Origin of the sequence: Variovorax sp. GrIS 2.14, assembly GCF_046115955.1 — a bacterium.
In the GTDB taxonomy this organism is placed as follows: Bacteria; Pseudomonadota; Gammaproteobacteria; order Burkholderiales; family Burkholderiaceae_C; genus Variovorax.
Window position 1 is genome coordinate 55,845 of record NZ_JBJXIA010000002.1, and the last position, 55,241, is coordinate 111,085.

Below are 55,241 nucleotides of genomic sequence, written 5' to 3' on the forward strand. Positions count from 1 at the left end.
GCTCGCCTGAAGTACAAGCTGCACAGCGGCTCGGTCAAGTTCACCTTCGAGTTGGATCGCCACGAGCTCGTCATCAAGCGCGCCTTTCAGGCGTACACCGATGCAGTGGCCAACGCGGTTATCGAAATGCCCGGCAAGCCCGTCGCTGGTGCGCAGCCGACCAAGCCGCTCGGCTACACCGTCCTGAACGGGAAGGCCTGATGGACCGCGGCCCCGTATCGAGTCGCCAGCGCGCTCGGCGCCTTGGCACTCTGCGGAGCCGCGCCGATCACCTGGACCGGCGCATCAGCGCCGAGCCCAACCGACAAGCCGACTTCGACCGCGCCGAACTGAAGGCGCTGCGGTGGGCGATCGGCGAACTTGAAACTCCGGTCCCCAAGGACGAATGATGGAAAACCGTCACCGAGTCATGAACGACATGTCCAAGCACAACCTCGGCGAGCACAGCAGCATCCGTGCCGAATCGCAGGCAAGGCGCGCTAGCCATCGCGGGCACGCTCCCAAGGTGCTGGCTGAAGCGGGCCTGAAGCACACCCTCTTGAACGACGGCGCGCACATATGCATCGGGCATGCAGTGGCCGACTTCTGGCCCGGTACCGGACTCTGGCGCATGCGCAAGCCCAACCAGAGCGGGCGCCGCATCGAAGGCTGCGGCGTGCAGAACCTCATTGCGTACTTGAAACAGGTCTACGGGAGCGACTTGTGAGCGAGTACACCGACGACTGCCGCGCGGCCAACATCATCGCGTCGAGGCTGCGCGGGACCGTGTACGCCCTGCCCAAGCGGCTGTCGAAGCTGGGAAAGCCGCTCGGCCGACCCCGGCGCGGCAAGGCGGACCTGACCGCCCACCAGCAACGGGTGCTCAATTACATGCGCGAGTTCTTGTTCGCCAACGACCAGTTGCCACCGTACTCGGAGCTTGCCCGTCACTTCGGCTGGAAAAGCCTTTCGACGTCGCAAGCATTCATCACGCGGCTGGCCCACAAGGGCGCGATCGAGCGCAACCAGATCGGCGGCTGGCGCTTCCCAAGGGACCATATCCATGAAGAGGTAGCGCAGGCCACCGACTGGACGACGCCAACGAGCTACCTGCTTCGCTTCGGCGATGCGCTGCAATCCCTCTGCCGCGGGCGGCGCCCCACCGAAGCCATGATGTGTGCATGGCTGGACACCGACGACGAGCAGCTGCAAACCTTCTGCTGCGATCACGGGCCATCGTGGGCGCAAGGCATCGCGGTTATCGACGCGGCGCGCGTGCTGGCAGACCAGCCGACCGAAGGCCCACCACATGAGTACCGCAATGACTGAAACCCTCTGGCTGTCCCGTGACGAGTTGCGCGAACTGACGGGCGTGCGGCAGCACACCGCCCAGCAGCGGGCTCTGGACCGACTGCGGATCAGGCATGCGCGCCGCAAGATCGACGGCAGCCTGATAGTCAGCCGCGAAGCCGCCCGGATGGCGCTGCTCGGCGTGCCCATCGTGGTTACCGGCGCGGCGCCCGCAGCAAACGAACCCGACGACGGGCTCAACTGGAAGAAAGCATGAAGCAACGCGACCGCCTCTCACAGATGGGCCTGCTACCGCGCATGGAAGCGCGCCCGCTGAAGAACGGGGGCGCCAGTTATCGGTACCACCCCGTCGAAGGCAAGCCGATCGCACTCGGTCATGACAAGGAAGCTGCACTACGCAAGGTGCTGGACCTGACGGGCGTGCGCACCGGCGAGGGGGACTTCCCGCGGCTCTGGCGCCTCTATCAAGACACCGCGCGCTGGAAGAAACTGGCCGACAGCACGAAGACTCAATACCGCGACAACTGGAACGAGTTGGAGAAGGTGTTCGCCAAGGGCTATGTCGCGCTGACGCGCCCGAAAGCCATCGCCTACTACCTGCGCATCCACCGCGCTGACGCGCCCGTAGTGGCAAACCGCGAGGTCGCCTTGCTGTCCAACCTATTCAAGCTGGCTGTAGAGCTCGGCGAAGTCGACCGCAACCCGTGCAAGGAGGTCGAGCGCAATCCCGAAGTGCCGCGCGACCGGCTGGTGGAGCACGAGGAATTTATTCCGTTCGTGGCGTGGGCGCTACAGCAAGGCCCCAGCGCGACCGTGCTGGTGTCGATGGCTCAGTTCTCGGCGCTCGCCGGCAACCGTCGCGCAGAGTTTCGGGATCTGCACTGGCCCCAGGCCAACGACGAAGTGGTGCGTCTCACTCGCGCAAAGCAGCGCGGCAATAAAACCAAACGCGAGGTAATTGGCGTGAGCGTTGCGCTGAAGGTCGTCTTGGACCGCATGCGCGCAATGAAGGACTACTCGCCAATGGGCGCGGTATTTCGCTCGCCAAAGACAAACAATGCTTATTCCGAGAGCGGATTTAAGACGATGTGGGCGCGTCTAATGCGCAAAGCTAGAGAACAGGGAATTGTGAAAGAGCACTTCACATTCCATGATCTGCGCGGCCACTACACCACGTATTACAAGGAGCAATTCGGCGAACTGCCGGAGTTGCATGCTGACCCAAAGACGACAGCGGGGATCTACGAACGCTCTAAATCGGTCAGCCGCCGAGCCCTCTGAAATTCCCAAATTGGGAATTTTTTGAGGCCTTGCTATGGTTTTGGTAGCAAGAAAGTGAGGCTAGGTGGGGTGGCTGATGGGACTCGAACCCACGACGACCAGAATCACAATCTGGGACTCTACCAGCTGAGCTACAGCCACCGAAGAGCGCGCAATTGTAGCGTCAAAAGGCTATCGAATCGCTGGCAGCGCCGAATCGGCGGGCTTCTTCGCCACGATTTCCGCTTTGAACCTTTGCTTCAGCATGTCGTAGTACGCCGTGCTTTCGGCACTGGCAACCGCCTGGGCGATCTGTCCGGCCTCTTGTTGGGCGACCTCCGGCGTCGGGGCAGCGCGAGGAATGCTTTTGAGGACGTTCACCACCGCATAGCCTTCAGCGCCCAGATCGACACCCATCAACGCCGGCAGTTTGGTCGTGTCGGCGCGAAGTGCGGCCTCGACGACCGGGATCGGTTGCGACTGCACATCCAGCCGCGACACGGTAACCGGTGCGCCGAAGGTTGCAGCTTTGGCATCCGCTTGCCATGCCGCCAGCTTGGCAGCGCCCTCGGACTTGGCCAGGGCCGATGAACGCTCAGCCAGCAGTTGTGTACGCACCTTGTCTTTGACCTCGGCGAAAGGCAATGTGCGCGCCGTGGCGTACTGTGTCACACGGCCCGCAGCGAGCTGGTTGGCGCCGACCTCGATCGCGTCCGTGTTGTGCTTGCGTTCGAGCGAATCGGGCGTGAATAACGCGGCCAGGAAATTTCGGCTCGCCAGCGCGCCGGTCGCGCCCGGGGCGGGCGTGCGCGGCACATCCGCAGCTTTCAGGATCAAGAGCTTGAGCTTGTCCGCGGCAGGTTTCAAGCTGTCCGGCTGCTGGTAAACGAGATCCTTGAACGCATCAGCGGCCTTGGCAAACTCCACGGTGGCCTGCTGGGCACGCAAGTCGTTCTCGACGCTAGCACGGGCTTGTTCAAAGGGTTGAACCGACGATGGCTTGATGTCGGTCAGTTTGATGATGTGATAACCGAACTGCGTCTCGACCACATCGCTGATGTCGTTCTTCTTGAGCGCGAACATGGCATCTTCGAAGGGCTTGACCATGGCGCCGCGCATCACGAAATCGAGGTCGCCGCCCTTCTCTGCCGAACCGGGATCCTGCGAGTTTTTGCGCGCAACTTCGGCGAAGCTGTTGGGCGCCTTCTTGACTTCGGCCAGCAGCTGCTCGGCCTTGGCCTTGGCCTTCTCGCGATCCGCGGCGGGCGCGGTGGCGGGTGCAGTGATGAGGATGTGGCTCGCACGTCGCTCTTCCTTGGTACCTAGCCGATCCTTGTTTTGCTCATAGTAGCTCTTGACGTCGGCCTCATTGAGCGCGATGTTCTTTTTTGCGGCGTCCATGTCGAGCACGATGTACTCGATGCTCGCCTGCTCGGGCCGCTGGAACTGAGTAGCGTGCTGGTCGTAATAGGCCTGCAAGTCGGCGTCGGTCACCGTCAATTTAGCTGCAAAGTCGGTCGGATTGAAGCGCGCCACCTGGACTTCACGCTTGTCATAGAACGCATTCAACGCCGCATCGGCCTGACCCCGAGTCGCGAAGGCCGTACCCGATACGCCCAACAGCACTTGCTGGGTTGAGAGGTCCGAACGCACAGCTGCTTCGTACTGCTCCGGCGTGCGGCCAGTGGCACGCATGAACTGCGCGCGATCGAACTTGCCATCTGCACCGCGAAACGATGCCAGACCCGTGTCCTCGGCGAACAGGCGCGACAGGCGCTCTTCCGACACGGTCATGTTGCTCTTCGCCGCCGCGGCAGCGAGCACACGGTCTCGCACCATGCGCTCGAGCGTTGCGTAGCGAGCAGCGCCAGTGTCGAGCAGCGCAGCATCGACGCTCGGGTTTTGCTGGCGAATGCGATCGATCTCGTTGCGGTGTTCCTGGTCCCATTGAGGTTGCGTTATCGCCTGGCCATCGACCGTAGCGACCTTCTCGCCCTGACCGTCGCCCTGGTAGCGCTCCACTCCGAACAACACGAACGAAGGAATGATCAACAAGAACAAGAACACCATCACGAACTTGTTGTACTTGCGGAAGAAATCGAACATTGAAAACTCTCTTTCACGACCACGTGTGCCGGTCGGCTCTGAAATAAAAAAGGCGAACAACCTGTTCGCCTTTGCATCGGATGGTGGTGGTGGGTGCTGAGGGGCTCGAACCCCCGACCTACGCCTTGTAAGGGCGCCGCTCTACCAGCTGAGCTAAGCACCCCACCGGAAACGATGTCTCAGTTCAACGCGTCTTTCAACGCCTTGCCCGGACGGAACTTCGGAATCTTGGCGGCCTTGATTTTAATCGCCTCGCCGGTGCGCGGATTGCGGCCTATGCGGGCTGCTCGTTTGCCAACGGCAAAAGTGCCGAAACCAACGAGCGAAACGGAGCCGCCCTTCTTGAGCGTGGTTCGAATGGCGCCGATGGTTGATTCCAGCGCGCGGGTAGCGGCTGCTTTGGAAATGTCGGCGTTCTTCGCGATGTGCTCAATCAGTTCGGTCTTATTCACAAGGGCCCCTTGTAGGTATTGAAAATTGATCGGGTGTCGTCAGCGGCGCAGCCATCCTCTCGGCGACACGAATGCCGTTTAGTTCTGGCAAGAGGATGGGCTTTCTGACAAGTCGACAGCGCACTGCCGAAAAAGATTACAACCACTGCTCTACGGGGTGTCAATACGACACGACGTTGCTCAGCTCTGTGAGGATCGCGATTTTAGGGGCGTTTTCGCGAACTGCTTTCAAGTCCTTTTGAACTGTTGTCTCAAAGCGCCGCGGCGATCGCTTTTCCCACATCAGCGGTGCCGGCGTCGCCGCCGATGTCCGCTGTGCGCGGTGCGCCGCTCTGCGGCGCCAGCACCTTTTCGATGACTGTGAGAATCGCGTCATGCGCGTTCTTGTGGCCGAGGAATTCGAGCATCATTGCACCGCACCAGATCTGGCCGATAGGATTGGCGATGCCTTTGCCGGCGATGTCCGGCGCCGAGCCGTGCACCGGCTCGAACAACGATGGCGTGGTGCGTTCGGGGTTGAGGTTGGCGCTCGGTGCAATACCGATGGTGCCGGTGCAAGCCGGACCCAGATCCGACAGGATGTCGCCGAACAGATTGCTCGCAACCACCACGTCGAAAAAGTCGGGGCGCTGCACGAAGTGCGCAGTCAGGATGTCGATGTGAAACTTATCCAGCGTTACTCCCGGGTAGTTCTTGGCCATCTCGACCACACGCTCGTCCCAGTAAGGCATGGTGATCGAGATACCGTTCGACTTGGTCGCGCTGGTGAGGTGCTTTTTGGGCCTCGACTGCGCCAGTTCGAAAGCGAACTTCAGCACGCGGTCCACGCCGACGCGTGACATCACGGTTTCCTGCACCACGATCTCGCGCTGCGTGCCTTCGTACATGCGCCCGCCGATGCTCGAGTACTCGCCCTCGGTGTTCTCGCGCACGATGTACATGTCGATCTCTCCGGGCAGCCGCGGCGAGCCGTCGCGGCGCACCACCGGCGCGATGATGCCGGGCATCAGCCGCGCGGGCCGCAGGTTGATGTACTGATCGAACTCTCGGCGGAACAGCAACAGCGAGCCCCACAGGGACACATGGTCCGCAATTTTTTGCGGCCAGCCAACGGCGCCGAAGAAGATCGCGTCATGCCCGCCGATCTGCTTCTTCCAGTCGTCCGGCAGCATCTTCCCGTGCTTCTTGAAATAGTCCCAGCTCGAAAAATCGAAGTGGTCGAACTTAAGATCGATGCCGAACTTGCGCGCAGCGGCATCGATCACACGCAGGCCTTCGGGCATGGTCTCCTTGCCGATGCCGTCGCCGGCGATGACTGCGATTCTGTGGCTGGTCATGATCTCTGTCCTTGTGGATTGGTTATGTTTTGTTCAGGGGCGAAAAGAAGTCGAATGCTTCGGCAAGCACTGCATCGGGCGCTTCTTCAGGGACGTAATGGCCGCACGGTATCGAATGGCCCGACACGTGGTGCGCGACCTCGCGCCACAGCGCCAGCACACCGAAGCATTTGCCGACCGCGCCATGTTCGCCCCACAGCACACGCAATGGCGACGCGAGCTTGCGGCCGGCAGCAACGTCCTCGCGATCGTGCACGAGGTCGATCGTGGCCGATGCCCGGTAGTCGGCGCAGATCGATTCGGCCGTGCCATCGATGCCGATGCAACGCTCATATTCCGCCATGACCTCCTGCGCGAAAGGTGCGAGCCCCGCGTGCCGCCCGCCCATCACGCTGCGCACATAACGGACCGGATCAGATGCGATGAGCGCCTCCGGCAAGGGCGGCGGCTGGATCAAGAAGAACCAGTGCCAATAGGCACGCGCGAACGCTTCCGAAGTGTTCGCGTACATCGACAGCGTCGGGGCGATGTCGAGCAGCAGCATGCGATCGACTGCCTCACCATGATCGGCGGCGAGCCGGTGCGCCACGCGCGCGCCGCGGTCGTGCGCCAGCACGCCGAAGCGTGAAAATCCGTGATGCGCCATCACGGCCATGGCATCAAGTGCCATTTCGCGTTTGCTGTAAGCGACATGGTTTGCATCGTCGGCCGGTCGCCCCGAATCGCCATAACCGCGCAGGTCCATCGCGACGACGGTGAAGCGCTCTGCCAGCGCAGGTGCCACACGGTGCCAGATGACATGCGTTTGTGGATGACCGTGAAGCAGGAGCAAGGGCGCACCGCTGCCGCCGATGCGGCCGTGCAGCACGACGCCGTCTCTCTGTACGTCGAAGGGTGTGAACTGAGTCATCGCGCTGAACATCATCGGATTGTGCGTCGCACGGTCACCTGCATGGAATCGTCAGCGCCGGTTCAGCGTTCCGCGCGCACTACCAGGCTGACACCGATGGCGGTCAGCGCGATACCTGCCAAGGTGACCGCGGTGATCGGCTCATCGAACAGCAGCCATGCCATGACGGCTGTGCAAGGCGGCACCAGATAAAGCAGGCTTGTTACGGCTGTCGCAGTGCCGCGCTGAATGAGGATGTAGAGCAACGAGCTGCCGCCCAATGTCAGTGCCAACACCGACCACGCCAAGGCGCCGATCGAATGCGAGTTCCACTGAATCGCCTCGGATTCGAGCATTGCGAAAGGCAAGGTCACGATCAGCGCCGCGCCGAGTTGCACCACGCTGGCGCTGCGCACATCGCATGGCGCCAAAAACCTCTTTTGGTACAGCGTGCCTGCGGTGATGCAGAGCAATGCGAGCAAGGCGAGGCTCATCGTGACGCCCGTCACCTCGCCGCCCTGCCCGACTTTGCGAGCCACGACAAGGACCAGTCCGGCGAAGCCGAGCAACAAACCCACCCATTGGCGGCGGCTGACGGCGCCGCCTCGCATCGACATCCAGATAGCCGTCAGCACAGGCTGGACCCCGACGAGCAATGCCACCAACCCCGAGCCCATGCCGAGCTTGACTGCAGCCCATACGCCCCCGAGATAACCCGCCTGAATGAGCGTGCCTGTCACCGCGAGATGCCCCCATTGGGAGCGCGATGCAGGCCAGGTCACGTGCGCCAGCCGGACCCATGCATAGAAGCAGACAAGCGACAGCGCGTAGCGCATAGCGAGAAACTTGAACGGCGGCGCGAAGGGCATGCCGTAGCGCGCAACGATGAAGCCGGTACTCCATATCAAGACGAACACGACCGGCATCGCTCGCAACCAGCCCGCGCCGCGGGCCGTCATGTTCTCGCGAAAGTCATTTGGCCCGCGCCCTGATCTCCGGAATGGCTTTCTGCAGGTAGTACACCATCGACCAGACCGTAAGCACGGCAGAAATCCAGATCAGCCAGTGACCCCACAACCCGGTGTCGATCAGGCCGAAGAGCCTTCCGTTGAACAGCAGGAACGGTATTGCGACCATCTGCACAACCGTCTTCACCTTGCCGAGCATGTGCACGGCGACGCTTTTTCCCGCCCCTATCTGCGCCATCCACTCGCGCAACGCAGAGATGGCGATCTCACGGCCGATGATGATGAGCGCGACGAACACATCCGCCCTTTGCAGATGTACCAGCACGAGCAGCGAAGCACAGACCAGAAACTTATCGGCCACGGGATCGAGGAATGCACCGAAAGCCGATGTCTGGTTGAGCTTGCGTGCCAGGTAACCGTCGAGCCAATCGGTCAAGGCGAAGATGATGAACATCACCGTCGCGATCAAGTTGCGCATCGGCTCGGCGATGGGCAAATAGAACACGCCGACGATCAACGGGATCGCGACGATGCGCGTCCAGGTCATGATGGTCGGCAGAGTCCAGAACATCGGTCGATTGTGACGTGGTTCGATGACGGGGTTACGGCGCTTCTTGCAGACCTGTGTCAGTGAAGCGCCCGATAGATCTCTTCGGCCAGGTCCGTCGCAATGCCGTCGACCGACGCGATGTCTTCAACGCTCGCTGCTGCCACACCCCGAATGCCGCCAAAACGTTGCAGCAAACGCGCACGCCTCTTGGGACCGATGCCCGGAATGTCTTCGAGCTGACTGCCGCCCACACGCACCTTGGCGCGCTTGGCACGCATGCCTGTGATGGCGAAGCGATGCGCTTCATCGCGGATTTGCGCGACCAGCATGAGCGCGGCGGAATCGCGGCCCAGGTAGACCTTCTCGCGCCCATCGGCAAACACCAGTTCTTCCAGCCCGACCTTGCGCCCCTCACCCTTTTCGACACCGACGATCAGCGACAGTGGAAGCCCCAGCGCGCCGAAGACTTCGCGCGCCATCGACACCTGGCCTTTGCCGCCATCGACCAGAACCAGGTCGGGCATGCGCGCGGCACGGGTTTTGGCGGGCGCATCGGTGCCAGCGCCGCTCGCATCGCCCGCGGTCGGCGCATCCGTCTCTGCCGCCATGACTTCAGCCAGCTTGCTGTAACGACGGTGCAGAACTTGCCTCATGGCGGCGTAGTCGTCGCCCGGCGTGATGCCCTCGATGTTGTAGCGGCGGTATTCGCGGTTCTGCATTGTGTGATGCTCGAACACCACGCACGATGCCTGCGTGGCCTCGCCGGCCGTGTGCGAGATGTCGAAGCACTCGACGCGGAAGTTGTCGAGATCGTCAGGAGCGAGTTCGAGCGCATCGGTCAGTGCCCGCGTCCGCGCTTGCTGGGAGCCTTCTTCGGCCAGCAAGCGCGCCAGCTGCAGGCCGGCATTGGTCTGCGCCATTTCCAGCCAGCGCCGACGCTGCTCGCGCGGCTGGAACACGGCCGTGATCCGCGTGCCCGACTGCTGCGACACCGCCTCGATCAGCTCGCGGCTGACGAGTTCGCTCAACACCAGCGTGGCCGGCACCGGCACGTCGATGTAATGCTGTGCGATGAATGCCTCGAGCACCTGGACCTCGACCGAATCGACGGCGGCAGCCGGTGCGCCCGTATCGGCCACATCGGCTTGCTCGGCTTCGAAGTCATCGCTGTTGATGGCGGCCGCGTCTTCCACATGCACGGGGAAGTAGGGCCGGTCGCCGAGGTGCCGACCACCGCGCACCATCGCCAGGTTGACGCAGGCCTTGCCGCCCTGCACCTTCACCGCCAGGATGTCGACGTCCTTGTCCGAGGCGATCTCGATCGACTGCTGGTGCAACACGCGCGACAGCGCCGACATCTGGTTGCGCAGCTCGGCCGCCTGCTCGAACTCGAGCCGCTCCGCGTGGCTCGTCATGCGGCCTTCGAGCGCAGTCAGCACGAGGTGCGTGTCACCCATCAAAAAGGCTTCGGCGTTGGTCACGTCGTGCGCGTAGTCCTCGGGCGTGATGTTGCCGACGCACGGCCCGGTGCAACGCTTGATCTGATACAGCAGACACGGCCGCGTCCGGTTCGCATACACGGTGTCCTCGCAGGTGCGCAGCTTGAAAACCTTCTGCAGCAGCTGGATCGTTTCTTTCACCGCCCACGCGCTCGGATAGGGCCCGAAGTAGCGATGCTTGCGATCGGTTGCGCCACGGTAATAGGCGAGGCGCGGAAACGTGTGCGAAGCGATCTTCAGGTACGGATAGCTCTTGTCGTCGCGAAAGAGAATGTTGTAGCGCGGCTTGAGCGACTTGATCAGGTTGTTTTCGAGCAGCAACGCCTCGGCTTCCGAGCGCACCACGGTCGTCTCCATGCGCACGATCTTCGAGATCATGTGGCCGATGCGCGTGCCGCCGTGGCTCTTCTGGAAGTAGTTGGCGACCCGCTTCTTCAGGTTGCGCGCCTTGCCCACGTAGAGCACGGCGCCCGCCGCATCGAAATAGCGGTACACACCCGGCAATTGCGGCAGGGCCGCCACTTCACTCAACAGTTGATCGGAATGCACGTCTGACATGGCGGCTATTGTGGCGCGGCGGCACGGGCTACATCAGCCATGCCGCGCGTCGGCCCTGACGCTAAAGTGCCCGCATGCAATGGGACATCTTCTGCAAGGTCATCGACAATCACGGCGATCTGGGCGTGTGCTGGCGCCTGTGCTGCCAGCTTGCAATGCGCGGGCAACGTGTCCGCCTGTGGCTTGATGAGCGGTCAGCGCTGCAGTGGATGGCGCCGAAGGGACGCGCGGGCGTAACGGTCATCGACTGGAGTGATCCAGACGCAGTGAAGGCCGCCGCCTGGGGCACCCCTGCCGACGTACTGATCGAGGCCTTCGGCTGCGACCCGGCGCCCGAACTGATCGAGCATTTTGCAAACGCGCAAGACGCCACTGCATTGCCGCAAGAACGCCGGCCGTGGATCAATCTGGAATACCTCTCGGCCGAACCCTACGTCGAGCGTTTGCACAGTCTGCCCTCTCCTGTCTTTCGCGGTCCAGGCGCCGGCCTGACCAAGCGCTTCTTCTATCCCGGCTTTACGGCAGGCACCGGCGGGTTGCTGCGTGAACCCGACCTCATGGCCGAACGCACACGATTCGATCGCGCAGCTTGGCTGGCGCAGCGACAGATCGACTGGCATGGCGAACGATTGATTTCTCTCTTCTGCTATGAGCCCCCCGCCCTCGCTGCTCTGCTGAACCAGTTGGCGACCGCGATGGAGCCGACGCGGCTGCTGGTGACGGCCGGCCGTGCGACCTTGGCAGTGCAAGCGTGCCTGTCGAGCAGTGCCAAACCTGATGCTGCTTCAACAAGCGAAGGCGCCTTGTCCATCTCCTACCTGCCGCATCTCACGCAGCCAGATTTCGACAGGCTGCTGTGGTCTTGCGACCTCAACTTCGTACGAGGCGAAGATTCCCTAGTGCGCGCCCTTTGGGCCGGTGCACCCATGGTCTGGCAGATTTATCCGCAGGACGACGACGCGCACCACGTCAAGCTCGGCGCATGGCTCGACTGGCTCGATGCTCCACCGTCGCTGCGAGCGTTTCATAGGACATGGAACGGCTTTGGCGGTGTCGATTCTGGCGAAGCGGCACTGCCCGCACTCGAAGCCGAAGCGCTCGCTGGATGGCAGGCCACGATCAACGCGGCGCGTGACCGCCTTCTTGCACAAGACGACCTCGTCACCCAACTGATGCAGATGTGCGCCGGGAAAAGCTAAACTAACTGGCTTTGCGGTCAGACCGCCGAACCCGCCGCGGGAACCATGCATCACCAGGTCGCACTGGACAAAGACCGCCACACTGGCTTTCCGATGCACCGAGCGGCCCAACATCCAGAGACCCTGTTATGAAAATCGCTCAAGAAATCCGCGCCGGCAACGTGATCATGCACGGCAAGGACCCCATGGTCGTCCTCAAGACCGAATACAGCCGCGGCGGCCGCAATTCCGCCACTGTCCGAATGAAGCTCAAGAGCTTGGTGGCCAACTTCAACACCGAGCAGGTTTTCAAGGCCGACGACAAGATCGACCAGATCGTGCTCGAGAAGAAAGAGTGCACCTACTCGTACTTTGCCGACCCGCTGTACGTGTGCATGGACACCGAGTTCAACCAGTACGAAGTCGAAGCCGAGAACATGGGCGACGCGCTCAACTACCTCGAAGACGGCATGACACTCGAAGTCGTGTTCTACGACGAGAAGGCCATTTCGGTCGAACTGCCGACCAGCGTCGAGCGCGAAATCACCTGGACCGAGCCAGCCGTCAAGGGCGACACGTCGGGCAAGGTGCTCAAGCCGGCCAAGATCTCGACCGGCTTCGAAGTACCGGTGCCGCTCTTCGTGGCGCAAGGCGACAAGATCGAAATCGACACGCGCACCGGCGAATACCGCAAGCGCGTCTGAGCGCTCCTTTAGCGTTTCGCCCGCTGTCGAAAAAGCTCCCTCGGGAGCTTTTTTTATGTCTTACCCGACCTTCTCTCTTGCCCAGTCTCTGACCGTTCCCCAAGCTGCCGAGTGAACTGGCCCGTATCCTGCTGTGGCCTCTCCTGCAGACGCAGCAAGCACAATCAGCAAGACTCCCGGAGCCAACGCATGAACAACACACACAACCTCCACGACAAACGCCTGGCCGACGCCTGGGCGACGCTGCAAACCCACTCCGACAAGGGCTTGCCGCTCGATCCGGACCCGTCCCGCCTTGCGTTCGCCGACCCGGAATTCCTGTTGCGCCGCGAGACCCGCGGCCTTCGCATGCAGCTGGAGCTGATGAAGCCCGACATCGAGATGCGGGCGCACGGCATCGAGAACACCGTGGTTGTATTCGGCAGCGCGCGCTTTCGGAGCGAAGAAGAATCCGGCGCGCTGATCGCCCAGGCGGAAGCGGCGGGTGACGCCGTCGCCGTGGCTCGGCTGCGCCGTCTGGCACGCGGCTCGCACTACTACGAGCAGGCGCGAGCCTTCGGCAAGATGGTCGCGCAGTACAGCAACGACAAGGAGCCGGAAGACAAGCTCTTTATCTGCACCGGCGGCGGCCCCGGCATCATGCAGGCCGCCAATCGAGGCTCTTACGAAGGCGGCGGCCTCAACATCGGCCTCGCCATCGCCCTGCCGATGGAAGAGGAACCCAACCCGTACGTCACGCCAGCGCTGAGCTTCAAGTTCCATTACTTCGCGATTCGCAAGATGCACTTCATGATGCGGGCGAAGGCACTGGTCGCGTTCCCCGGCGGCTTCGGCACGCTCGACGAGCTGTTCGAGGTCATTACGCTGGTCCAGACCAAGAAGTCGAAGCCGGTGCCGATCGTGCTGTTCGGCTCCGACTACTGGAAGCAGCTGCTCAACTTTGATTTTCTGGTGGACGAAGGCGTGATCTCGCCCAACGACGTCAAGCTCTTCGAATACGTCGACGCGCCCGCCGATGCTTGGAAAGCCATCAAGGCGTTCTACAAGCTCTGAGCCGTCTGTGCCTCCGGTGCCGGTGCTTCGGGCGGCGGCACCTTGAGGCCCCACACAGAGCGCGTGCCCGCAGCCACCACGCCGCCGACGATCCAGAACACGCCCGCCACGCCGATCAAAGCGCCAGCCGCACCAAATAGCATCGGCATCGCCACGCTCGATGCGTTCAGCGTCATCAGGCGCAAGCCGAGTGCCTCGCCGTGACGTGAATGCGGCGTTGTCTGGTGCAGCATGCTCATCACCATCGGCTGCACTGCGCCCAGTGCCAGGCCGAGCGCGACCGAGCAGCAACCCATGCCGAAGGCCGTGGTCATGAATGGATAGACAGCGAACACGAGCGCTGTGACGACGTTCGATACGGTGATCACGCTGCGCTCGCTGGCACGTGATGCAATGGCCGGCAGCACCACGCGCACGACGGCTGCGGCCACCGCGAACGCACCGAGGATCGACCCGATGACCGAGGCACTCAGGCCGCGTTGGTGACCGAGCAGCGGCAGCACGAATGTGTGGACGTCCCACGACGCGGACTGCAGCCAGTTGACGAACAACAGCCGACGGAACATCGGCTCCGACAACAGATCCCAGGCGCGCGGCTTCGTTGCGCCCAGGACCGACGGCGGCATCGGCAGGTCGCGTGCACTGCGCGCCAGCCACCAGCAGGCGAGCGGCAGCAGCGCCAGCAGTCCGAATGCCACACGGTAGCCGACGATGTCGCCGGGCGCGCCGCCCGCATGGTCGATCAGCAGACCGACGGCGAACGGACCGACAAAATTGGCGGCAGCCGGCGCGATGGCCAGCCAGCTGAAAACCTGCTTCAACTGAGCCGGACTTTGCGCAGCGCGGCCGACGTGCCGTTGCAATGCGATCACTGCGATGCCGGTTGCGCCACCGGTGAGAAGTGCGGCGACGCACAACGCCGGAAAGACCGGAAACGCCGCACACAACGCAGCGCCCAGTGCCGCAGAGACAACAGCGATCAAGAGCGGCTTGCGCAAGCCATGCCGGTCTGCGAAACGCCCGGCCGGCAGCGCCAGAAAAACCTGCGTCAGCGCGAACAGCGCCAGCATGACGCCGACGGCCGCCGGGCTATAGCCCTGCTGCAGCGCGAGCAGCGGTGCGGCGAGACGCGTGCCGGTCATCACGGCATGCAGGCAGACCTGCGCCAGGATCAGGCGCAGCAGTTCAGCTGTCACGGCGTCTCATCATCTCCCTCGAGGGCCGGTGGCAGCAGCACCTGCGCCTGGGCTTCAGGCAACGCCTCTACCTGACGCAGCGCGCGGTGCATGACATTGCTGCGCGTCTGCGCCTGGTCGAGCGTATTGAGGACGGTCTGCGCCTGGTTCTTGACGCGCGCGAGCACATCGCCGAACTTGCCGAACTCGGCCTTGACTGCGCCGAGCACCTGCCACACCTCGCTGGAACGCTTTTCGAGCGCCAGCGTGCGAAAGCCCATCTGCAGCGAATTGAGGATGGCGAGCAAAGTCGTCGGACCCGCCAGCGTGATGCGATGCTTGCGCTGCAGCCCCTGCATGAGGTCAGGGCGGCGCAGCACCTCGGCATACAGCCCTTCGGTCGGCAAAAAGAGGATCGCGAAGTCGGTGGTGTACGGCGGCGCGATGTACTTTTCTTCGATGGCCTTCGCCTCCAGCCAGATGCGTGCCTCCAAGGCACGGCCAGCCAGTTCTGCGGCGATCGGGTCGGCGCGCTGCTGAGCGTCGAGCAGGCGCTCATAGTCTTCGTTGGGAAACTTGGCATCGATCGGCAACCACAGCGCGTCGCCTTCTGCGGTGCGGCCCGGCAGCCGGATGGCGAAGTCCACCGTATGACGCGCACCGGGACGCGTCACGACCTGCGCGGCGTACTGGTCGACAGTGAACACCTGTTCCAGCAGCGCACCCAGTTGCGCCTCGCCGAAGATGCCGCGCGTCTTGACGTTGGTGAGCAAGTGCTTGAGATCGCCCACTCCCTGAGCCAGGGTCTGCATTTCGCCCAGACCCTTGTGCACCTGTTCGAGTCGGTCGGCCACCTGCTTGAAGCTTTCGCCGAGGCGCGCTTCAAGCGTGCTCTGCAGCTTCTCGTCGACGGTCTTGCGCATCTCTTCGAGCTTGGCGGTATTGCTCTGCTGAAGCTGCGCGAGCTGCGTTTCCATGGTGGTGCGCACCTCGGCCAGGCGACGGGCGTTCGATTCCGAGAGGCCTTGCAACTGCGTGTTGAGCGTGTCGGCCAGGGTCTTTTGCAGCATTGCCAATTGCTGGCCGAACGCGTCGATCTGCGCGTTCTGCGTGCGGGTCGATTCGGCACCCTGCTGAAGCAACGCATGCTGGAACGTCGAGAAGACCTGTGCCGTTTCCTGACGCGTGCCACGCGCGTTCTCGCCGATCTCTCGGCGTAACTCGCGCTCGATCCGCTCGTTGGCGGCGCTGAGCGTCGCGATCAGTTCGGTGTGATCCGGCTTGGGCGCACGACGTGCCAGCAACCAGACGAGGAGCACCAACTGCACAGCCGCCAGCACCATCGACACGAGAAGGATCAATGGGAAATCGAATGGCATGTCGACGGTTTAAGTTCCTGCCGGGGCCAGGGATGTGACCGGCGTCACCGGCCCCTTGCCCTCGAAGAATGCGATCAGGTTGTCCGCTGCCAATTCCGCCATGGCACGCCGCGTCGGCACCGTCGCACTGGCGATGTGCGGGGTCAGTACGACATTCGGCACGGTGAGCAGATCGGGATGCACTTTGGGCTCGCCTTCGAACACGTCGAGGCCCGCCGCGGCGATGCGTTTTTCGCGCAATGCAGCCGCCAGCGCCGCATCGTCGACGATGCCGCCGCGCGCGATGTTGACCAGCGTCGCGGTCGGCTTCATCAGCGCAAGTTCAGCGGCACCGATGGTGTGATGCGACGCTGGTGTGTAAGGCACCACCAGCACCACGTGATCGGCGGTCTTCAGCAATTCTTCCTTGCCCACATAGCTGGCCTTGCACTCCGCTTCGAGTGCAGCGTCGAGCCGCGAACGGTTGTGATAGATCACCTTCATGCCGAAGCCGTGCGCACCGCGTTTGGCAATACCCTGTCCGATGCGACCCATGCCGATGATGCCGAGCGTGGCGCCATGGATGTCGGAGCCCGAAAACATGTCGTACGCCCACTTCGTCCACTTGCCGGCGCGCAAGTAGTGCTCGCTCTCGGCGATGCGGCGCGCCGTGGCCATCAGCAGCGCGAAGCCGAAGTCGGCGGTGGTTTCGGTCAGCACGTCGGGTGCATTGGTGCCCGTGACGCCGCGAGAGACCATGGCCTCGATATCGAAGTTGTTGTAGCCGACGGCCATGTTGGCGCAGATCTTCAGCTCGGGGCAAGCGTCGAGCAACTCGCCATCGATGCGCTCGCTGCCGGTGGTGAACACGCCGGCTTTGCCCTTGAGTTTGTCGATAAGCCGGGCTTTCGACCACACGTCGTCGGCCTGATTGGATTCGACTTCGAAGTGCTGCGACAGGCGCTCGATGGTCTCGGGAAATATGGCTCGGGCGATCAGGATTTTTGGTTTGCTCATGGTGGTCCTTTCAGTGGACGTTCAGCGAAAAAACAGGAACGTGCAGACGACAAAAAGCGGCAGCAAGATGGTGCACGACCAGCCGATGTAGCCGAAGAAGCCCGGCATGCGCACGCCCCGGCTCTCGGCGATAGCCTTGACCATCAGGTTGGGTGCGTTCCCGATGTAGCTGACCGCGCCCATGAACACCGCGCCGGCCGAGATGGCGGCCAGGGTCGATGCGCGTGCGGTCATCAGCACATCCGCATCACCGCCGGCGGTGTTGAAAAAGACAAGGTAGGTGGGTGCGTTGTCAAGAAACGCGCTCAGCAGTCCGGTGGCCCAGAAATACATCGGCGGGTTCGGTTCACCACCGGGCAGCGTGACGGCTGCGACCACCGCGGCGAACGGCCCAGCCGCCCCTGCCTTGAGCATCGTGATGACCGGCGCGATGGTCACGAAGATGCCGGCAAAGAGCTTGGCCACTTCGCGCATCGGCTCCCACTCGAACTGGTTGGCGGCGTGAACCGGGGCGGCGGTGAGCTTGAGCGAAATCAGCGTCAGCACCACCAGGCCGACATCGCGCACCAGTCCCGGCAGCCCGACCGACGTGCCATAGACATCGAACACCATGTTTGACTTCCACAGGCCGCTCATCAGCACCAGCCCGATCACGCCGACCAGCAAGATGAAGTTGACGCCACCGTCGATGCCGATGCGCCGGGTGTCGGGCGTCGGGTCTTGCGGCAGCACGCCTTCTTTGCGGTACCAATGGCGGTCCAGTAGATAGAAGACGGCGAGCAACGCGGCGACCAGCAGCAGTGTCTCGGGCAGGATATTGCGCGCAGTCCAGAAGAAATCCACGCCCTTCAAAAAGCCGAGGAACAGCGGCGGATCGCCCAGCGGCGTCAGCGAGCCACCGATGTTCGACACGATGAAGATGAAGAACACCACCGTATGCACCTTGTGCGCGCGGTTATCGTTTGCACGAATCAGCGGACGTATCAACAACATCGAGGCGCCGGTGGTGCCCATGACACTCGCCAGCAGCCCGCCGATGGCGAGGATGGCCGTGTTGGTCCGCGGGTCGCCGTGCAGATTGCCGCTGATATGAATGCCGCCCGATACCGTGAACAGCGCGACCAGCAACAGGATGAACGGAACGTACTCAGCGAGCAATGCATGCACAAGCTCATGCGCAGCCGACGAGGAGCCGAACACGGCCATCAACGGCAACAGAAACGAAAGCGCCCAACCCAACGCCACCTTGCCGTAATGCCCGTGCCAGAAGTGCGGCGCAATGAGTGGCAGCAATGCGATCGACAGCAGCAACCCGGCAAAGGGCAGCGCCCACATCACGGACAGCGTGGCGCCGTCCATCAGCGCTGTCCCGTCGTACGGGCCGTCACGCGGGCTGCTCGATCTCAAACACCTGGCGCAGGTAGGCCAGATATTTCTCGTCTTCGCACATGTTCTTGGATGGTGTGTCCGACAGCTTGGCAACCGGCTGGTCATTGCAGCGGATCATCTTGATCACGATCTGCAGCGGCTCGTAGCCGAGGTCGTTTGTCAGGTTGGTGCCGATGCCGAAGGCGAGCAGGCACCGCCCGCGAAACTGCTGGTAGAGCTCGATGGTGCGCGGCACCGTGAGTCCGTCACTGAAGATGAGCGTCTTGGTACGCGGGTCGACACGGTTGGCCGTGTAGTGCGCCAGCATGCGCTCGCCCCACTGGAACGGGTCGCCGCTGTCGTGTCGCGAACCGTCGAACAGCTTGCAGAACAGCAGGTCGAAGTCGCGCAGGAAGGCGCTCATGCCATACACATCGGACAGTGCAATGCCGAGGTCGCCGCGGTATTCGCGGCCCCACATTTCGAAGCCAAAGACCTGGCTGTCGCGCAGCCGCGGGCCGAGCGCCTGACACGCCTGCAGGTACTCGTGCGCCATGGTCCCGAGCGGGATCAGGCCGAGCTTCATGGCAAACAGCACGTTGCTGGTGCCGGCGAACTGCGGCGGCTCGCCGGTGATTCTGGCGGGCACCAGTACCGGACCAAGCTTGGAGCTCAGCGTGCGCAACACCTCTTCATGCCATTCCTTGGAGAAGCGTCGGCGCGTGCCGTAGTCGGCGATCTTCAGATCGACCAGACCCTCGCCCTGCAGTTGCTCGATCTTGGTTTCAAGCCGGCGCCGCCCTTCCGCGACATCGGCCTTCGGCTGGGTATTGCGAAAGTAGACCTCGTTCACGATGGCCAGTACAGGAATCTCGAACAAGATCGTGTGCAGCCACGGTCCTTTGATGCTGATCTCGAGTTCGCCCGAAGGTTGCGGGACGATGTCGATGTACTTCTGGTTGAGCTTGAACAGTCCGAGGAAGTCGACGAAGTCGCTTTTGATGTAGCGCATCGAACGCAAGTAGTCGAGCTCGGCGTCGAGAAACTGCAGGGAGCACAGCGAGCGCACTTCATCGCGAATCTCGTCGGCAAAGCGAGCCAGATCGACGCCGGGGTTGCGGCACTTGAAGCGGTATTCAACCTGCGCCCCAGGAAAGTGGTGCAGAACGACTTGCATCATCGTGAACTTGTAGAGGTCGGTGTCCAGCAGGCTTTGAATGATCATGGTGCAGCGCGTGTGTCTCTCTTCAAGGTGCAAGGCTTTGCGACTGGGCGTCGACGATGACGTCGCTAGGGGTGGCTCGATTATCACGGGGCGCGTCGGCATGTGCCTACGGTCGGTTGCCGGGGCGTCCTACCGGCTCGCAACCATGACGCTACGTACATTTTCTCCACGGCAACAAGGCACGCCGGACCATCCAAACCGAAGGAGAAAGTCATGAACAAAGACACCGTTGAAGGCAACTGGAAACAGCTCAAGGGCAAGCTCAAGGAGCAGTGGGGCAAGCTGACCGACGACGATTTCGACGTCATCGCCGGCAAGCGCGACCAGCTGCTCGGACGCATCCAGGAGCGTCACGGCATCAGCCGCGACGAGGCCGAAAAGCAGGTCAAGGATTGGGAGGGCCGCGATGGCCGTACGCCTGACGCACTCTGGTTCGAAAAAGTCTGAACCGCTGAATCTTCAATTTATCAACTCAACGAGGGAAATTCTCATGAAAAAACATCTGCTCATGCTGGCACTCGCATCGTCTTGCTTCGTGATGACGCACGCCAGTGCCATGACAAAGGACGAGTACAAAGTCGCCAAGCAAAAAATCGAATCCGACTACAAGGTCGCCAAGGCGCAATGCGACACGATGAAGGACAACGCCAAGGACGTGTGCATGAAGGAAGCAAAGGGCACGGAGAACGTGGCCAAGGCTGATCTCGAGCAGCAATACAAACCGAGCGACAGCCATGCTCGCAAGGTCGCTGAAGAAAAGGCCACGATGACCTATGACGTCGCCAAGGAAAAGTGCGACGACCAGAAGGGCGACGCCAAGAGTGCGTGCGTGAACCAGGCCAAGGCCGACCACGACAAGTCCAAGGCCGACATGAAGGCCATGAAGAAAGGCTGATCCAGCGGTCGTCTTTTGGGACGGCTTTTTGGCGATCAGCAAAAAAAACGGCGCCTCGTGCGCCGTTTTTTTATTCCGCTCGAAGTTCGTCGGCAACGCGCCGCAACGCCTCGGGCAAGGGCATCGGCTTCTGCGTCGAGCGGTCAACATACACATGCACCAGGTGCCCTTGTGCTGCAGCCGTATCGGCACCCCGAGCGAACAGCGCGATCTCGTATCGAACACTGGAACTGCCGGCCTGTGCGACACGCAGGCCAGCTTCGACCGTCTGCGGGAACGCCAGCGGCGCGAAGTAGTTGCACTGCGTCTCGACAACGAAGCCGATGATCTGGCCCGCGTGAATGTCCAGTACGCCGCGCTCGATGAGCTCCGCATTGACCACGGTGTCGAACCAGCCGTAGTACACGACGTTGTTCACGTGGCCGTACATGTCGTTGTCGGCCCAACGCGTGGGGATGGTCCTGAAAGTGCGGTAGGCGCTGCGACTCTGAGGTTGGGGACGGGCAATGACAGGAGGCAGTGGACGTTCGCTCATGGCGCCGAATTCTGCCAGCCACTGCATCAGCAGGCGTTTTAGAAAGCCCGTTCTAAATTGCTGCACAGCAGCAAAAAACGCTTGAAAGCTTGAGTCAGCTGCCTATACTTCAGTCCATGCTGCACCGCAACATAGACGGCCCGGCAACGTACCAAGCACCCCTTTTCAACACTACTGGAGATCATCATGGCCCTCAACGCTGACCAACTCATCGCTTCGCAAAAAGCTTCGCTCGAAACCCTGTTCGGCCTGACCACCAAGGCATTCGAAGGCGTCGAGAAGCTGGTCGAACTGAACGTGACCGCCTCCAAGGCAGCACTGACCGAAGCTGCTGGCACCGCCAAAGCCGTGATGGGCGTCAAGGACGCGCAAGAACTTTTGGCTCTGCAAGCCAGCCTGTTCCAGCCTCTCGCCGAAAAGACCGCTGCCTACAGCCGTCACCTGTACGACATCGCTCAGGGCACCAGCGCCGAATTCACCAAGGCATTCGAAGCCAAGGCCGCCGAAACGCAAGCCACCATCGTCGGCATGGTCGACAGCGCTTCGAAGAACGCACCTGCAGGTTCTGAAACCGCCGTCGCCATGATGAAAAGCGCTGTGGCTGCCGCCAACAACGCATTCGAATCGGTGCAGAAGGCTGTCAAGCAAGCTTCCGACGTTGCCGAAGCCAACTTCACGGCCGTGTCGACGCAAGCCGTCAACGCTGCCAAGACCGCTACCGCCAAGACCAAGCGTTAATTCACAAGTTGTCTCCTTGGGTCCTCACGGATCCAATTCAGGGCCCTGTTTTCGGACAGGGCCCCTTTTTTTGTCCGATCGCTTTTGTACACCGTGCAGGCGGCGTCTTCGATAATGCGACCCTCACTATTTGGAGATACGCATGCAGATCGAAGGCAAGGTTTTCATCGTCACCGGCGGCGCTTCGGGATTGGGCGAGGGCACGGCACGGATGCTGGCCGCCAACGGTGCCAAGGTCGTGATCGCCGACATGCAGGACAAGGGTGAAGCGGTCGCACAAGACATCGGCGGCGTGTTCGTCAAGTGCGACGTGAGTCAGGAAGCCGACGGGCAAGCCGCTGTTGCTGCCGCGCTCAAGCTCGGCAAGCTTTTTGGCCTCGTCAACTGCGCCGGCATCGCGCCGGCCGAAAAAACGGTGGGCAAGAACGGCGCGCACGCGCTGGCTGTTTTCAGCAAGACGGTGACGGTGAACCTCATCGGTAGCTTCAACATGATCCGCCTCGCGGCCGAAGCCATGGCCAAGAACGAGCCCGAGTCGACCGGCGAGCGCGGAGTGTTGATCTCGACGGCTTCCGTGGCCGCCTACGATGGGCAAATGGGCCAGGCCGCCTACGCTGCGTCGAAGGGCGGCGTGGTCGGCATGACACTCCCGATCGCGCGCGATCTTGCGCGCAATGGCATCCGCAACATGACGATCGCTCCCGGCATCTTCGGCACGCCAATGCTGTTCGGCATGCCGCAAGACCTGCAGGATGCGCTGGCCGCGAGCGTGCCGTTTCCGTCGCGCCTCGGCACGCCGGAAGACTACGCCAAGCTCGCGAAGCACATCATCGAAAACGACATGCTCAACGGCGAAGTGATTCGCCTCGACGGGGCGATCCGGCTTCCGCCGCGGTAAGTGCCTCGCCCATGACTGTCGGCGTCAAGCGTCGTCTCCAACGCCGATGCGGCCTTCGATCGGCTCGGTGCTCCCGGTGCGCTCCAGCCGTTCATATTGCGAGATGACCTGGGCGCCGAAGAGCACCAGCGTCGCGGCGATTTCCAGGCTCAGAAGCACCACGATGGCCGTCGTCAGCGAGCCGTACACGACATTCACTTGCGACAGCGACGAAAAGTACCAGACCAGGATGCGTCGCGTGACTTCCCACAGCAATGCCGCAGTGATGCCGCCCAGCAGCGCGTGGTGCAGCGACAGCCGCCCGACCGGCATCACCAGATAGAGCGAGGTCAGCATGAAGATCTCGCCGCCGAGGCCAAGCAAGTACAGCAGCACGCCCGACACACCTGAGAGCGACCAGCTGCGCCCGAACAGGTCGACGCTCGACTGCCCGATGAGCTGCAGCGCGCCCGACACCAGCGTGACCAGCAGCAGCCCGACGCACAGGCACAGGATGTAGACGTAGGGCATGACCACCGACAACAGCGCATGGCGCCGATGAGTCGACTTTCGGTGATGGAAGATCACTGCCATCGCCGCTTCGAGCACAGTGAAGGCCAGCGAGCTGAAGAAGATCATCGTCACCAGCAGCACCGGCCCGAGCACGTCGCGATGGTCGAGAAAATTCGACAGCTCCTGCACGACGGCCTTCGACTGGCCCGGCAGCAGCCATTCGAGATAGCGGCCGATCGTCATGAGCAACTCGCGCTGATCTATGAAATGCGACAGCGCGATGACGCTGACGATCAGGAGAGGGACGATCGACAACAGCGCGTAATAGGCGACCGCGCCCGCGAGCAGCAAGCCCTGGTTGGCGCGAAAAGCCTTGAGCGCGTCCCAGATGAAACGGAACGGATGGCGCAGCAGCGGCGCCGCATGACGGACTGCTTGTTGTAAAGGGCGAGGGGTCATGAGGCGGGGATGAACCGGATGAAGAAGTATGCCGGCTGAGCGCGGGGCCGCGAGCGCATGCGTATGATTTGGCGCTCCCGTCCCACATGACCATCCCCGCCTCTTTCATCCAGGAACTCATCGCACGGGCGGACGTGGTGGAGATCGTCGGACGCTATGTGCAGTTGAAGAAGGCCGGCGCCAATTTCATGGGGCTGTGTCCGTTCCACGGCGAGAAATCACCCTCGTTTTCAGTGAGCCCGACCAAGCAGTTCTATCACTGCTTCGGCTGCGGAGTGCATGGCAACGCGATCGGTTTTTTGATGGAACACGCGGGCATGGGCTTCGTTGAAGCGGTGCACGATCTGGCCGGTCAATACGGCCTTCAGGTGCCCGAAGACGATGCCTCGCCGGAGGAGCGCGCCCGCGCCGCCGGGCAGCGCCAAAAGCAGGCGACCTTGTTCGACGTGCTCGAAAAAGCCGGCGAGGCCTACCGCAAGCATTTGCGCAATGCTCCGGGCGCCATCGACTACCTGAAGCGCCGCGGCGTTTCTGGCGAGGTCGCCAAACAGTTCGGCATCGGCTATGCGCCGGCCGGCTGGCGCGCGCTGGCCAGCGTCTTCCCCAACTACGACGATCCGTTGCTCGCAGAGAGCGGGTTGGTCATCGTCAGCGAAGGCACGCAAGGCGTGAACGCGGAGCAGGCCAGCGAAGGCGAAGCGCGACGCTACGACCGCTTTCGCGACCGCGTGATGTTCCCGATTCGCAACGTCAAAGGCGAGTGCATCGGCTTCGGCGGACGCGTGCTGGGCGACGAAAAACCCAAATACCTTAACTCGCCCGAGACGCCGGTATTCAGCAAAGGCCGCGAGCTCTACGGCTTGTACGAAGCACGCGCAGCCTTCCGGGAGCGCGGCTTCGCGCTGGTGACCGAGGGCTACATGGACGTGGTTGCGCTGGCGCAATTGGGCTTTCCGAACGCCGTCGCCACGCTCGGTACGGCCTGCACGCCGGAGCACGTGCAAAAGCTTTTTCGCTTTACCGAATCGGTCGTATTCAGCTTCGACGGCGACGCGGCCGGCCGGCGCGCAGCGCGCAAGGCGCTCGACGCTGCGCTGCCATATGCGAACGATGTCAGGAGCATGAAGTTCCTGTTCTTGCCGACCGAGCACGACCCCGACAGCTTCATTCGCGAGTTCGGCGCCGACGCTTTTGCTCGCTTCATCGACGACGCGACACCCTTGTCGCGCTTCATGCTCGAAGCCGCGCGCGAAGGTTGCGACCTGGCAACCGCCGAAGGGCGCGCTCACATGACCAGCAACGTACGACCGCTGTGGGGCGCCCTGCCCGACGGCGCCTTCAAGCGCCAGTTGCTGGGCGACATTGCAGGCATGGTTCAGATGGGCGTCGAGGCGCTGAACGAACTTTGGGGTTCGACGGCAGGGCCTCGAAATGCGCCGTCATCCGCGTCCGCGCCGACAAGTCGTTACAGAAACGACGGCGACCGAACCGCATCCGATGGTCGATATGGCGGCAAGCCATCGCAAAGTCGGCCGCCGAGCCGCGGGCGCGTGCTGCCGCTCACCCGCCCCGACCTGGCGGTGCGGCTGCTGCTTTCGAACATGACCGAATGGGAAGGCCTCTCGCATGAACAGCACGCCATGCTGTGCGACCTGCCCGGTGAACACGGCCGTTTGTTTGCGTGGCTCGACAGCCAACTGCACGAGCACGGAGCTCAGCCGTGGGCGGCGTTGCGCGAAGGCCTGCGCGAGCAGCCGTTCGAGGGGCTGGCGACGCGGCTCATGACAGCCCCCGACGGCGGCCCGATCGGCGATCCCGAGGGAGACCAGGCGGCCGATGCAGCGCGCGAACTGCGCAGCGTGCTCGACTTCATGCTGGACGATCGGCTAAAAGCGCAGCAGAGCGAGGCGATAGCGGCGGTCGGCACCGACCCACAGGCGCTGGAGCGCTACAAAGCGCTCGAATCGCGCCGGCTGACGCTGCGCGCTCGCCTGAAAAGCAACACAGACACTGCTTGAAAAAAGTGCAGCGCGCTATAATGTCAGGCTTCGCTATCAGCGAATTCGGCAAGAGCGACAGCAGCACCTCCGGTCCGGCCCCATGCGCAATGCACTCCCCTAGCGGGAACGGGCCAATACACCGCAAGGACTGCACACCAAATGTTCGCCCGACATCTTGCCGGTGTGCTTAGTCAGTTTGGCCCATGAGGATTTATTTCCTCTGTGCCCCCTTGTATGCCTGCACCGGGTCTGTGGTGCGCGTGTGATTCCGCTTGTTAATTCTTGATGTTCGAGGTTGTATGCCCAGTTCAAAGAAGCCTGCCGTGTCCGCCAGCCACCCCGCTGCTAAAAAACCGTTGAAGGCGACCATTGCACCCTCAAGTGCAAAGGTAACCAAAGCGGGTGCCGCCGCCTCAAAGCCGGCTGCCGCAACGAAAGTGAAAATAGTGCCCACGACCAAATCGAATCCTTCCGCCGACCTGAAGAAGCCCGCTGCAACCGCCGTAGCCGCGACGCCAGCCGCACCCGCTCCAAAGAAAGTGGGCCGTCCGCCCAAGGCAGCCGCTGCTTCAGGCGCGGCTGCACCCGCTGCCACCGGCGCCAAGCGCGGCCGAAAGCCCAAGGCTGGCAACGAAGCACCCACGAGCGACGTCGACCTGTCGGACATCGAGGACGATCTGGCCGGTGAACCCGTCGTGACGTCGACCGAAGAAAAGGTCAAGCCACTGCGCATGAAGATCAGCAAGGCGAAAGAACGCGCCTTGATGAAGGAGTTCGGCCTCGACGAGACCGTGCTGTCTGAAGAAGACCTGGCCAAGCGCCGGTCGCGCCTCAAGACCCTGATCACCCTCGGCAAGACCCGCGGCTATCTGACGCACGGAGAAATCTCCGACCACTTGCCCGACAAGCTGGTCGACGCCGAAACGATGGAAGTCGTGGTCACCATGCTCAACGACATGGGCGTGGCCGTTTACGAGCAGACACCCGATGCCGAAACGCTGCTGCTGAACAACACGGCGCCAACCGCCGCGACCGTCGAAGAAGCCGAAGAAGAAGCGGAAGCTGCCCTTTCGACCGTCGACAGCGAATTCGGCCGCACGACCGACCCGGTTCGCATGTACATGCGCGAAATGGGCACCGTCGAACTGCTGACGCGTGAAGGCGAAATCGAAATCGCCAAGCGCATCGAAGGTGGCTTGATGGCGATGATGGAAGCGATCTCCGCATCGCCCGCCACCATCGCCGAAATCCTGCGGCTGGCCAACGAAATTCGTGCCGGCGTGGGCAAGGCCGTCATCACCACCTTCGTCGACGGTTTCTCGAACCCCAACGAGGCCGACGACTATGTGGCCGAAGAAGACTTCGACGAGTTCGACGCTGAAGACGACGACGACGGCAAAGGCGGCTCCAAGGCGCTGACCAAGAAGCTCGAAGAACTCAAGCGCGATGCGCTCGAACGCTTCGACCGCATGGCCACGATGTTCGAAAAGATCCACAAGATCTACGAAAAAGAAGGCTACGGCACGCCGTCGTATGTCAAGGCGCAAGCGGCCCTGAGCGAAGAGCTCATGACCATCCGCTTCACCGCCAAGACGATCGAAAAGCTGTGCGACATGGTGCGCAGCCAGGTCGACGATGTGCGGAAGAAAGAGCGCGAGCTGCGCCGCATCATCGTGGACAAGTGCGGCTTTCCGCAGGACGACTTCATTCGCGACTTCAGCGGCTACGACAAGAACGGCAACCGCGTCGCCTCCCACCTGCTGAACCAGAAATGGGTCGAAAAGCAGGCGGCATCCGGCAAGCCTTGGAGCGTGGTGCTCGCACGGAACATCCCACCGGTGCAGGAACTGCAGCAAAAGCTCGCCGACATCCAGGCGCGCGTCGTGGTGCCGTTGCCTGAGCTGAAGGACATCAACAAGCGCATGAACGAAGGCGAATATTCGTCGCGCGCCGCCAAGAAGGAAATGATCGAAGCCAACTTGCGCCTTGTGATTTCCATCGCCAAGAAGTACACCAACCGCGGCCTGCAATTCCTCGACTTGATCCAGGAAGGCAACATCGGTTTGATGAAGGCGGTCGACAAGTTCGAATACCGTCGCGGCTACAAATTCTCGACGTACGCGACCTGGTGGATTCGTCAGGCCATCACGCGCTCGATCGCCGATCAGGCCCGCACCATCCGTATTCCGGTGCACATGATCGAGACGATCAACAAGATGAACCGCATCAGCCGGCAGCATCTGCAGGAGTTCGGATTCGAGCCCGATGCATCCATCCTGGCCGCCAAGATGGAGATCCCGGAAGACAAGATCCGCAAGATCATGAAGATCGCCAAAGAGCCGATCTCCATGGAAACGCCGATCGGCGACGACGACGATTCGCACCTGGGCGACTTCATCGAGGACAGCAGCAACACGGCGCCGATCGAGGCTGCCATGCAGGCTGGCCTGCGCGACGTGGTCAAGGACATCCTCGACTCGCTGACGCCACGCGAAGCCAAGGTGTTGCGCATGCGCTTCGGCATCGAGATGAGCACCGATCACACGCTCGAAGAAGTCGGCAAGCAGTTCGACGTGACGCGTGAGCGGATTCGCCAGATCGAAGCGAAGGCGTTGCGGAAGTTGAAGCACCCGAGCCGTTCGGACAAGCTGCGTTCGTTCATCGACACGCTCTGACCCCGCGGATCCCGTTACAAGGATCTCGAGCCAAAGCGCCCGCTGCGCCCTTCACAGGGTGCCGGGCGCTTTTTTTATCGCACGACAACAAAGAGAGACAAGCATGAATCCGGACGCCGCCAAACTCTGGCAAGCCCCCCGATGGGCGCTTGCCGCGCTGCTGGCTGTGCTCGGCATGGTTGGGCCGTTTTCGATCGACACCTACATCCCGGCGTTCTCGGGCATCGCGCAATCGATCGGGGCGACGCCTGTCGAGATGCAGCAGACGCTGTCGGCGTACCTTTTCGGCTTCGCCTTCATGAACCTGTTCCACGGTGCGCTGTCGGACAGCTTCGGGCGTCGGCCGGTCGTGCTGTGGGGTATGGCGGTGTTCACGCTCGCGTCGCTCGGCTGTGCGCTGTCGCAGAATATCGGCCAGCTCGTGCTGTTCCGCGCGCTGCAGGGCCTGTCGACCGGTGCCGGCATCGTGGTGTCGCGTGCGGTGATTCGCGACATGTTCCCGCCCGCCGAGGCGCAACGCGTCATGTCGCAGGTCACGATCTATTTCGGCGTCGCGCCGGCCATTGCGCCCATCGTCGGCGGCTTTTTGTTCGTGCACCTGGGTTGGCACAGCGTGTTCTGGTTTCTGGTGGCGGTAGGCTGCGTACTGTTTACCGCCAACTACAAGTTGCTACCCGAGACGCTGCACGTAAGTCATCGGCAGCCATTCGAGTTCAAGCACCTGATGCGCGGTTATTGGGACCTGTGCTCCGACCCGCGCTTTCTGCTGCTTGCGCTGGCCAGCGGCGTGCCGTTCAACGGCATGTTTCTTTACGTGCTCGCTGCACCGGCTTTTCTAGGTGACCATTTGCAGCTCGCGCCGACGCAGTTCTTCTGGTTCTTCCTGCTGACCATCGGCGGCATCATGTCGGGCGCATGGGTCAGCGGCCGTATGGCCGGCAAGGTCACGCCCAAGCGGCAGATTCGCGATGGCTTCCTGATCATGCTGGTCACGTCGATCGTCAACGTGGCGGCCAACGCCGTCTTTGCGCCGCACGCGGCCTGGTCGCTGTGGCCGATCGCCTTCTTCGCATTCGGCTGGGCACTGATGGTGCCGGTCGTCACGCTGCTGGTGCTCGACCTGCACCCCGAGCGCCGCGGCATGGCATCTTCATTGCAAGCCGTGATCGGCTCGACCGCCAACGGCATCGTCGCTGGCGTGATCGCGCCGCTCGTCATGCACTCGCCATTGGCGCTTGCGGTGACGTCGATCCTGATGCTGTCCATCGGGCTCGTGGCGTGGGTCTGGCTGCATGGCCGCTGGCCGGAGATCGGCCGGCGCATCGCGGTCTGAACAGACTGACCAAGGCGCAGGCAAGTCACCCGCGCCTGGACGACGGCGTGAAGCGCGGGCCTTCGGCCTTCATCCACTTTTCCAGCGCTTCCGCGAAGCCTGCAGACGCCGGTGACGTCACGCGGCGCAGCGGCCGGTACAGGCAGACGTGGCGCATGACTTCGGGTGCAGTCACACGACGCATCACCAGGCCCCAGCGCTCACCCGCCCACACGCCGACATAGGCCGGTGACAGCGTCGCTGCCAAGCCCGCCGCGGCAATGCCGAGCGCAGTCGAGATGTTATCGACCACGTCGATTGGCGTGATGCGCTCGTCTTCCGGCAGACCGAGCCGCATCTGCGCCACGCTGCGTTCATGGTCGCGGCCAGCGGTAACGAGCGCATGCGCGCGCAGGTCGCGCCAGCGCAGCGTGCGCTTGGTGGCGAGCGGGTGGTCCGGCGCACACCACAACACCCAGGGACTTTCGAACAGCGGCACGCGCTGCACGTCGTCGCCGGTCGGCCTGTCAGGACCGATCGCCAGATCGACATCACCGCTCGCGACCATCTCGACGAGTTGCTCGACCGCGGCATCTCGAATGCGGACCACGACCTTGGGCCGCAGCCCTGCGTAGTCGCGGATCGCGCGCGGCAGCATGGCGCTCGCGATGACCATCGGCGCCGCCACGCGCACCAGGCCGGCGGCGCGATTGCGCAGATCGGCGGCCGCGGCTTCTGCCAAGCGAAGGTGCTTGAGCACGGGTTCGATGGCGCCGAGAAACTCCTTGCCTGCTGCGGTCAGCGCGACGCGGCGCGTGCTGCGCTCGAACAACTTGAAGCCGGCAGACGACTCGAGTTCGACGACGAGTTGACTCACTGCCGATGGCGTGAGCGCCAGTCGATCGGCCGCGGCAGTAAAGCTGAGCGTGTCGGAAACGGTGGTGAATGCGTCGAGTTGGCGCAGTGTGTAGCGGGGCAATGGCATCGTTCGATTATCCAGCCCAGCTACGCAATCGACCCAAAAGCATCGATTGTCTTCATGGCCGCTAGCAGGGAGACTTGCGACCGTTACAACGAACGAGAGACAACGCGATGCTCGACCACGCGACACACAAGACGCTCGCGCTCGCGCTGCACGAATCCGAACGCAGCCGCGTGCAGGTCGAACATTTCTCCAAACGCTATCCGGCGATGGAGATCGCAGACAGCTACGCCATACAAAGGGAATGGGTCGCCCTCAAGCTGGCCGAAGGTCGCACCATCAAGGGCCACAAGATCGGCCTCACATCGCGCGCGATGCAGGTGTCTTCGAACATCACCGAGCCGGATTACGGCGCGTTGCTCGACGACATGTTCTTTCGCGAGGGTGCCGACATTCCGGCCGCACGATTCATTCTTCCGCGCGTCGAGGTCGAGCTCGCCTTCATGTTGCAGCGCGACCTGCGTGGCCCCAACGTCAGCATCTTCGACGTGCTCGCAGCGACCGACTACGTGGTGCCCGCCATCGAGATCATCGACGCGCGCATCGAGCAGGCCGATCGCATCACAAAAGTACCGCGCAAGGTGTTCGACACCATCGCAGACAACGCAGCCAATGCCGGCATCGTCATGGGCGGACGGCCGGTCAAACCCGATGCGGTCGACCTTCGCTGGTGCGGCGCCCTGCTCTACAAGAATGGGGTCATCGAAGAGTCGGGCCTGGCGGCTGCCGTGCTCAATCATCCGGCCAACGGCATCGCGTGGCTGGTCAACAAACTGGCAGAGCACGACGAAGGATTGAAGGCCGGCGAAGTCGTGCTGGCCGGCTCTTTCACGCGGCCCGTGGCCGCGGCGGCGGGCGATGTTTTTCACGCCGACTACGGCCCGCTCGGTGCCATCGCATTTCGATTCGTCTGAACCCACCATGACCTCCATGATCCACGTCGCGGGTATCCACGTCTCACCCGACCACTACATCGACGGCCAGCGCGTCGCATCGACCGAAACCTTCGAGCTGCGCTCGCCGATCGACCAGCGCGTGCTAGGCCATATCAGTGAAGGCAGCGATGCCCAGGTCGACGCTGCCATCACGGCAGCGCAGCGCGCATTCCGTGCCTGGGCCGCACTTGGCGCCGAAGGCCGCAAGCCCAACCTCGACCGCTTCGCCGACGAAATCGGCAAGCGTGCCGACGCCTTTTGTATGCTCGAATCGAACGATGCCGGCGTGCTGCTGTCGCGCATGAAGCATGGCGTCGTGCCACGCGCGATGCTCAACATTCGCTGGTTCGCCGAGCACGCACTGACGTTGCAAGACAGGCCGATCGAGACCGAGCAGGCGACGCATATCGTGCGGCACGATGCGGCGGGCGTCGTCGCCATCATCACACCGTGGAACGCACCGCTGATGCTCACGACCTGGAAGCTCGGCCCGGCGCTGGCCGCGGGCAACACGGTCGTCGTCAAGCCGCCCGAATGGGCGCCGCTCACCTGCTCGATGCTGGCCGACGCGGCCCATGCGGCTGGCCTGCCGCCGGGTGTTCTCAACTTCGTGCAGGGCGCGGGCGCGACCACGGGCGCGCGTCTGGTGAGCGATCCGCGACTCGCACGCGTTTCGTTCACAGGTTCGGTCGGCACGGCCAAGCGCATCGCGCAAGCCGCTGCGGCCAACCTCGTGCCATGCAGCCTCGAACTCGGCGGCAAGTCGCCCTTCATCGTGCTCGAAGATGCCGACCTCGACGGCGCGGCTGCGACGGGTGCGCTGATGTATCGCAACGCCGGTCAGGTGTGTCTCGCGGGCACCCGCTTTCTCGTCCACTCGAAGGTCGCCAACGCCTTCGTCTCGCGCATGCGGGCGCATGTCGAACAGCTGACCGTCGGCGATCCGCGCGAGGCTGCAACGGAAGTCGGCCCCATCATTCATCCGCGCCAGGTCGAGCGCGTGAAAGCGTTCGTCGAACGTGCCGTAGCCGACGGCGCCGAGTTGCTGTGGGGCGGCGCAATGCATCCGTTCGGTGCGCAGTATTTCCAGCCGACCATGCTCACTCATGTGAAGCAGGATTCGGAGATCGTGCAGAACGAAGTCTTCGGCCCGGTGCTCACGCTGCAGACCTTCGACGACGACGAAGAAGTCATCGCGATGGCCAACGGAACCGACTACGGCCTCGGCGGTGTCTGCTACGGAGAGGTGGCGCATGCGACCGCCATTGCCATGCAGGTCGCGACCGGTTTCATCTGGGTCAACTCCTTCGGCATCCGCGATCTGGCGGCGCCGTTCGGCGGCATCAAGCGCTCCGGTGTCGGACGCGAAGGTGGCGACTGGAGCTTCGAATTTTTCTGCGACGTGAAAGACGTCGTCGTGCCGAAGAAGCCTTTCAAGGCCAGCTTCAGCCACCGTTGAAAGGAGAACGACATGGCACAGATCGTCGGCGCCGCACTGGTGTCGCACCACCCCGGCTTGATGCAGGACGACGACTTCCGCGTGAAGATGGGCGACGGCGCGGACTCGGACCTGATCGCTGGTTACCAGCGCCTGCGCGACCGCATCGACGCGGTACGGCCCGACACCTTCGTGCTGTTCGATACGCACTGGTTCACGACCGGCTATCACCTCATCGACGGCGGTGCGCACATGCAAGGCACCTACACATCCGACGAGATGCCCTGGTACCTGCACGGCCAGCACTACGACTACCGCGGATCGCCTGCGCTCGCGGAGCTCATCGAAGAGGTCGCGGTGGAACAGGGCGTGATGAGCAAGGCGATCTATGACGAAGCGTTGCCGCGGCACTACGCGACCATCAACGTAGTCAACAAGCTTGTGCACGGTGAGCGGGTGGTGTCGGTCAGCACGTGCCAGAACTGCCAGCCGCGCCACTACCTCGAGTCGGGCCGCGTCATCGGCGAGGCGATCCGGCGTATGGACGCCGACATCGGCGAGCGCGTGGTGCTGCTGGCTTCAGGGGCGCTGAGTCACAAGTTCAATGAGATCGACTGGGTGCAGAAACATCCGCGGATGTACCACGAGACCAACGTGTCACGGCAATCGAACGTGGCGGCCGACAAGGAAGCGATCGCGCTGCTTGCGCAAGGACGGCACGACCTAGTCCTCGACCAATGGGACAGCAAGTTTCGCCCGCTGCCGTGGGAAGGTTTTGGCGGCCATTACCTGCAGATGATCGGTGCGCTCGGTGGCGCCGATTGCCGCAGCAAGGGGACCGCGTTGTCCGACTACGAGAACGCACGCGGTACCGGCAACGTCCACATGTGGTTCGACATCGAGACCACCGAGGCGAAGACAACGCAAGAGGCTTTAGCATGAGCAAGTACCTGCACGAATTTCCGTTCGCAGAACTGCCAGCGGTGATGCGCGGCCCGCGGGTCGAGCGCCGCCGTGTGCTGAGCCATGGCTCGCCGTACTGGGGCACCGTGATCGACGGCGACACGCTGCGACTCGACGACGGTCGCGACGTCGCGCTGGCCGATGTCACGCACCTGCCACCGTGCGAGCCGACCAAGATCATCTGCGTGCACCTGTCGTACAGCTCGCGCGGCATGGAGACGCGCAACAAGGCCAAGCCGACGGAGACGCCGACCTATTTCACCAAGCCGCCGACCGCGATGAACGCGCACGGCGGTGAACTCGTGAAGCCTGCCGACTGCAGCTACCTCAACTACGAAGGCGAGCTCGCCGTCGTCATCGGCAAGGTATGCCGCAACGTGACGCCCGACGAAGCCTGGGACTACATGCTCGGCTTCGCACCGGCGCTCGACATGGGACTGCAGAACTTTCGCGACACCGACCAGGGCTCGATGCTGCGCGTGAAGGGCGCCGACGGGATGCTACCGATCGGCCCGGGCCTGGTGACCGGCGTCAACATCTTCGACCAGACCTTGCGCACCTACCGCAACGGCCTGCTCGTTCAGGAGGCCCACATCGGCGACGAGATGGTCTGGGGACCGCACTACATGGTGGCCGACATTGCACGCCACATCACGCTGATGCCCGGCGACGTGGTGCTGACCGGCACGCCGTGCCATTCACGATCGGTCGATCCGGGCGACACCGTCGAAGTGGACATCACGGGCATCGGGCGGCTGACCAGTCATGTGGTCGCGGGCTCGGTGCCACGCGCTTCTGCGCTCGGCGTCGGCCACGCACCGACCGATTCAGACGAAGTGCGGCGCGTGGCGATGGGTCACGATCCGCGGGTGCCGGATCGCTTCAAGGACAACTACCGGGCGGCGGCGCAAGTCCCCAACCGTTAGGCAGGCTGGGGTGCGGCAGGGGCAGCAGCGACTCTTGCTGAGCTTGCTCCGGTCGCTTGTGCTTCTTCAATGCCGTGGTTGCGACGCCTTCGCGCAATGCCGTCGCCAGCACCGGCACGGTGGTCGTCGCGTCGACACCCAACGCGCGCACGACGCACACGCCCGACACACCGCACGCGGCCGCCTCACTCACCTGCCCCGGCTGCAAGATGCCGCCAATCGCAACGACTGGCGCACCGGCCATGGCGTTCCACCAGCGCAGGTTGTCCAGCCCTTGCGGGCGCCACGGCATGTCTTTGGTGAGCGTCGGCCACACCGGCCCGCACGCCACGTAGCGCGGCGCCAGGGCACGGGTCCGGCACAGCTCCCACAGACTGTGCGAACTGATGCCGAGTGCGAGTCCACTGCGCAGCAGCTCGCCGCGACCCGCCTCACCCAGCGCCAGTAAGTCGTCCTGCCCGAGATGCACGCCGCTGGCGCCCAACTCCTGCGCCAGCGCCCAGTGGTCGTTGATGAACAACTCGGCATTCGCCGCGCGGCAGGCCGCCACGCTGCGCGCGATCTCGTCGCGCAGCTGCGCAGTGCAACGCGCGTCGGGCGGTTGGGCCGGATTCGCTAAATCGGACAGCGGCGGCGTCTTGATGCGCAGTTGCACCGAGCGCACGCCCGCGGCCAGTACCTGCCGCACACGTTCGGCGCTGTCGACGATGGCGTAGAGACCCAGCAACGGGTCGTCGCTGCGGCGTGGTGCCGCGAAGCAGGCCGCCTCGCCCCACGACATGCGCGGCAACAGCGCAGGGTCGGCGTGAAAGCCCGGCCGCGCGATCACCGGTCCTGCGCCGGTGCCCGCCGCATGACCGCTTTGGAGCGCCTGCGTGGTCGCCATCTTCGCAAGGACGAGCGCATCGGCCGCGACGTAGCCGAGTGCCAACGCTGCGGCAACACTGCTCGCGAAAGTGCAGCCGGTGCCGTGGTTGTGCGTCGTGTCGACACGCGGCGATGCGAGCCAGCCGGCGGCGTGCTCGGTGTCGATCCAGTCGAGTGCCTCACGCTCCGCACTCTGCACGTGGTCCGTGCTGTCGCCGCCGGTAATGCAAACCGCCGCAGCGCCGCACGCGCGCAGTCGTCGGGCGAGTGCCGGCACGTCGCTGCGGCCAGCGTCATCGCTATCGCCAAGGCCGCTGTCTTGCGCCTCCAACAAGCGATGCGCCTCGCGCACGTTCGGCGTGACGACCGTGGCGCGCGGCAGCAGCAGATCGCGGTACGCCCGCAACACTGCCGCGTCGGCGAACTGCGCACCGGTGCTCGCCCCCAGCACAGGATCGACCACCAGTGCGACAGGGCGCTCGCGTCGCAGCAGGTCGATCCATCGTGCGACGCATTCCACTTGCGCCACGCCGCCCAGCAGGCCGGTCTTGATGGCGAGTGGCGGCATGTCGGCGGCAAGCGCTTCAAGCTGTGCATCGAGCCACGCGACCGGCAGCGGCTCGATGCGCGCGACAGTGCGCGAGTTCTGCGCCGTCACGGCCGCGACCACCGGACACAGGTGCACGCCGAAGGCATCGGCGGCGCGCTGATCGGCTGCCAGCCCCGCGCCGCCGCCACTGTCGGTGCCGGCGATGCTCCAGATCACCGGCGGCCTCATCGCGCGACCTCGCCGATCAGAAATGGTTGCCCACCCACCGGCGTGCTGGCGACCGCGAAGTCTTGCCGTGCCATGACGCCGGCTTGCCAGCCACCGCGCCCGGCCTCGACGGCATGCCGAAACGCACCGGCCATTCGCACCGGGTCGCGCGCTTGTGCGACCGCAGAATTCAACAGCACCGCGTCGAAGCCCATCTCCATCGCCAATGCCGCGTGCGAGGGCGCACCGAGGCCGGCGTCGACGATCAACGTCGCGTCGGGCAGCCGCTCGCGCAAGGTGCGCAGGGCCCAGGGGTTCAACAGCCCCTGCCCCGAGCCGATCGGCGCGCCCCACGGCATGAGCACGGCGCAACCCGCATCGAGCAATCGCCGGCAGGTGACGAGGTCGTCGGTGCAATACGGCCACACTACGAAGCCGTCGCGAACCAGCGTCTGTGCAGCGACCAGCAGTTCGGCCGGGTCGGGCTGCAGCGTGTGCTCGTCGCCCACGACCTCCAGCTTGATCCACCGGGTGTCGTACATCTCACGCGCCATGTGCGCCAGCGTGACCGCGTCGCGTGCGGTGCGACAGCCGGCGGTGTTGGGCAACAGGCGGGCGCCCTGTCGCAGCAGTGCCTCGCGCACGATCGTCATGAAGCCGTTGTCGCCACCGCCGCCATCCGTTCTTGCCATCGCCCGCTTCAGGCCGACGGTGACGACCTGCGTACCAGCGGCAGCGATGGCGTCGCGCAGCGTGTGCGGCGATGGATAGCCGGCTGTGCCGAGCAAGAAGCGGCTGCGCATCTGCACGCCATCGACCGTCCAGAAGTCGTCGGATGCAGTGGCGGCGGGTTGCGTGGGTTGTTCTGTCATCACAAGTCTCCGCGGCTCAGCCGCCGACGATGGGTTGAAAAAACAGCACGACATCACCGCCTTCCAGCACGCGCCGGTCGCGTTGTCCGCGCGGCACGAAGTCGCCGTTGATGGCCGTGCCCATGGCCAGCGGCGCGTGGCCCAGCGACTGCATCAATGCAGCCAGCGTTGTGCCGGCAGCGACTTCGCGAGGTGCACCGTCGAGTTGCACGGTGATCGTTGCGATTGGCGTGCCGGTATGCATGTCGGTTTGGGTGGCGTCGGTCACGCGGTTCAGGTCGTTCATGTCAGTCATGTCGTTCATGCAGCAAGCGCCTCTTCCACCAACGCTGGCGCCAGCAGCCAGCCATGCCTGAACAGTCCGTTGATGCGCACCAGTCCGTCGCGCACTTCCACCACCGGCGCATGGTCCGGTAATGCGGGTCGCAGGCTGCGGTCGAGCCGCAGGATGCGTGCTTCGGCCAGTGCCGGCAAGACGCTGTGCGCCGCGGCCATCAACTCGACCGCGCTTTGCAACGACACCGGTGAGCGGTCTTCGCTTTCGATCTCGCTCGCTCCCACAATCACGACGTCGCCGGGCCGCGGCACGACATAGACGCGGTGCCGAGGATGCAGCAGTCGGACGGGCCGCGTCAGCCCGAGTCCCGGCGCATGCAGCCAGACAGTTTCACCACGAACGCCGCGCACCGGCAAGGCGGGCCGCGCGCCCACGCCGCGCACGTCGAACACCGTGTCGAAGCGCTGCCAGCCGAGTCTCTCGACGTGCAGGGCGCCGGGCTCGAGGTCGGTCACGCGGCGCTGCCAACACCAGCGCACACCGGCCGCGCCGTCGTGCAGTGCCGCCATCGCGGCGGCAGCGTCGATCTGCGCTTCACCCGGCAGCAGCCATGCATGCGCCACGCTGGCGAGCGCCGGTTCGAGCACTGCCAATGCGGCTGCATCGAGAGTCTCTGCCGGCATCAGCCCGGCGACTTCGTGGTTGCCAAGGCGGGCGAGCACGCGCTCGGCGCTGCCCTTGTCGGCGCGGTGCGCGAGCATCAGACTGCCGCGTTCCGCGAAGTGCGGCGGCCCCGGAAGCTGCCGCACGATGTCGCGCCAAAGCCCGATCGAACGCAGACCCCGCACGGCGATGTCGGCGGTCGCGTTGTCGAGTTCGGCCAGCGGGCTCAACATGCCGGCCGCGGTGAAGCCGGCGGCACCCTGGCCGTTGAAGCGCGCTACCGCGTCGTCGGCCGGATCGAACACCGTCACCGCATGGCCGGCGCGCGACAGCTGCCAGGCGAGCAAGCGCCCGAGCAGCCCGGCACCGGCGATGCCCATGCTTTTGGCGTGCGCCATGGAAGGCGCCACTCAGGCCTGCGGCACGATCGGAATGTAGAGCTCGCCGCCGGCTGCCTTGAACTCGCTTGACTTGCTGGCCATGCCCGCATCGAGCGCCTGTGTTTCGGTCAGGCCGCGCAGTGCCGCGAACTCGCGCACCTCCTGCGTGATCTTCATCGAACAGAATTTCGGGCCGCACATGGAACAGAAGTGCGCGACCTTGCTGCTGTCCTTGGGCAAGGTCTCATCGTGGAATTCGCGAGCGGTGTCGGGGTCGAGACCGAGGTTGAACTGGTCCTGCCAACGAAAGTCGAAGCGCGCCTGCGACAGCGCATCGTCACGCGCCCGTGCGCCGGGATGGCCCTTGGCCACGTCGGCCGCGTGGGCTGCGATCTTGTAGGCGATGATTCCCTGCTTCACGTCGTCGCGGTCCGGCAGGCCCAGGTGTTCCTTGGGCGTGACGTAGCACAGCATGGCGGTGCCGGCCCAGCCGATCATGGCCGCGCCGATCGCGCTGGCGATGTGGTCGTAGCCCGGCGCGATGTCGATGGTCAACGGGCCGAGTGTGTAGAACGGCGCTTCGTGACAGGTCTTCAACTGCTCGTCCATGTTGGCCTGGATCAAGTGCATCGGCACGTGGCCCGGTCCTTCGATCATGGTCTGCACGTCGTGTTTCCAGGCGATCTTCGTGAGCTCGCCCAGCGTGTGCAGTTCGGCAAACTGGGCTTCGTCGTTGGCATCCGATGCGCAGCCCGGGCGCAACGCATCGCCCAGCGAAAAGCTCACGTCGTAGGCCTTCATGATGTCGCAGATGTCTTCGAAGTGCGTGTAGAGAAAGCTTTCCTTGTGGTGCGTGATGCACCACTTGGCCATGATCGATCCGCCACGCGACACGATGCCGGTACGCCGCCCCGCCGTCAGATGGATGAAGCCCAGGCGCAGTCCGGCATGGATGGTGAAGTAGTCGACGCCCTGCTCGGCCTGCTCGATCAGCGTGTCGCGGTAGATCTCCCAGGTGAGGTCTTCGGCCACGCCGTTCACCTTCTCGAGCGCCTGATAGATCGGCACGGTGCCGATCGGCACCGGGCTGTTGCGCACGATCCAGTCGCGCGTGGTGTGGATGTTGCGGCCGGTCGACAGGTCCATCACGTTGTCTGCGCCCCAACGGATCGACCACACCAGCTTTTCGACTTCTTCCTCGATGCTCGAGGTGACTGCCGAATTGCCGATGTTGGCGTTGATCTTGACCTTGAAGTTGCGCCCGATCGCCATCGGCTCGACTTCGGGATGGTTGATGTTGCCCGGGATGATGGCGCGGCCACGGGCCACTTCGTCGCGCACGAACTCGGGCGTGATGATCTTCGGGATCTGCGCGCCCATCGGGTTGCCGGCGAGGCGTTTTTCGCGCGCGGCATCGGCCATGTACGGCGCCATCCATTCGCGCTTGCCGTTTTCGCGCAGCGCGACGTATTCCATTTCCGGCGTGACGATGCCGCGCCGCGCATAGTGCATCTGCGTCACGTTGCCGCTCTGGCCGGCACCGGTGCGGGCGCGCCGTGGCGTGCGTTGCAGCGAGGCGGCGCCGGCACGCAATTCGGCAATGCGCTGGGCATCGCGGTCGGCATGCGTCGCCCCGTCGTCCAGCGCCAGATGCAGGCGGCCTTCATAGCTTTCGGTGTCGCCGCGCTCGGCCACCCACACATCGCGCACGCTCGGCAGTCCGCGGCGCACGTCGATGTCGATCGTGGCATCGGTATAAGGGCCGGAGGTGTCGTAGAGCGAGACGCGCTCGCCATTGGTTAACGCCACCTCGCGCACCGGCACGTTGAGGTCTGGGCGGCTGCCGGCGATGACGCCTTTGGTGGAAGCGGGAAAGGGTTCGCGGGTGAGCGCGAGAAGAGACGCGAACTTGTCGATGGCATTCATGCGGGGCACTCCTGGTTGCAAGACAACGGGTGCTCCGCGATGGCTCCGGGGCGGCGCCCGTCATCGGCGGACGGGCACACAGGGGAGTCGCAGCTCTTCTTACGCTGGTATGAACCAGATCAAGTTCGCGGGTTCGGACTGACCATCTCAGCACGCGCTTGCGTGCACCCCGGAGCGGGACCGATTCTGGGCATGGTGCGCGCGGAAGTCAACCAGCAATGCCCAGCCTGACGGTCTTCCACCGCAACGTTGGGGCGGTGAAAATAAGTCCTGCCCGGAGACCGCGAGACTGCACAGTGTCTCCTCAGTGACTTCTCAGTGATTGCGCTGTGGGCTGTTCAAGAAAAAACCATGACGACTTCAGCATCTCCCACACCGTACAAACGCGACTTCCCGACAGCGTTCGGCGCCATTCGCAAGCTGCTCGCCGATGGCAACGACACGACACAGGTGTTCGTCATCATGCGAGCGCTCAACGGCCCGGTACCGCGCCATAACTACGCTCGCTTGATGCACACGCCGGCTGGCAGAAAGCTTGCCTACCGCCGCGTCGAACTAGCGGAGCGATTCTCCGATCCGGCCTTCATCGCGAGCTTTGCGCCGGGCACCGTCGGCGCCGAGTACCGCGCGTTTCTTGAACGAACCGGATACAGCGCCGCCGGTCTGGCAGAGATATCCAATCTCAACCGTGAGCCGCTGGTCGAAGACCCTTACGCATGGAGCGCAAGGCGCACGCGCGACGTGCACGACATCTGGCACGTGCTCACCGGCTACAAGGCCGACGAGAGTCTGGGTGAAGCGGCGCTGGTCGCGTTCAGCTTCGCCCAATCGGGCGGACTGGGCTGGGCCTTTATTGCGTTGGCTGCCTCCTTGAAGAGTCTGCGCGTGACTGGAAATTCCGTGTTCGCGCGTGCGGTGATCGAAGGCTGGCGCAACGGCCGCAAGGCGGCGTGGCTACTGGGTGAAGACTACGAGTTGCTTTTGCACGAGCCGCTCCCCGCAGCGCGCGAACGCCTCGGCATCGCGCCTCCGACCCGCTATGTGTCGGCGCAAGGCGTGCTGGCCGAGCATCTCGCCTGATGGCGCTCGTTCGATGACGCCTATGCGGCGGCTTCCCGGCTCGGCGCTTCTCCTAGCCGCCGCATTGCTCGCGGGTTGTGGCAGTCAGCAAACTTCAGCGCCCCGCGCGCCACGCGCCGCGCTGTCATCGGAGCAAGCCAACGACATCGCGATCCATGCACTCGGCCTGGTCGGTACGCCCTATCGATACGGTGGCAATACGATCGAAGGCGGCTTCGATTGCAGCGGCCTCATCGGCTATGTCTACCGCTCCCGCATGGGCGCCGCGCCGCCGCGCACGGTGGCGCAACTCTCCGACTTCGGCGATCCGGTAGCGACACGCGAACTCCGCTCCGGCGACATGGTGCTTTTCGGAAGCGGACGGCCGACGCATGCCGGCATCTACGTCGGTGAAGGGCGCTTCGTGCATGCGCCTTCGACTGGTGGTGAAGTACGGCTCGACCGGCTCGACGGTCCTTACTGGTCGAGGCAGACGCTCAAGGTGCGGCGGCTTTGATGTGCGTCAAACCCGATGACATCGCTCGGCCGCAAGATCGCGCCAGACACTTGAGGATCGATCCATGTTCAAACGCATTCTTGTAGCCACCGACGGCTCTACGTTGTCGAAGAAGGCCGTGCGCGCTGCCATCACGCTGGCGGCGCTGCACGACGCGCAACTGGTCGCGCTGACCGTCGTGCCGCGCTATCCGACGAGCTACCTCGATGGCGCGATGGCGTTTTCTGCCGAGGAGATCGCAACCACCGAAAAGCGCTGGGCCGATTCCGCGCAAGCCGTGCTCGACGACATCGTTACGGCCGCCAAGGCCAAAGGCGTGGACATCAAGACCGCGACCATGAGTTCCGATCAGGTGGCCGAATCGGTGATCCGCGCGGCACGCAAGCATCGCAGCGAGCTGATCGTGATGGCATCCCATGGCCGCAAGGGGTTGAAGCGGTTGCTGCTGGGCAGCGAGACGCAGCATGTGCTCACGCACTCTTCTCTGCCGGTGCTGGTGCTGCGCTGAAGCTCATCTGAACATCAAGGAAGCAGCCGCTGCCACAACGGCTTGCGCTTTGGCTCCAACGCCTCCAACGTCCCGTTGATGGTCGTCGCGCCGGCGAAGCGACGTCGCGCTTCCTCCTCGTGCGCTTGCGCCACATGACGTGCCCCCTCGTCGCCATGCATGACCGCGCGGCGCCAGTTCAAGGTGCGCGCGATGAGGTCTTGATCTGTGAGTTGGTCGGGTTGTGTCATGCCCGGATTGTCAGTTACATATCGGTTACAAATAGGGAACTTTCGCACGGCTGAAGGCTAAAAGCGGGCTGTGCGCATCAGCATCATTGCATCCGTGAATTACGCCACTCGCGCGGTGAACAACCGAAGCGCTCACGGAACGCGCGGCTGAAATGCGCAGCGTCGTTGAAGCCTCGCGCATAGGCGATTTCGCCCACAGGCCGACCGACCAGCCGTGGCTCGAGCAGGTCTTTGCTGCATGCTTCGAGCCGGCGTTCCCAGATGTATTGCGAGGCGGTGAGCGGCTCGCTCTTGAAGACCCGATGGATGTGGCTGGCCGACACACCGAGCTCGGCGGCCAGGCTGCTCACGGACAACGTCGGGTCGGCCAGTTGCTCGTCGATGCGGCGCTTCACGCGAGCCAAGTGATAGGCCGTCAGATTGCTGAGGCCGGGTGCGCGCGCCGCCGGCAAGGTCTGCAGACCCGCGACAAGAATGCTCTGCACGCCGTTGGCCACGGCGAGCGCTGAAGCCGGCTGCAAGGTGTCGATGTCTTCTCGCAGCGTCCGAATCATGCCGAGCAACAGGTGCCCGGCGCCTTCACGGCCGGACACCGTCGTGGCGGTCAGTGTTTCGGTGTTGCGCAGTTCGCTGCGCAGACGCTCGCCCGGCAGCTTGAGCACGATCTGCTCGAACGCATCGTCGAAGCGCAACTCGTAGGGCCGAGTGCTGTCGTACAGCGCAAAGTCGCCGGCCGACAGCACCGCGTCGCGGCCGTCTTGCCGCACCATCCCTTTGCCCTTCGCCTGGATGCTCACCAGAAAATAATCGTCCGACGAGCGCGCAATATGGCCTGCGGTGCGTGTCACGTTCTGTGCGCTCGACGTCACCACCGACACGTCGAGGCTGGGCAGCGTGTGCTGCCGGATGCTGCCTTCGAAATTGCCTGCCTCGTCCGGGCGCACCGGATCGCATCCGAGCTGCACGTAGACGTTGCAGATCATGTCGGTCCAGTACGCGAGTCGCTGGTTGCGGGGAACCGCGTCGGTGCTGAGCAATTGATTCATGGGTAACTCCCGAAGTGCGGTCCAGAAGTGCGTTCTCGAAATGCGTTCTGCCACGCTGGAACAAGAACGCCGCGCGTGTCGGACAAAGTGTTTGCTGGCGGCGAACTTACGCTTCAAGCAACCCGCATGCCATCGCGCAAACCCGAAGCGCACGGCGCGGCCGATCCTTCCAACCCGCCAGGAGAAACCAACATGCCCCGTGCTGCCCATCCCAAGTTTCGCGTCGCTGCCGTGCAGGCGGCGCCGGTGTTCCTCGACCTCGACGGCACCATCGACAAGACCATCGACCTGATGGCCGACGCTGCCGCGCAAGGCGTCAAGCTCATCGCGTTTCCGGAGACCTGGCTGCCCGGCTATCCGTGGTGGATCTGGCTCGATTCACCAGCGTGGGGCATGCAGTTCGTGCAGCGCTACAACGACAACTCGCTGGTGGTCGGCTCACCCGACTTCGATCGGCTCCGCGATGCGGCGCGCAAGCACAAGATCTGGCTGTCCACAGGCTACAGCGAGAAAGCTGGCGGTAGCCTCTACATTGCGCAGATGCTGATCGACGACCAGGGCAACACGGTACAGACGCGCCGCAAGCTCAAGCCCACGCACGTCGAGCGCACGGTGTTCGGCGAAGGCGACGGCTCCGACCTGACGGTGTGCGAAACAGCGATCGGCAATATCGGCTCGCTCTGCTGCTGGGAGCATCTGCAACCGCTCAGCAAGTACGCCATGTACGCGCAGAACGAGCAGATCCATTGCGGCGCATGGCCGAGCTTTTCTCTCTACCGCGGCGGCGCATACGCGCTTGGAGCCGAGGTCAACAACGCGGCAAGCCAGGTCTATGCGGCGGAAGGCCAGTGCTTCGTGATCGCACCCTGTGCCACCGTGTCGCCGGCGATGAGCGACCTGCTCTGCACCGACGCGGGCAAGAAGCAGATGCTGCTCACCGGAGGCGGCTTTGCGCGCATCTACGGCCCGGACGGCTCGCCAATGGGAACCAATCTCCCGGAAGACCAGGAAGGCCTGGTCATCGCCGAAATCGAACTCGGAATGATCTCGCTCGCCAAGGCGGCGGGGGACCCGAGCGGGCACTACTCGCGACCCGACGTCACGCGCCTGCTGTTGAACAAGACACGGCGTGAGGCGGTGGTTTTCGAGCGGACGGCCGAGCGCGAATCGGGTGCGTTCGAGGTGGCTGCGCCGGTCGCCCCTTCGCCCGCCGTTGCCGCGGAATCCACCTCGCCAGGCGCGCGCGTCCCGCTCGCTGCCTGACCGCAACCGAGCCACGGAGCAACTCATGGAATCCGCCATCGCAGAGCATTTGAAGTGTCCGCGTACACGGCATCGCCGGGTCGAGGACGACTACGCACCGCCCTATCCCGTGTGGTCGGCGCGTGCCGCGCCGTCGGTCACGCAGGTCGTAATGGGCTACTTCGGCGTGCAGTCGCGCGGCGTCGCGATGCAGGGCAAAGCCTGCGCCGCACTGATGAAGATCGCTGCTGGCTTCGCGCTTGCCGACGGACCGGGTCATCACGACCTCACGCACTATGTCGATGCCGATGGCTTCGACAATATGATCGCCATCGCGTACTGGAACGACACGGCGAGCCATGCACGCTGGTGCGCGACTCCCGCAATCGATGCATGGTGGTACGACGACGTGCGGCTCACCGAAGGGCTCGGCTACTTTCGCGAGATCGCATCGCCGCGTGTCGAGCACTACGAGACCATGTTCAACACGCCCGATCGCTTCGAAGGCGTCGGCATGGTCATGGGCAAACTCAGCGGCGAACTGCAGGAGCACGGCTACTGGGGCTCGATGCGCGACCGCATTCCACTGTCGCAGACCGATGCGATGTCGCCGTCGGGCTGGCGCGCGATCGTGGCCGGTGCGCCGCTGCCAGGCCAGCGCGTTCAAGTCGCTGGTCACCAGAACATCGCGATGATCCGCTCCGGTCAGGAATGGACCGACACCGCGGGCACGGAACACACGATGTATGTCGAAGAAATGGAGCCCGTGTTGCGCGAAGGCATGGACTTTCTGCGCGACCGGGGTTTGTCGATCGGCTGCTACAGCAACCGCTACATGACCCATCTCGACGCCGCGGGTGCGCCACTGCAAAAGTCGTTCGGTCTCAGCTATTGGCGGTCATTGGCAGACATGGAACGCTGGGCCGAATCGCATCCGACGCACGTGGCGATCTTCGGCGGCTTCATGCGCTACGTGCAGGCGCTCGAGTTCCAGGTCAAGCTGCGCGTGTATCACGAGGTCTCGGTTTTGAAGGCGGACGAGCAGCGCTACGAGTACATCAACTGCCATGCACGCACCGGACTCATGAACGGCTTGCAACATGCGAGTTGAGTAGACAACGAAAGGCCCGCCGTCTTGCGAGGGCGGGCCTTTCGATCAAGCGCCATTGCAGGCGCTGACATTCGGTTTAGCGCGTCGGCTTGAACGGAGCGCGCTTGGCAGCTTCGCGAGGAACGAACACCTTGCCGGCACCACCGTGGCCAGCGCTTGCGCCGCGGGGCGCGAAGCCCTCGCTGCGACCACCGCCAGCACCACCGCGCGGTGCGCCGTCGCCGAATCCGGGCTTGCGACCGTAGCCGCCGCCATCTTCGCGAGCGCCGCCACCGAAGCCGGCATTGTTACCGCCGCCGAAGCCACTGTTGCCGCCAATGTTGCCCTGGTAGTTGCCACGCGGGCCCGGTGCGCTCGGACCACGCGGAGCGCGGTCGTTGAAGCCGGTCGCACCAGCGTAGTTGCTGTTGCCGCCACCAAAGCCGCCGCCATTGCCGCCGCCGAAGCCACCACGATGGCCGCCAGCGCCACCACCGCCGCCGAACTTGCGGTCACGCGAATGGTTGTCACGGCTGTCGCGGGCACCGCCGCGGAACTCGCCCATCGGCGGGCGCGATTGCGGCATGCGCTGTTGCGGTTCCAGACCGGGGATGGTCTCGGAGTTGAACTGCTGACGGCTGTACTGCTCGATGTCCATGATCTTGCGGCGATCGCGGAATTCGGCGAACGTGATGGCCAAACCATCGCGCCCTGCACGGCCGGTACGACCGATGCGGTGGGTGTAATCCTCGGCCTTCATCGGCAAGCCGAAGTTGAAGACGTGGGTGATCGTCGGCACGTCGATGCCGCGTGCGGCCACGTCCGTTGCCACCAGGATCTGCACCTGGCCCTGGCGCAGTGCCATCAGGCGACGATTGCGCAGGCCCTGGCTCAGCGCGCCATGCAATGCCACGGCGCTGAAGCCGGTTTGCTGCAGGTCGGCGGCGAGGCCGTCGCACTCGACTTGCGTGCTGGCGAACACGATCGCCTGGTTGATGGTGGTGTCACGCAACCAATGGTCGAGCAGCTTGCGCTTGTGCTGGCTGTTGTCGGCCCAGAACAGCACTTGCTTGATGTTCGCGTGCTTTTCTTGCGGGCTGTCGATGGTGATGCGCTGGGGTTCGCGCATCACGCGCTGGGCCAGTTGCTGAATGCGCGGCGCGAAAGTCGCGCTGAACATCATCGTTTGCTGACGCCCGATCGTGAGCTGGTTCACTTCTGCGAGATCGTCGGAAAAACCGAGGTCGAGCATGCGATCGGCTTCGTCGACGACCAGGAACTTGACCTGATCGAGCTTGATTTGCATCGAGCGCTGCAGGTCGAGCAAACGACCTGGCGTAGCGACGACGAGGTCGGCGTTCTGCAGCTTGGCGATCTGCAACTGGTAGGGCATGCCGCCCACCACGTTGGCGATGCGCAGGCCGCGGCAATGCTTGACCAGCTCGATGGCGTCGTGTGCGACCTGCTGCGCGAGTTCGCGCGTCGGGCACAGGATCAAGGCGCCTGGCGTGGCAGCCTTGAAGTTGCGGTTGCTGGTCGGGTCTTTGCGCTTCGGCTTCTTGAGCGGCGCTTCACCGCGGGCAGCAGCTTCAGCGGCCTGGCGCTGAAACTCGGCCTTGGCTTCGGCTTCGGCCTCTGCCTGGCGCTTGAGCAGCGTGTGCAGCACAGGCAGCAGGAAAGCGGCGGTCTTGCCGCTGCCGGTCTGGCTCGACACCATCAGGTCGACGAAACGTGCAGCGCCGTTTTGATCGACATCGCCACCCATGGCGAGCGGAATGACCTTGTCTTGCACCGTGGTCGGCTGGGTGAAGCCCAGGTCGGCGACGGCGGCGATCAGTTCAGGTGCGAGGCCGAGACGGACGAAGCCGTTCGGCAGCGCAGGCGCTTCCACGATTGCTTCATCAGCAGCGGTAGCGATTTCGTTGTTTGGTTCGACATCCGGCGCGACTGCGTCGAGTGTTTCCAGGATGGGTGCTTCCGACACGGTGTCGGGAGCAACGGAAAATTCAGTGGATTGCACAGGCGCGAATTCGCCCTGCGCTTCAAAAGCGTCGGTCATGATTCAATCTTCATACGCGAGCGCTGCCGTAAGCGGCGCTCCGTTGGTGGTTAAAAACATCAACCATCCAACGACATTCAGCAGAGGCTTTCGCCAGGGCTGCGGCCTTTTTGATTTGCAGCCGGAACCAGAGAAACTGGTTACCGAAAGCAATCGGGCGCGGTGTGCAAGACAGGGAGATGCAAGAGACGCTGCCGTTGCCACCAAAGGCTCACCGCAGCGAAGCCATCGATTATCGCATGGCTCCGGGTTTTTACCTAATCGTCAGTCGGTCAAACGCAGAAAGGTGGTGCGGTAATGCGCCAGCTCTTCGATCGACTCGTGCACGTCGGCCAAAGCGGTGTGCGCTTGCTGCTTCTTGAAGCTGCTGTACGCACTCGGCTTCCAGCGCTTGGCCAGTTCCTTCAACGTGCTGACATCAAGGTTGCGGTAGTGAAAGTACGCCTCGAGCTTCGGCATGTACTTGACCAGAAACCGCCGGTCCTGACCGATGGTGTTGCCGCACATCGGCGAGCTGGTCTTGGGAATGTATTTAGAGATGAACTCGAGCATCTGCTGCTCGGCCGTCGCTTCGTCGAGCGTCGACGCTTTCACCTTGTCGACCAGGCCGCTACGGCCATGCGTGCCTTTGTTCCACGCATCCATGGCGTCGAGCACTTCGTCGGTCTGGTGAATGACCAGCACGGGGCCTTCGATCCGAGGCGTCAGATCGGGACCGGTGACGACAACGGCGATCTCGAGCAAGCGCTCTTTTTCCGGATCGAGGCCGCTCATCTCGCAATCGAGCCACACCAGGTTCAGGTCGCTCTTTTTAAGCGTTACGGGCGCTGCGGCGGACGTCGGTGTCGCAGTTGCAGCAGTGGTCGGAGCACCAGTCGAATCAGTAGGTTCAGGCATCGGGGGATTGTCACCGATGGCCTGCGAGGCGCAGGTGCGGGGACTAAACTCGTGGCCCATGTCCTCATCGATGATCTTTACTGTCGCCTTCGCCGCTGCGCTGGTTGCCGGCCTGCTCGTGAAGTTCTGGCTCGCCTCACGGCAGATGCGCCACGTCGCCCGGCACCGCAACAACGTGCCGACGCCGTTCGCTCAAACCATCAGCCTCGCGGCGCACCAGAAAGCGGCCGAATACACCATCGCCAAGTCGCGCTTCGGCTTGATCGAGATGGCGTGGGGCGTCGTAATTTTGCTGGGCTGGACGCTGCTCGGTGGCCTCGATGTGGTCAACAAGCTGCTGCTCGCTTGGCTTGGCGGCGGCATGACCCAGCAATTGGCGCTGCTCGTCGCGTTCGCGGCGATCGGTGGCTTGCTCGAACTGCCCTTCACGCTCTGGCAAACCTTCAGGTTGGAAGAGCGCTTCGGCTTCAACAAGATGACGCTCAAGCTGTGGCTGGCCGATGCAGTGAAGTCGACGGTGCTGGGCACGGTGATCGGCCTGCCCATCGCTGCGTTGATCCTCTGGCTGATGGGCGCAGCCGGCACCTTCTGGTGGCTTTGGGCCTGGTGCGCGTGGATGGGTTTTAACCTGCTGCTCATGCTGATCTACCCCAGCGTCATCGGGCCGCTCTTCAACAAGTTCAAGCCGCTCGACGACCCGACGCTGCAGGCGCGCGTGACCGCGTTGATGAAGCGTTGCGGCTTCGCGGCCAAAGGCCTGTTCGTGATGGACGGCAGCACGCGCAGCGCGCATGCCAACGCGTACTTCACCGGCTTTGGTGCAAGCAAGCGCGTTGTGTTCTACGACACATTGCTACGCCAGCTGAGCGCCTCCGAGGTCGAGGCCGTGCTCGCACACGAACTCGGACACTTCAAGCACAAGCACATCGTGAAGCGACTGGTCGCCATGTTCGCCTTAAGCCTCGCAGGCTTCGCGTTGCTGGGTTTGGTCTCGTTGCAGAGCTGGTTCTTTACCGGTCTGGGCGTGCAGCCCAACATGGGTTCGCCCAACAGCGCGTTGGCCCTGCTGCTTTTCATGATCGCTGTGCCGGTCTTCGGCTTCTTCGTGGCGCCGCTGTCGGCACGCCTGTCGCGCAAGCACGAGTTCGAAGCCGACGCGTATGCCGTCTCGCAAAGCAGTGGCGCCGACCTGTCTGCCGCACTGCTCAAGCTCTATCAGGACAACGCCTCGACGCTCACGCCTGACCCGGTGTTCGTCAAGTTCTACTATTCGCATCCGCCCGCCTCCGAGCGCCTGCAACGCATGGCGCTCGTGCCGGCAACAGCCTGACCCTGAAAGCGCACCATGAGCAACAGCATGTTCAAACCCAAAGATTGGAAAGTCTTGCCGCGCAGAGCATTGACTGCGACCGAGATCGTCGCCAGCCTGTCGAAGCTCGCCGGCTGGAAGCTGAGCGGCGACGGCGCGGATGTCGTCATCGAAAAGACGTACAGCTTCAATAACTACTTCGAGACGATGGCGTTCGTGAATGCGCTGGCCCTCATCGCCCACATGCAAGACCATCACCCCGATCTGTCGGTGCACTACAACCGATGCGTGGTGCGCTTCAACACACATGACGTGAGCGGGCTTTCAGCTACCGACTTCGACTGCGCCCGCCAAGCCGATGCGCTGCTGTCGACCGCTTCCACCGCATGAGAATTGCTGCATGAGCCATATCAGGTATCGCGCCATTGGCTAAGCAGCCACGCGATCTTCCCGGCGGCGCCACCCTGCGCGATGGCCTCGTCATCGCTGCCCACGGTCGTCACTGCCTCGTCGAAACGCCCGAGGGCGAACGCCTCATTTGCCACCCGCGTGGCAAGAAGAGCCAGTCGGTCGTCGGTGACCGCGTGCGCTGGCAAGCGACCGAAGACGAAGGCACCATCGAGCAGGTGCTGCCGCGTCGCAACCTCTTCTATCGGCAAGACGAGATCCGCACCAAGTCGTTCGCGGCCAACCTCGACCACGTGCTGATCCTGATCGCCGCCGAGCCTGATTTTTCAGAGCATCAACTTGCGCGAGCGTTGATCGCTGCCGAGGCTGAGCGCATCACACCGATCATCGCGCTCAACAAGAGCGACTTGGCGCTGCCCTTCGAACGCGCCTGGGCAAAGCTGTTGCCTTACCGGCGAATGCAGCATGGCGTGCTGCCGTTGTCTCTGAAGGCATCGGGCGAGGCCGATCGCGAATCGCTGATGAAGTTGCTGGCCGGTAAAACCACGCTGGTACTCGGCCCTTCGGGTGCGGGCAAGAGCACGCTTATCAACCTGCTGGTGCCCGGCGCCACCGCACTGACCCGCGAGATTTCGCAGGCGCTGAATTCGGGCAAGCACACCACCACCAGCACGACCTGGTACTGGGTCGATGCCGACCACACCACCGGACTGATCGACTCGCCGGGGTTCCAGGAGTTCGGCCTGCATCACATCTCGCCGACGCAGCTCACCGGCCTGATGCCCGATATCGCCGCGCACGCGAACAACTGCAAGTTCTACAACTGCACGCATCTGCACGAACCGGGCTGCGGTGTCATTGCGAATGTAGAAACCGCCGACAAACCGGGCGCCATCAGCGCGACTCGCTACAAGATATACGGCGAATTGTTTGCCGAGTTGAGCCAGACGCGCTACTGACCAGGCAGTGAGTTAGGAGCGGCGCGCGGTAGGACAGCCGCACCCGATGCGAACGCCACGCGCTCCACCCGGTAGCCGCGCTGGCGCAAGAGCTCTGGCAGGCCGGCGGGCCCGACCATGTGAAGCGCGCCCACCGCGGCGAATACGCTGCGGCCTTTTTTGTGCAGCGCATCGATGGCACCAGCGAGCGCCGGATTGCGGTCGTCGATCAAGCGCCTGATCGCGGCGATCTCTTTTGGCGTGGTCATGCAATCGCACCACTGTGCGTAGCTTTCGAGTCTGGACAAATCCGACTCCGCCCAGGTCGTCAGCAGCGTTCGGGTCAAGGCTTTGGAGCGATCTCCTTCCAGCGCGTCGAGCGCATCCGTGATCTCGTCGACGTCGACCACCGCATCCAGACCAAGCAGCGCAGCGGCCTGTACCTCCGGCGTTTCGAGCGAGACGATCGGCTTGCGTTCGGCGCGTGCCTGCCCGGCCAGCATCTGGTCGGCACCGTACTCGAAGTACAAGCCATCGGCACGCAGGCCGATCAATTCGATGGTGCTCAGCAACATCGAGGGGTGCATTTGTCCGACCAAGGTTTCGGGCAGGCAAACGCGTGTCAGCTGCGCATTCACCCGCGGCACGAGCGCCGTCGGCACGTCGCCAGCGTGGCGCGAGATGAGCTTCGCGAATCGCTGCTGGATCGAAGGATCGTCGACGTCCATTTCCAGCGCGAGCGTCTTGCTGGCGCGCAAGGCCGCAGCAGTCTTTGGTCCCGGCAACGCCCAGTCCTGCTTGTTGATATGGATCGTTCCATAGAGCCATGACGTGTGGCTGGCCGCACTGATGCGCCAAAGAAAACCGCGATCGCGCGGTTCGCCCAGCGTCGGCGTCAGCTGACCTGCAGCCAGATTCGGCGCGGGCGGACATTCGGCCCCATGCGCCGCGCTCGCCCACAGCGACAGCCACGCGACGACGAACACTAAGGCAGCGATCCAGCGACCACCGTAGCGGCGACCATGATCGACACCGAGACCGGCGCAGGACATCAGCCGAGCACGGTCTGCAGCGCATCGATCAGCGTGCTGCACTGATCGCGCGTGCCAATGCTGATACGCAGGTACTGGTCGATGCGCGGCTGCGCGAAATGGCGCACAAGCACGGCCCGTTCCCGCAGCGCGGCAGCGAGCATGGCTGCATCGTGATCAGCATGGCGCACGAAGACGAAGTTGGCTTGTGACGGCAGCACTTCGAAGCCCAGGTCTTCCAGCTGCAAGCTGAGGCCCTCGCGCGTGTCCATCACCGCTTTGCGCGTGGATTCGAAGTAGCGCTCGTCCTCGATCGCCGCGACGGCGCCAGCGCTCGCGAGGCGATCGAGTGGATACGAGTTGAAGCTGTCTTTGACGCGCGTCAACGCTTCGATCAGATGCGACTGTCCGCAGACGAAGCCGACACGCAATCCGGCCAGCGAGTGCGACTTCGACAAAGTTCGCACCACGAGCAGGTTCGGATAGAGCGCCACCAGCGGCAATGCACTTTCGCCGCCGAAGTCGACGTAGGCCTCATCGACCAGCACGACGCGATGCGGGCAGGCCATCAGCAATTGCTCGATGCGCTTGAGCGGCAGGCCGATGCCGGTCGGTGCATTTGGGTTGGCTATGACGATGCCGGCACAGCCGTCGACAGACTGCGCGCGCGCTGCTAGCGCATCGACGTCGATACGCAGGTCATCATCCACTGGCTGCAGCTCGCAGGCGATGCCATAGAGCTGCGCGTACACCTTGTAGAAGCTGTAAGTGATGTCGGGAAGGAGCAGCGGATCAGCCTGCTGAAAGAAAGCAAAGAACGCGTGCGCAAGCACTTCGTCCGATCCGTTGCCGACGAAAACCTGCTGCCTGTTCAACCCATGTCGATGCGCGATGGCTTCACGCAACGCCATCGAAGTCGGATCGGGGTAGCGCTCCAGCCCGCTTTCGGACGCACGCTGTATCGCATCGATGGCAAGCGGTGACGGCGGGTACGGGTTCTCGTTGGTGTTGAGCTTGACGAGGTTGTCGATGCGCGGCTGCTCGCCCGGCACGTACGGCTGCAGTGCCGCGATGCGCGGGCTCCAGAAGCCCGACTTCGGCGCGCCCAACGCGGTCAACCAAGCAGGCGCGCCAGCGTCAACAGCGCCAGCAACACCATCCACATCACGACCGATCGCCACACCAGGCCGACCACACTGCGTAGATGCGCCGGCTCGGGCTCGCGGCCCGGCGTGCTTCCGCTGTCGAAGCTGCGCGCGCTCAGCAGAGGGTCGCCGGCCTGGGCGCGCTGCAACGGATCGGTGATCGGCACCGGGCTCAGCGTACCGCCACCGAGCCGCACATTCACTGCGCCCGACGTCGCCGCCAGGATCACGCCGTCGTTCGCATCGGGGAAGCGACTCGCGTCGTTGCGCCAGCAATCGATCGCCTCTTCGAAGCTGCCGACCACCGCGAAGCCGAGCGCCGTGATTCGCGCCGGTAGCCAGTCTATGGCGCCCCACGCACGGTGCGCCGCCTGTTGCACCCACACGCTCGACGGCTGGTTCGTCGCGCCGCTCTTGTGCACCCAGTAGCGCGCCACGAACTCGCTCATGCGATAGAAAACGGCGCCGGCCGGCCCGAGTCCGAACGCGGCCAGAATCGAAAACCACGCCAGCACGCCGAACACGTGTCGGTGAGCAGCAATGACCGAATGCTCGATCACATGACGCACGATTTCGCTGCGCGGCAAGTCTGCTGCGTCGACACGCTGCCAATGCGCCAGCAGCGATCGGGCGAGCGGCTCATCGCCATCGTCGAGCGCATCGCGAATGCCGGTGAAGTGATGGCTGAACTGCCGAAAGCCCAAGGTGACATAAAGCACCGCGATGCTCCACAGTACGGCAAAAGGCAAGCCCAGGGTGAGCACCAAAAGCCAGTGCACGCCGAG

General features: G+C 63.5%; 56 protein-coding genes, 2 tRNA genes and 1 riboswitch (2 of these 59 cut by a window edge). Of the genes, 28 read left to right on the top strand and 30 right to left on the bottom strand.

Annotated features, from left to right (window positions below; all coding sequences use genetic code 11):
* The 6 genes in view from RCH10_RS04015 to RCH10_RS04040 are tightly spaced (at most 29 nt apart) and all read left to right on the top strand, a layout consistent with a single transcriptional unit that may run on beyond the window.
* Nucleotides 1-201, top strand: partial view of a DUF2303 family protein gene (locus RCH10_RS04015; protein WP_409051396.1) — the 3' end only. 684 nt of this gene lie to the left of the window's left edge; only the last 201 of its 885 coding nucleotides appear in the window; the start codon falls outside the window, past its left edge; it ends in the stop codon at nt 199-201.
* Entirely contained in the window at nt 201-389 is a 189-nt protein-coding gene (locus tag RCH10_RS04020; RefSeq protein ID WP_409051397.1) for a hypothetical protein, read from the top strand. The genes RCH10_RS04015 and RCH10_RS04020 overlap by 1 nt, the downstream gene beginning before the upstream one ends.
* A gap of 29 nt (nt 390-418) precedes the next feature.
* Nucleotides 419-706, top strand: coding sequence for a hypothetical protein (locus RCH10_RS04025; RefSeq protein WP_409051398.1), 288 nt, complete (start codon nt 419-421; stop codon nt 704-706).
* Nucleotides 703-1,308, top strand: a complete 606-nt coding sequence (locus RCH10_RS04030; protein ID WP_409051399.1) for a hypothetical protein — start codon at nt 703-705, stop codon at nt 1,306-1,308. Before RCH10_RS04025 ends, RCH10_RS04030 begins: the two co-directional genes overlap by 4 nt.
* Nucleotides 1,301-1,546 (top strand): DUF4224 domain-containing protein, encoded by a 246-nt coding sequence (locus RCH10_RS04035; protein WP_409051400.1) that lies wholly within the window; start codon nt 1,301-1,303, stop codon nt 1,544-1,546. The genes RCH10_RS04030 and RCH10_RS04035 overlap by 8 nt, the downstream gene beginning before the upstream one ends.
* Nucleotides 1,543-2,571, top strand: a complete 1,029-nt coding sequence (locus RCH10_RS04040; RefSeq protein WP_409051401.1) for a tyrosine-type recombinase/integrase — start codon at nt 1,543-1,545, stop codon at nt 2,569-2,571. The genes RCH10_RS04035 and RCH10_RS04040 overlap by 4 nt, the downstream gene beginning before the upstream one ends.
* Before the next feature lie 65 nt (nt 2,572-2,636).
* Here the strand turns inward: RCH10_RS04040 and RCH10_RS04045 are convergent.
* From RCH10_RS04045 to uvrC, 9 genes are all read right to left on the bottom strand, one after another.
* Nucleotides 2,637-2,712 (bottom strand) — tRNA-His (locus RCH10_RS04045).
* A gap of 30 nt (nt 2,713-2,742) precedes the next feature.
* On the bottom strand, nt 2,743-4,656 hold the full coding sequence (locus tag RCH10_RS04050; RefSeq protein WP_409051402.1) for a SurA N-terminal domain-containing protein: 1,914 nt from the start codon (nt 4,654-4,656) through the stop codon (nt 2,743-2,745).
* An 87-nt stretch (nt 4,657-4,743) separates the two neighbouring features.
* Nucleotides 4,744-4,819, bottom strand: a tRNA-Val gene (locus RCH10_RS04055).
* Nucleotides 4,820-4,835: 16 nt separating this feature from the next.
* The gene (locus tag RCH10_RS04060) at nt 4,836-5,108 is read right to left on the bottom strand and encodes an HU family DNA-binding protein (protein WP_187052611.1); all 273 of its coding nucleotides are present in this window, start codon (nt 5,106-5,108) and stop codon (nt 4,836-4,838) included.
* Nucleotides 5,109-5,359: 251 nt separating this feature from the next.
* Entirely contained in the window at nt 5,360-6,445 is a 1,086-nt protein-coding gene (locus RCH10_RS04065) for a tartrate dehydrogenase (RefSeq protein ID WP_409051403.1), read from the bottom strand.
* 22 nt (nt 6,446-6,467) lie between these two features.
* Nucleotides 6,468-7,355, bottom strand: coding sequence for an alpha/beta fold hydrolase (locus RCH10_RS04070; protein ID WP_409051404.1), 888 nt, complete (start codon nt 7,353-7,355; stop codon nt 6,468-6,470).
* Between the two features lie 62 nt (nt 7,356-7,417).
* Nucleotides 7,418-8,293, bottom strand: coding sequence for a DMT family transporter (locus RCH10_RS04075; protein ID WP_323496531.1), 876 nt, complete (start codon nt 8,291-8,293; stop codon nt 7,418-7,420).
* 13 nt (nt 8,294-8,306) lie between these two features.
* Nucleotides 8,307-8,873, bottom strand: coding sequence for a CDP-diacylglycerol--glycerol-3-phosphate 3-phosphatidyltransferase (gene pgsA, locus RCH10_RS04080; protein ID WP_187052614.1), 567 nt, complete (start codon nt 8,871-8,873; stop codon nt 8,307-8,309).
* A gap of 56 nt (nt 8,874-8,929) precedes the next feature.
* Entirely contained in the window at nt 8,930-10,909 is a 1,980-nt protein-coding gene (uvrC, locus tag RCH10_RS04085; RefSeq protein WP_323496532.1) for an excinuclease ABC subunit UvrC, read from the bottom strand.
* Between the two features lie 74 nt (nt 10,910-10,983).
* Here uvrC and earP point away from each other — a divergent pair, with 74 nt between their 5' ends.
* The 3 genes from earP (at nt 10,984) to RCH10_RS04100 (ending at nt 13,844) form a co-directional block, all read left to right on the top strand.
* Complete coding sequence (earP, locus tag RCH10_RS04090; protein ID WP_409051405.1) at nt 10,984-12,108, top strand: elongation factor P maturation arginine rhamnosyltransferase EarP; 1,125 nt, start codon at nt 10,984-10,986, stop codon at nt 12,106-12,108.
* Nucleotides 12,109-12,236: 128 nt separating this feature from the next.
* Nucleotides 12,237-12,791, top strand: coding sequence for an elongation factor P (gene efp / locus RCH10_RS04095; protein ID WP_068632364.1), 555 nt, complete (start codon nt 12,237-12,239; stop codon nt 12,789-12,791).
* A gap of 189 nt (nt 12,792-12,980) precedes the next feature.
* Nucleotides 12,981-13,844 (top strand): TIGR00730 family Rossman fold protein, encoded by an 864-nt coding sequence (locus RCH10_RS04100; protein WP_409051406.1) that lies wholly within the window; start codon nt 12,981-12,983, stop codon nt 13,842-13,844.
* Here the strand turns inward: RCH10_RS04100 and RCH10_RS04105 are convergent.
* The 5 genes from RCH10_RS04105 to pncB are packed head-to-tail and all read right to left on the bottom strand — an operon-like array spanning nt 13,832 to nt 19,987.
* Nucleotides 13,832-15,040, bottom strand: a complete 1,209-nt coding sequence (locus RCH10_RS04105; RefSeq protein ID WP_323496536.1) for an MFS transporter — start codon at nt 15,038-15,040, stop codon at nt 13,832-13,834. The genes RCH10_RS04100 and RCH10_RS04105 overlap by 13 nt on opposite strands.
* The gene (locus RCH10_RS04110; RefSeq protein WP_409051407.1) at nt 15,037-16,398 is read right to left on the bottom strand and encodes a DNA recombination protein RmuC; all 1,362 of its coding nucleotides are present in this window, start codon (nt 16,396-16,398) and stop codon (nt 15,037-15,039) included. Before RCH10_RS04110 ends, RCH10_RS04105 begins: the two co-directional genes overlap by 4 nt.
* Before the next feature lie 9 nt (nt 16,399-16,407).
* Nucleotides 16,408-17,394, bottom strand: coding sequence for a 2-hydroxyacid dehydrogenase (locus RCH10_RS04115; RefSeq protein WP_409051408.1), 987 nt, complete (start codon nt 17,392-17,394; stop codon nt 16,408-16,410).
* Between the two features lie 21 nt (nt 17,395-17,415).
* A complete protein-coding gene (locus tag RCH10_RS04120) occupies nt 17,416-18,753 on the bottom strand; it encodes a sodium:proton antiporter (protein WP_409051691.1) in 1,338 nt (445 codons plus the stop codon).
* Between the two features lie 25 nt (nt 18,754-18,778).
* Nucleotides 18,779-19,987, bottom strand: a complete 1,209-nt coding sequence (gene pncB, locus RCH10_RS04125) for a nicotinate phosphoribosyltransferase (RefSeq protein ID WP_409051409.1) — start codon at nt 19,985-19,987, stop codon at nt 18,779-18,781.
* A gap of 213 nt (nt 19,988-20,200) precedes the next feature.
* Here pncB and RCH10_RS04130 point away from each other — a divergent pair, with 213 nt between their 5' ends.
* Both RCH10_RS04130 and RCH10_RS04135 read left to right on the top strand, forming a co-directional pair.
* Nucleotides 20,201-20,434, top strand: coding sequence for a CsbD family protein (locus tag RCH10_RS04130; RefSeq protein ID WP_187052622.1), 234 nt, complete (start codon nt 20,201-20,203; stop codon nt 20,432-20,434).
* Nucleotides 20,435-20,477: 43 nt separating this feature from the next.
* The gene (locus RCH10_RS04135; RefSeq protein ID WP_323496541.1) at nt 20,478-20,882 is read left to right on the top strand and encodes a hypothetical protein; all 405 of its coding nucleotides are present in this window, start codon (nt 20,478-20,480) and stop codon (nt 20,880-20,882) included.
* Nucleotides 20,883-20,952: 70 nt separating this feature from the next.
* On the opposite strand, the gene RCH10_RS04140 is transcribed toward RCH10_RS04135, so the two are convergent.
* Nucleotides 20,953-21,417 (bottom strand): acyl-CoA thioesterase, encoded by a 465-nt coding sequence (locus RCH10_RS04140; protein ID WP_409051410.1) that lies wholly within the window; start codon nt 21,415-21,417, stop codon nt 20,953-20,955.
* Between the two features lie 186 nt (nt 21,418-21,603).
* On the opposite strand from RCH10_RS04140, the gene RCH10_RS04145 reads away from it, so the two are divergent.
* Both RCH10_RS04145 and RCH10_RS04150 read left to right on the top strand, forming a co-directional pair.
* Nucleotides 21,604-22,155, top strand: coding sequence for a phasin family protein (locus RCH10_RS04145; RefSeq protein ID WP_187052625.1), 552 nt, complete (start codon nt 21,604-21,606; stop codon nt 22,153-22,155).
* Nucleotides 22,156-22,297: 142 nt separating this feature from the next.
* On the top strand, nt 22,298-23,053 hold the full coding sequence (locus tag RCH10_RS04150) for a 3-hydroxyacyl-CoA dehydrogenase (RefSeq protein WP_409051411.1): 756 nt from the start codon (nt 22,298-22,300) through the stop codon (nt 23,051-23,053).
* Between the two features lie 24 nt (nt 23,054-23,077).
* Here the strand turns inward: RCH10_RS04150 and RCH10_RS04155 are convergent, their stop codons facing one another.
* Nucleotides 23,078-24,004, bottom strand: a complete 927-nt coding sequence (locus tag RCH10_RS04155; RefSeq protein ID WP_323496544.1) for a YihY/virulence factor BrkB family protein — start codon at nt 24,002-24,004, stop codon at nt 23,078-23,080.
* An 86-nt stretch (nt 24,005-24,090) separates the two neighbouring features.
* Between RCH10_RS04155 and dnaG the strand changes: the two genes are divergently transcribed.
* On the top strand, nt 24,091-26,022 hold the full coding sequence (gene dnaG / locus RCH10_RS04160; RefSeq protein WP_409051412.1) for a DNA primase: 1,932 nt from the start codon (nt 24,091-24,093) through the stop codon (nt 26,020-26,022).
* A gap of 193 nt (nt 26,023-26,215) precedes the next feature.
* On the opposite strand, the gene RCH10_RS04165 is transcribed toward dnaG, so the two are convergent.
* Nucleotides 26,216-26,458: a hypothetical protein gene (locus RCH10_RS04165; protein ID WP_409051413.1), complete on the bottom strand. Its 243-nt coding sequence runs from the start codon at nt 26,456-26,458 to the stop codon at nt 26,216-26,218.
* On the opposite strand from RCH10_RS04165, the gene rpoD reads away from it, so the two are divergent.
* Nucleotides 26,451-28,679, top strand: a complete 2,229-nt coding sequence (gene rpoD, locus RCH10_RS04170; protein WP_323496547.1) for an RNA polymerase sigma factor RpoD — start codon at nt 26,451-26,453, stop codon at nt 28,677-28,679. The two genes, RCH10_RS04165 and rpoD, sit on opposite strands and share 8 nt — an antisense overlap.
* A gap of 103 nt (nt 28,680-28,782) precedes the next feature.
* The gene (locus RCH10_RS04175) at nt 28,783-30,012 is read left to right on the top strand and encodes a multidrug effflux MFS transporter (protein ID WP_323496548.1); all 1,230 of its coding nucleotides are present in this window, start codon (nt 28,783-28,785) and stop codon (nt 30,010-30,012) included.
* A 25-nt stretch (nt 30,013-30,037) separates the two neighbouring features.
* Here RCH10_RS04175 and RCH10_RS04180 read toward each other — a convergent pair whose 3' ends face one another.
* Nucleotides 30,038-30,976 (bottom strand): LysR family transcriptional regulator, encoded by a 939-nt coding sequence (locus tag RCH10_RS04180; protein ID WP_323496549.1) that lies wholly within the window; start codon nt 30,974-30,976, stop codon nt 30,038-30,040.
* A 107-nt stretch (nt 30,977-31,083) separates the two neighbouring features.
* Between RCH10_RS04180 and hpaH the strand changes: the two genes are divergently transcribed.
* From hpaH to RCH10_RS04200, 4 genes are read left to right on the top strand one after another with little or no spacing between them, the layout of a single operon-like run.
* Nucleotides 31,084-31,887 carry a 2-oxo-hept-4-ene-1,7-dioate hydratase gene (gene hpaH, locus RCH10_RS04185; RefSeq protein WP_409051414.1) on the top strand — a complete coding sequence of 268 codons (804 nt, stop codon included), beginning with the start codon at nt 31,084-31,086 and terminating at the stop codon, nt 31,885-31,887.
* 7 nt (nt 31,888-31,894) lie between these two features.
* Entirely contained in the window at nt 31,895-33,367 is a 1,473-nt protein-coding gene (locus RCH10_RS04190) for an aldehyde dehydrogenase family protein (RefSeq protein WP_409051415.1), read from the top strand.
* A 12-nt stretch (nt 33,368-33,379) separates the two neighbouring features.
* Nucleotides 33,380-34,288 carry an extradiol ring-cleavage dioxygenase gene (locus tag RCH10_RS04195; protein ID WP_409051416.1) on the top strand — a complete coding sequence of 303 codons (909 nt, stop codon included), beginning with the start codon at nt 33,380-33,382 and terminating at the stop codon, nt 34,286-34,288.
* Complete coding sequence (locus tag RCH10_RS04200; protein ID WP_323496553.1) at nt 34,285-35,235, top strand: fumarylacetoacetate hydrolase family protein; 951 nt, start codon at nt 34,285-34,287, stop codon at nt 35,233-35,235. Before RCH10_RS04195 ends, RCH10_RS04200 begins: the two co-directional genes overlap by 4 nt.
* Here the strand turns inward: RCH10_RS04200 and RCH10_RS04205 are convergent.
* The 5 genes from RCH10_RS04205 to thiC are packed head-to-tail and all read right to left on the bottom strand — an operon-like array spanning nt 35,192 to nt 40,977.
* A complete protein-coding gene (locus RCH10_RS04205) occupies nt 35,192-36,880 on the bottom strand; it encodes a bifunctional hydroxymethylpyrimidine kinase/phosphomethylpyrimidine kinase (protein WP_409051417.1) in 1,689 nt (562 codons plus the stop codon). The two genes, RCH10_RS04200 and RCH10_RS04205, sit on opposite strands and share 44 nt — an antisense overlap.
* Entirely contained in the window at nt 36,877-37,731 is an 855-nt protein-coding gene (locus RCH10_RS04210) for a thiazole synthase (RefSeq protein ID WP_323496556.1), read from the bottom strand. Before RCH10_RS04210 ends, RCH10_RS04205 begins: the two co-directional genes overlap by 4 nt.
* Nucleotides 37,732-37,747: 16 nt before the next feature.
* Nucleotides 37,748-38,035, bottom strand: a complete 288-nt coding sequence (gene thiS / locus RCH10_RS04215; RefSeq protein ID WP_409051418.1) for a sulfur carrier protein ThiS — start codon at nt 38,033-38,035, stop codon at nt 37,748-37,750.
* On the bottom strand, nt 38,032-39,069 hold the full coding sequence (locus RCH10_RS04220; RefSeq protein ID WP_409051419.1) for an FAD-dependent oxidoreductase: 1,038 nt from the start codon (nt 39,067-39,069) through the stop codon (nt 38,032-38,034). Before RCH10_RS04220 ends, thiS begins: the two co-directional genes overlap by 4 nt.
* Nucleotides 39,070-39,081: 12 nt before the next feature.
* Nucleotides 39,082-40,977 (bottom strand): phosphomethylpyrimidine synthase ThiC, encoded by a 1,896-nt coding sequence (gene thiC / locus RCH10_RS04225; protein ID WP_409051420.1) that lies wholly within the window; start codon nt 40,975-40,977, stop codon nt 39,082-39,084.
* A 79-nt stretch (nt 40,978-41,056) separates the two neighbouring features.
* Nucleotides 41,057-41,159, bottom strand: a riboswitch (TPP riboswitch).
* Nucleotides 41,160-41,328: 169 nt separating this feature from the next.
* On the opposite strand from thiC, the gene RCH10_RS04230 reads away from it, so the two are divergent.
* The 3 genes from RCH10_RS04230 (at nt 41,329) to RCH10_RS04240 (ending at nt 43,061) form a co-directional block, all read left to right on the top strand.
* On the top strand, nt 41,329-42,057 hold the full coding sequence (locus RCH10_RS04230) for a Coq4 family protein (RefSeq protein ID WP_409051421.1): 729 nt from the start codon (nt 41,329-41,331) through the stop codon (nt 42,055-42,057).
* Nucleotides 42,058-42,079: 22 nt separating this feature from the next.
* Nucleotides 42,080-42,553 carry a C40 family peptidase gene (locus tag RCH10_RS04235; protein WP_409051692.1) on the top strand — a complete coding sequence of 158 codons (474 nt, stop codon included), beginning with the start codon at nt 42,080-42,082 and terminating at the stop codon, nt 42,551-42,553.
* A 64-nt stretch (nt 42,554-42,617) separates the two neighbouring features.
* A complete protein-coding gene (locus tag RCH10_RS04240; protein ID WP_409051422.1) occupies nt 42,618-43,061 on the top strand; it encodes a universal stress protein in 444 nt (147 codons plus the stop codon).
* 14 nt (nt 43,062-43,075) lie between these two features.
* Here the strand turns inward: RCH10_RS04240 and RCH10_RS04245 are convergent, their stop codons facing one another.
* Together RCH10_RS04245 and RCH10_RS04250 are read right to left on the bottom strand one after the other, a co-directional pair.
* Complete coding sequence (locus RCH10_RS04245; protein ID WP_187052642.1) at nt 43,076-43,291, bottom strand: hypothetical protein; 216 nt, start codon at nt 43,289-43,291, stop codon at nt 43,076-43,078.
* An 83-nt stretch (nt 43,292-43,374) separates the two neighbouring features.
* Nucleotides 43,375-44,337 carry a helix-turn-helix domain-containing protein gene (locus tag RCH10_RS04250; protein WP_409051423.1) on the bottom strand — a complete coding sequence of 321 codons (963 nt, stop codon included), beginning with the start codon at nt 44,335-44,337 and terminating at the stop codon, nt 43,375-43,377.
* Between the two features lie 192 nt (nt 44,338-44,529).
* Here RCH10_RS04250 and RCH10_RS04255 point away from each other — a divergent pair, with 192 nt between their 5' ends.
* Nucleotides 44,530-45,600, top strand: a complete 1,071-nt coding sequence (locus RCH10_RS04255) for a carbon-nitrogen hydrolase family protein (RefSeq protein WP_409051693.1) — start codon at nt 44,530-44,532, stop codon at nt 45,598-45,600.
* A 25-nt stretch (nt 45,601-45,625) separates the two neighbouring features.
* Nucleotides 45,626-46,690 (top strand): phenylacetaldoxime dehydratase family protein, encoded by a 1,065-nt coding sequence (locus RCH10_RS04260; RefSeq protein ID WP_409051424.1) that lies wholly within the window; start codon nt 45,626-45,628, stop codon nt 46,688-46,690.
* Nucleotides 46,691-46,766: 76 nt separating this feature from the next.
* Here the strand turns inward: RCH10_RS04260 and RCH10_RS04265 are convergent, their stop codons facing one another.
* Together RCH10_RS04265 and orn are read right to left on the bottom strand one after the other, a co-directional pair.
* A complete protein-coding gene (locus tag RCH10_RS04265) occupies nt 46,767-48,728 on the bottom strand; it encodes a DEAD/DEAH box helicase (RefSeq protein ID WP_409051425.1) in 1,962 nt (653 codons plus the stop codon).
* 264 nt (nt 48,729-48,992) lie between these two features.
* Complete coding sequence (orn, locus tag RCH10_RS04270; RefSeq protein WP_409051426.1) at nt 48,993-49,625, bottom strand: oligoribonuclease; 633 nt, start codon at nt 49,623-49,625, stop codon at nt 48,993-48,995.
* A 58-nt stretch (nt 49,626-49,683) separates the two neighbouring features.
* Between orn and RCH10_RS04275 the strand changes: the two genes are divergently transcribed.
* From RCH10_RS04275 to rsgA, 3 genes are read left to right on the top strand one after another with little or no spacing between them, the layout of a single operon-like run.
* Entirely contained in the window at nt 49,684-50,955 is a 1,272-nt protein-coding gene (locus RCH10_RS04275; protein ID WP_409051427.1) for a M48 family metallopeptidase, read from the top strand.
* 27 nt (nt 50,956-50,982) lie between these two features.
* Nucleotides 50,983-51,324, top strand: a complete 342-nt coding sequence (locus tag RCH10_RS04280; protein WP_323496566.1) for a 4a-hydroxytetrahydrobiopterin dehydratase — start codon at nt 50,983-50,985, stop codon at nt 51,322-51,324.
* A gap of 26 nt (nt 51,325-51,350) precedes the next feature.
* Nucleotides 51,351-52,301, top strand: a complete 951-nt coding sequence (rsgA, locus tag RCH10_RS04285) for a ribosome small subunit-dependent GTPase A (RefSeq protein WP_323496712.1) — start codon at nt 51,351-51,353, stop codon at nt 52,299-52,301.
* On the opposite strand, the gene RCH10_RS04290 is transcribed toward rsgA, so the two are convergent.
* The 3 genes in view from RCH10_RS04290 to RCH10_RS04300 are tightly spaced (at most 5 nt apart) and all read right to left on the bottom strand, a layout consistent with a single transcriptional unit that may run on beyond the window.
* On the bottom strand, nt 52,295-53,332 hold the full coding sequence (locus RCH10_RS04290) for a TraB/GumN family protein (protein ID WP_409051428.1): 1,038 nt from the start codon (nt 53,330-53,332) through the stop codon (nt 52,295-52,297). The two genes, rsgA and RCH10_RS04290, sit on opposite strands and share 7 nt — an antisense overlap.
* Nucleotides 53,332-54,420 (bottom strand): histidinol-phosphate transaminase, encoded by a 1,089-nt coding sequence (hisC, locus tag RCH10_RS04295; RefSeq protein WP_409051694.1) that lies wholly within the window; start codon nt 54,418-54,420, stop codon nt 53,332-53,334. The genes RCH10_RS04290 and hisC overlap by 1 nt, the downstream gene beginning before the upstream one ends.
* A gap of 5 nt (nt 54,421-54,425) precedes the next feature.
* Nucleotides 54,426-55,241, bottom strand: the 3' portion of a protein-coding gene (locus RCH10_RS04300; protein ID WP_409051429.1) for a CobD/CbiB family protein. It continues 186 nt past the right edge of the window; only the last 816 of its 1,002 coding nucleotides appear in the window; its start codon lies beyond the right edge, outside the window; its stop codon occupies nt 54,426-54,428.

Bases quoted from the DNA above. Each gene is read 5' to 3' on its own strand.
- RCH10_RS04070 (WP_409051404.1), bottom strand. From the start codon at position 7,355: ATGACTCAGTTCACACCCTTCGACGTACAGAGAGACGGCGTCGTGCTG.
- RCH10_RS04220 (WP_409051419.1), bottom strand. From the start codon at position 39,069: ATGGCGCACGCCAAAAGCATGGGCATCGCCGGTGCCGGGCTGCTCGGG.
- RCH10_RS04150 (WP_409051411.1), top strand. From the start codon at position 22,298: ATGCAGATCGAAGGCAAGGTTTTCATCGTCACCGGCGGCGCTTCGGGA.
- RCH10_RS04260 (WP_409051424.1), top strand. From the start codon at position 45,626: ATGGAATCCGCCATCGCAGAGCATTTGAAGTGTCCGCGTACACGGCAT.
- RCH10_RS04255 (WP_409051693.1), top strand. From the start codon at position 44,530: ATGCCCCGTGCTGCCCATCCCAAGTTTCGCGTCGCTGCCGTGCAGGCG.
- RCH10_RS04130 (WP_187052622.1), top strand. From the start codon at position 20,201: ATGAACAAAGACACCGTTGAAGGCAACTGGAAACAGCTCAAGGGCAAG.
- RCH10_RS04110 (WP_409051407.1), bottom strand. From the start codon at position 16,398: ATGCCATTCGATTTCCCATTGATCCTTCTCGTGTCGATGGTGCTGGCG.
- RCH10_RS04035 (WP_409051400.1), top strand. From the start codon at position 1,301: ATGACTGAAACCCTCTGGCTGTCCCGTGACGAGTTGCGCGAACTGACG.
- RCH10_RS04115 (WP_409051408.1), bottom strand. From the start codon at position 17,394: ATGAGCAAACCAAAAATCCTGATCGCCCGAGCCATATTTCCCGAGACC.
- RCH10_RS04180 (WP_323496549.1), bottom strand. From the start codon at position 30,976: ATGCCATTGCCCCGCTACACACTGCGCCAACTCGACGCATTCACCACC.
- RCH10_RS04230 (WP_409051421.1), top strand. From the start codon at position 41,329: ATGACGACTTCAGCATCTCCCACACCGTACAAACGCGACTTCCCGACA.
- RCH10_RS04290 (WP_409051428.1), bottom strand. From the start codon at position 53,332: ATGTCCTGCGCCGGTCTCGGTGTCGATCATGGTCGCCGCTACGGTGGT.
- RCH10_RS04205 (WP_409051417.1), bottom strand. From the start codon at position 36,880: ATGAGGCCGCCGGTGATCTGGAGCATCGCCGGCACCGACAGTGGCGGC.
- RCH10_RS04280 (WP_323496566.1), top strand. From the start codon at position 50,983: ATGTTCAAACCCAAAGATTGGAAAGTCTTGCCGCGCAGAGCATTGACT.
- RCH10_RS04265 (WP_409051425.1), bottom strand. From the start codon at position 48,728: ATGACCGACGCTTTTGAAGCGCAGGGCGAATTCGCGCCTGTGCAATCC.
- RCH10_RS04020 (WP_409051397.1), top strand. From the start codon at position 201: ATGGACCGCGGCCCCGTATCGAGTCGCCAGCGCGCTCGGCGCCTTGGC.
- RCH10_RS04275 (WP_409051427.1), top strand. From the start codon at position 49,684: ATGTCCTCATCGATGATCTTTACTGTCGCCTTCGCCGCTGCGCTGGTT.
- RCH10_RS04175 (WP_323496548.1), top strand. From the start codon at position 28,783: ATGAATCCGGACGCCGCCAAACTCTGGCAAGCCCCCCGATGGGCGCTT.
- orn (WP_409051426.1), bottom strand. From the start codon at position 49,625: ATGCCTGAACCTACTGATTCGACTGGTGCTCCGACCACTGCTGCAACT.
- uvrC (WP_323496532.1), bottom strand. From the start codon at position 10,909: ATGTCAGACGTGCATTCCGATCAACTGTTGAGTGAAGTGGCGGCCCTG.
- pncB (WP_409051409.1), bottom strand. From the start codon at position 19,987: ATGATCATTCAAAGCCTGCTGGACACCGACCTCTACAAGTTCACGATG.
- efp (WP_068632364.1), top strand. From the start codon at position 12,237: ATGAAAATCGCTCAAGAAATCCGCGCCGGCAACGTGATCATGCACGGC.
- RCH10_RS04140 (WP_409051410.1), bottom strand. From the start codon at position 21,417: ATGAGCGAACGTCCACTGCCTCCTGTCATTGCCCGTCCCCAACCTCAG.
- RCH10_RS04155 (WP_323496544.1), bottom strand. From the start codon at position 24,004: ATGACCCCTCGCCCTTTACAACAAGCAGTCCGTCATGCGGCGCCGCTG.
- RCH10_RS04135 (WP_323496541.1), top strand. From the start codon at position 20,478: ATGAAAAAACATCTGCTCATGCTGGCACTCGCATCGTCTTGCTTCGTG.
- RCH10_RS04120 (WP_409051691.1), bottom strand. From the start codon at position 18,753: ATGGACGGCGCCACGCTGTCCGTGATGTGGGCGCTGCCCTTTGCCGGG.
- RCH10_RS04025 (WP_409051398.1), top strand. From the start codon at position 419: ATGTCCAAGCACAACCTCGGCGAGCACAGCAGCATCCGTGCCGAATCG.
- thiS (WP_409051418.1), bottom strand. From the start codon at position 38,035: ATGAACGACATGACTGACATGAACGACCTGAACCGCGTGACCGACGCC.
- dnaG (WP_409051412.1), top strand. From the start codon at position 24,091: ATGACCATCCCCGCCTCTTTCATCCAGGAACTCATCGCACGGGCGGAC.
- RCH10_RS04240 (WP_409051422.1), top strand. From the start codon at position 42,618: ATGTTCAAACGCATTCTTGTAGCCACCGACGGCTCTACGTTGTCGAAG.
- RCH10_RS04200 (WP_323496553.1), top strand. From the start codon at position 34,285: ATGAGCAAGTACCTGCACGAATTTCCGTTCGCAGAACTGCCAGCGGTG.
- RCH10_RS04195 (WP_409051416.1), top strand. From the start codon at position 33,380: ATGGCACAGATCGTCGGCGCCGCACTGGTGTCGCACCACCCCGGCTTG.
- RCH10_RS04190 (WP_409051415.1), top strand. From the start codon at position 31,895: ATGACCTCCATGATCCACGTCGCGGGTATCCACGTCTCACCCGACCAC.
- RCH10_RS04210 (WP_323496556.1), bottom strand. From the start codon at position 37,731: ATGACAGAACAACCCACGCAACCCGCCGCCACTGCATCCGACGACTTC.
- RCH10_RS04235 (WP_409051692.1), top strand. From the start codon at position 42,080: ATGCGGCGGCTTCCCGGCTCGGCGCTTCTCCTAGCCGCCGCATTGCTC.
- RCH10_RS04065 (WP_409051403.1), bottom strand. From the start codon at position 6,445: ATGACCAGCCACAGAATCGCAGTCATCGCCGGCGACGGCATCGGCAAG.
- pgsA (WP_187052614.1), bottom strand. From the start codon at position 8,873: ATGTTCTGGACTCTGCCGACCATCATGACCTGGACGCGCATCGTCGCG.
- hpaH (WP_409051414.1), top strand. From the start codon at position 31,084: ATGCTCGACCACGCGACACACAAGACGCTCGCGCTCGCGCTGCACGAA.
- RCH10_RS04040 (WP_409051401.1), top strand. From the start codon at position 1,543: ATGAAGCAACGCGACCGCCTCTCACAGATGGGCCTGCTACCGCGCATG.
- RCH10_RS04050 (WP_409051402.1), bottom strand. From the start codon at position 4,656: ATGTTCGATTTCTTCCGCAAGTACAACAAGTTCGTGATGGTGTTCTTG.
- RCH10_RS04250 (WP_409051423.1), bottom strand. From the start codon at position 44,337: ATGAATCAATTGCTCAGCACCGACGCGGTTCCCCGCAACCAGCGACTC.
- thiC (WP_409051420.1), bottom strand. From the start codon at position 40,977: ATGAATGCCATCGACAAGTTCGCGTCTCTTCTCGCGCTCACCCGCGAA.
- RCH10_RS04100 (WP_409051406.1), top strand. From the start codon at position 12,981: ATGAACAACACACACAACCTCCACGACAAACGCCTGGCCGACGCCTGG.
- earP (WP_409051405.1), top strand. From the start codon at position 10,984: ATGCAATGGGACATCTTCTGCAAGGTCATCGACAATCACGGCGATCTG.
- RCH10_RS04075 (WP_323496531.1), bottom strand. From the start codon at position 8,293: ATGACGGCCCGCGGCGCGGGCTGGTTGCGAGCGATGCCGGTCGTGTTC.
- RCH10_RS04145 (WP_187052625.1), top strand. From the start codon at position 21,604: ATGGCCCTCAACGCTGACCAACTCATCGCTTCGCAAAAAGCTTCGCTC.
- RCH10_RS04245 (WP_187052642.1), bottom strand. From the start codon at position 43,291: ATGACACAACCCGACCAACTCACAGATCAAGACCTCATCGCGCGCACC.